Annotated in this window: 47 protein-coding genes (2 of these 47 only partly in view); 31 read left to right on the top strand and 16 right to left on the bottom strand. The window is 47.8% G+C overall.

What is annotated here, in order from left to right; genetic code table 11:
• Both ACYVGR_RS26240 and ACYVGR_RS26235 read left to right on the top strand, forming a co-directional pair.
• Nucleotides 1-415: the 3' portion of an SDR family oxidoreductase gene (locus ACYVGR_RS26240; RefSeq protein WP_460962380.1), read on the top strand. 479 nt of this gene lie to the left of the window's left edge; 415 of the gene's 894 nt are visible here — the last part of the coding sequence; the start codon falls outside the window, past its left edge; it ends in the stop codon at nucleotides 413-415.
• A 20-nt stretch (nucleotides 416-435) separates the two neighbouring features.
• Nucleotides 436-1,353: a helix-turn-helix domain-containing protein gene (locus ACYVGR_RS26235; RefSeq protein WP_460962378.1), complete on the top strand. Its 918-nt coding sequence runs from the start codon at nucleotides 436-438 to the stop codon at nucleotides 1,351-1,353.
• Between the two features lie 171 nt (nucleotides 1,354-1,524).
• Here ACYVGR_RS26235 and ACYVGR_RS26230 read toward each other — a convergent pair whose 3' ends face one another.
• The 3 genes from ACYVGR_RS26230 to ACYVGR_RS26220 all read right to left on the bottom strand — a co-directional run bounded on the left by ACYVGR_RS26230 (nucleotide 1,525) and on the right by ACYVGR_RS26220 (nucleotide 3,529).
• Complete coding sequence (locus ACYVGR_RS26230) at nucleotides 1,525-1,872, bottom strand: hypothetical protein (RefSeq protein ID WP_460962376.1); 348 nt, start codon at nucleotides 1,870-1,872, stop codon at nucleotides 1,525-1,527.
• Between the two features lie 115 nt (nucleotides 1,873-1,987).
• Nucleotides 1,988-2,770, bottom strand: a complete 783-nt coding sequence (locus ACYVGR_RS26225; RefSeq protein WP_460962440.1) for a PD-(D/E)XK nuclease-like domain-containing protein — start codon at nucleotides 2,768-2,770, stop codon at nucleotides 1,988-1,990.
• A gap of 105 nt (nucleotides 2,771-2,875) precedes the next feature.
• The gene (locus ACYVGR_RS26220) at nucleotides 2,876-3,529 is read right to left on the bottom strand and encodes a hypothetical protein (protein ID WP_460962374.1); all 654 of its coding nucleotides are present in this window, start codon (nucleotides 3,527-3,529) and stop codon (nucleotides 2,876-2,878) included.
• Between the two features lie 219 nt (nucleotides 3,530-3,748).
• Here ACYVGR_RS26220 and ACYVGR_RS26215 point away from each other — a divergent pair, with 219 nt between their 5' ends.
• The 4 genes from ACYVGR_RS26215 to galU all read left to right on the top strand — a co-directional run bounded on the left by ACYVGR_RS26215 (nucleotide 3,749) and on the right by galU (nucleotide 7,063).
• Entirely contained in the window at nucleotides 3,749-4,132 is a 384-nt protein-coding gene (locus ACYVGR_RS26215) for an XRE family transcriptional regulator (protein WP_460962372.1), read from the top strand.
• A 101-nt stretch (nucleotides 4,133-4,233) separates the two neighbouring features.
• Entirely contained in the window at nucleotides 4,234-4,719 is a 486-nt protein-coding gene (locus tag ACYVGR_RS26210) for a hypothetical protein (protein WP_460962369.1), read from the top strand.
• A gap of 395 nt (nucleotides 4,720-5,114) precedes the next feature.
• Nucleotides 5,115-6,110, top strand: a complete 996-nt coding sequence (locus ACYVGR_RS26205; RefSeq protein WP_182460734.1) for a mevalonate kinase family protein — start codon at nucleotides 5,115-5,117, stop codon at nucleotides 6,108-6,110.
• Between the two features lie 86 nt (nucleotides 6,111-6,196).
• On the top strand, nucleotides 6,197-7,063 hold the full coding sequence (gene galU, locus ACYVGR_RS26200; RefSeq protein ID WP_460962367.1) for a UTP--glucose-1-phosphate uridylyltransferase GalU: 867 nt from the start codon (nucleotides 6,197-6,199) through the stop codon (nucleotides 7,061-7,063).
• A gap of 168 nt (nucleotides 7,064-7,231) precedes the next feature.
• On the opposite strand, the gene ACYVGR_RS26195 is transcribed toward galU, so the two are convergent.
• Nucleotides 7,232-12,481, bottom strand: a complete 5,250-nt coding sequence (locus ACYVGR_RS26195; protein ID WP_460962365.1) for a hypothetical protein — start codon at nucleotides 12,479-12,481, stop codon at nucleotides 7,232-7,234.
• A gap of 242 nt (nucleotides 12,482-12,723) precedes the next feature.
• On the opposite strand from ACYVGR_RS26195, the gene ACYVGR_RS26190 reads away from it, so the two are divergent.
• Nucleotides 12,724-14,253 (top strand): sulfatase family protein, encoded by a 1,530-nt coding sequence (locus tag ACYVGR_RS26190; protein ID WP_460962363.1) that lies wholly within the window; start codon nucleotides 12,724-12,726, stop codon nucleotides 14,251-14,253.
• Between the two features lie 81 nt (nucleotides 14,254-14,334).
• On the opposite strand, the gene aspS is transcribed toward ACYVGR_RS26190, so the two are convergent.
• Nucleotides 14,335-16,104, bottom strand: coding sequence for an aspartate--tRNA ligase (gene aspS, locus ACYVGR_RS26185; protein ID WP_460962361.1), 1,770 nt, complete (start codon nucleotides 16,102-16,104; stop codon nucleotides 14,335-14,337).
• A gap of 163 nt (nucleotides 16,105-16,267) precedes the next feature.
• Nucleotides 16,268-17,737, bottom strand: a complete 1,470-nt coding sequence (locus tag ACYVGR_RS26180; RefSeq protein WP_460962359.1) for an amidohydrolase — start codon at nucleotides 17,735-17,737, stop codon at nucleotides 16,268-16,270.
• Nucleotides 17,738-17,850: 113 nt separating this feature from the next.
• Between ACYVGR_RS26180 and ACYVGR_RS26175 the strand changes: the two genes are divergently transcribed.
• Nucleotides 17,851-18,819: an HNH endonuclease gene (locus tag ACYVGR_RS26175; RefSeq protein ID WP_460962357.1), complete on the top strand. Its 969-nt coding sequence runs from the start codon at nucleotides 17,851-17,853 to the stop codon at nucleotides 18,817-18,819.
• Between the two features lie 98 nt (nucleotides 18,820-18,917).
• On the opposite strand, the gene ACYVGR_RS26170 is transcribed toward ACYVGR_RS26175, so the two are convergent.
• Nucleotides 18,918-19,097 (bottom strand): hypothetical protein, encoded by a 180-nt coding sequence (locus ACYVGR_RS26170; RefSeq protein WP_460962355.1) that lies wholly within the window; start codon nucleotides 19,095-19,097, stop codon nucleotides 18,918-18,920.
• Nucleotides 19,098-19,335: 238 nt separating this feature from the next.
• Here ACYVGR_RS26170 and ACYVGR_RS26165 point away from each other — a divergent pair, with 238 nt between their 5' ends.
• Nucleotides 19,336-19,575 (top strand): hypothetical protein, encoded by a 240-nt coding sequence (locus ACYVGR_RS26165; protein ID WP_460962353.1) that lies wholly within the window; start codon nucleotides 19,336-19,338, stop codon nucleotides 19,573-19,575.
• 182 nt (nucleotides 19,576-19,757) lie between these two features.
• On the opposite strand, the gene ACYVGR_RS26160 is transcribed toward ACYVGR_RS26165, so the two are convergent.
• Nucleotides 19,758-20,300 carry a DUF4136 domain-containing protein gene (locus ACYVGR_RS26160; RefSeq protein WP_460962351.1) on the bottom strand — a complete coding sequence of 181 codons (543 nt, stop codon included), beginning with the start codon at nucleotides 20,298-20,300 and terminating at the stop codon, nucleotides 19,758-19,760.
• Between the two features lie 320 nt (nucleotides 20,301-20,620).
• On the opposite strand from ACYVGR_RS26160, the gene tnpA reads away from it, so the two are divergent.
• Entirely contained in the window at nucleotides 20,621-21,082 is a 462-nt protein-coding gene (gene tnpA / locus ACYVGR_RS26155; RefSeq protein ID WP_460962349.1) for an IS200/IS605 family transposase, read from the top strand.
• A gap of 213 nt (nucleotides 21,083-21,295) precedes the next feature.
• Here tnpA and ACYVGR_RS26150 read toward each other — a convergent pair whose 3' ends face one another.
• From ACYVGR_RS26150 to ACYVGR_RS26135, 4 genes are all read right to left on the bottom strand, one after another.
• Nucleotides 21,296-22,396 carry a hypothetical protein gene (locus tag ACYVGR_RS26150; RefSeq protein WP_460962347.1) on the bottom strand — a complete coding sequence of 367 codons (1,101 nt, stop codon included), beginning with the start codon at nucleotides 22,394-22,396 and terminating at the stop codon, nucleotides 21,296-21,298.
• Between the two features lie 84 nt (nucleotides 22,397-22,480).
• Nucleotides 22,481-23,074, bottom strand: coding sequence for a hypothetical protein (locus ACYVGR_RS26145; protein WP_460962345.1), 594 nt, complete (start codon nucleotides 23,072-23,074; stop codon nucleotides 22,481-22,483).
• 34 nt (nucleotides 23,075-23,108) lie between these two features.
• Nucleotides 23,109-23,969: a class I SAM-dependent methyltransferase gene (locus ACYVGR_RS26140; RefSeq protein WP_460962343.1), complete on the bottom strand. Its 861-nt coding sequence runs from the start codon at nucleotides 23,967-23,969 to the stop codon at nucleotides 23,109-23,111.
• A gap of 64 nt (nucleotides 23,970-24,033) precedes the next feature.
• Nucleotides 24,034-25,791, bottom strand: a complete 1,758-nt coding sequence (locus tag ACYVGR_RS26135; RefSeq protein ID WP_460962342.1) for an FAD-binding protein — start codon at nucleotides 25,789-25,791, stop codon at nucleotides 24,034-24,036.
• Nucleotides 25,792-25,959: 168 nt separating this feature from the next.
• Here ACYVGR_RS26135 and ACYVGR_RS26130 point away from each other — a divergent pair, with 168 nt between their 5' ends.
• A complete protein-coding gene (locus ACYVGR_RS26130) occupies nucleotides 25,960-26,895 on the top strand; it encodes a polysaccharide deacetylase family protein (RefSeq protein ID WP_460962340.1) in 936 nt (311 codons plus the stop codon).
• A gap of 280 nt (nucleotides 26,896-27,175) precedes the next feature.
• Here ACYVGR_RS26130 and ACYVGR_RS26125 read toward each other — a convergent pair whose 3' ends face one another.
• The 3 genes from ACYVGR_RS26125 to ACYVGR_RS26115 all read right to left on the bottom strand — a co-directional run bounded on the left by ACYVGR_RS26125 (nucleotide 27,176) and on the right by ACYVGR_RS26115 (nucleotide 32,138).
• On the bottom strand, nucleotides 27,176-28,021 hold the full coding sequence (locus tag ACYVGR_RS26125) for a ThuA domain-containing protein (protein WP_460962338.1): 846 nt from the start codon (nucleotides 28,019-28,021) through the stop codon (nucleotides 27,176-27,178).
• Between the two features lie 116 nt (nucleotides 28,022-28,137).
• Nucleotides 28,138-29,163 (bottom strand): sugar phosphate isomerase/epimerase family protein, encoded by a 1,026-nt coding sequence (locus tag ACYVGR_RS26120; RefSeq protein WP_460962336.1) that lies wholly within the window; start codon nucleotides 29,161-29,163, stop codon nucleotides 28,138-28,140.
• Nucleotides 29,164-29,360: 197 nt separating this feature from the next.
• A complete protein-coding gene (locus ACYVGR_RS26115) occupies nucleotides 29,361-32,138 on the bottom strand; it encodes a PQQ-dependent sugar dehydrogenase (protein ID WP_460962334.1) in 2,778 nt (925 codons plus the stop codon).
• Between the two features lie 82 nt (nucleotides 32,139-32,220).
• On the opposite strand from ACYVGR_RS26115, the gene ACYVGR_RS26110 reads away from it, so the two are divergent.
• Together ACYVGR_RS26110 and ACYVGR_RS26105 are read left to right on the top strand one after the other, a co-directional pair.
• On the top strand, nucleotides 32,221-32,994 hold the full coding sequence (locus tag ACYVGR_RS26110) for an NUDIX hydrolase (RefSeq protein WP_460962332.1): 774 nt from the start codon (nucleotides 32,221-32,223) through the stop codon (nucleotides 32,992-32,994).
• A gap of 116 nt (nucleotides 32,995-33,110) precedes the next feature.
• Nucleotides 33,111-34,070 (top strand): ABC transporter substrate-binding protein, encoded by a 960-nt coding sequence (locus ACYVGR_RS26105; RefSeq protein WP_460962330.1) that lies wholly within the window; start codon nucleotides 33,111-33,113, stop codon nucleotides 34,068-34,070.
• A 207-nt stretch (nucleotides 34,071-34,277) separates the two neighbouring features.
• On the opposite strand, the gene moaA is transcribed toward ACYVGR_RS26105, so the two are convergent.
• Entirely contained in the window at nucleotides 34,278-35,270 is a 993-nt protein-coding gene (gene moaA / locus ACYVGR_RS26100; RefSeq protein ID WP_460962328.1) for a GTP 3',8-cyclase MoaA, read from the bottom strand.
• 162 nt (nucleotides 35,271-35,432) lie between these two features.
• Here moaA and ACYVGR_RS26095 point away from each other — a divergent pair, with 162 nt between their 5' ends.
• The 18 genes from ACYVGR_RS26095 to ACYVGR_RS26010 form a co-directional block, all read left to right on the top strand.
• A complete protein-coding gene (locus tag ACYVGR_RS26095; protein ID WP_460962326.1) occupies nucleotides 35,433-36,218 on the top strand; it encodes a DUF2490 domain-containing protein in 786 nt (261 codons plus the stop codon).
• 170 nt (nucleotides 36,219-36,388) lie between these two features.
• The gene (locus ACYVGR_RS26090) at nucleotides 36,389-36,928 is read left to right on the top strand and encodes a hypothetical protein (RefSeq protein WP_460962324.1); all 540 of its coding nucleotides are present in this window, start codon (nucleotides 36,389-36,391) and stop codon (nucleotides 36,926-36,928) included.
• Between the two features lie 324 nt (nucleotides 36,929-37,252).
• A complete protein-coding gene (locus ACYVGR_RS26085; protein WP_460962322.1) occupies nucleotides 37,253-38,368 on the top strand; it encodes a hypothetical protein in 1,116 nt (371 codons plus the stop codon).
• Nucleotides 38,369-38,484: 116 nt separating this feature from the next.
• Nucleotides 38,485-39,381: a hypothetical protein gene (locus ACYVGR_RS26080; RefSeq protein WP_460962438.1), complete on the top strand. Its 897-nt coding sequence runs from the start codon at nucleotides 38,485-38,487 to the stop codon at nucleotides 39,379-39,381.
• A 13-nt stretch (nucleotides 39,382-39,394) separates the two neighbouring features.
• A complete protein-coding gene (locus tag ACYVGR_RS26075; protein ID WP_460962320.1) occupies nucleotides 39,395-40,942 on the top strand; it encodes a vanadium-dependent haloperoxidase in 1,548 nt (515 codons plus the stop codon).
• An 82-nt stretch (nucleotides 40,943-41,024) separates the two neighbouring features.
• Nucleotides 41,025-41,606, top strand: a complete 582-nt coding sequence (locus ACYVGR_RS26070) for a carboxymuconolactone decarboxylase family protein (RefSeq protein ID WP_460962318.1) — start codon at nucleotides 41,025-41,027, stop codon at nucleotides 41,604-41,606.
• 133 nt (nucleotides 41,607-41,739) lie between these two features.
• Complete coding sequence (locus ACYVGR_RS26065) at nucleotides 41,740-44,532, top strand: TonB-dependent receptor (protein ID WP_460962316.1); 2,793 nt, start codon at nucleotides 41,740-41,742, stop codon at nucleotides 44,530-44,532.
• Nucleotides 44,533-44,551: 19 nt separating this feature from the next.
• Complete coding sequence (locus tag ACYVGR_RS26060; RefSeq protein ID WP_460962314.1) at nucleotides 44,552-45,787, top strand: MFS transporter; 1,236 nt, start codon at nucleotides 44,552-44,554, stop codon at nucleotides 45,785-45,787.
• 59 nt (nucleotides 45,788-45,846) lie between these two features.
• Nucleotides 45,847-46,437 carry a carboxymuconolactone decarboxylase family protein gene (locus ACYVGR_RS26055; RefSeq protein WP_460962312.1) on the top strand — a complete coding sequence of 197 codons (591 nt, stop codon included), beginning with the start codon at nucleotides 45,847-45,849 and terminating at the stop codon, nucleotides 46,435-46,437.
• A 267-nt stretch (nucleotides 46,438-46,704) separates the two neighbouring features.
• On the top strand, nucleotides 46,705-48,108 hold the full coding sequence (locus tag ACYVGR_RS26050) for a vanadium-dependent haloperoxidase (protein WP_460962310.1): 1,404 nt from the start codon (nucleotides 46,705-46,707) through the stop codon (nucleotides 48,106-48,108).
• Between the two features lie 101 nt (nucleotides 48,109-48,209).
• Nucleotides 48,210-48,788, top strand: coding sequence for a carboxymuconolactone decarboxylase family protein (locus tag ACYVGR_RS26045; protein WP_460962308.1), 579 nt, complete (start codon nucleotides 48,210-48,212; stop codon nucleotides 48,786-48,788).
• A gap of 18 nt (nucleotides 48,789-48,806) precedes the next feature.
• The gene (locus tag ACYVGR_RS26040; RefSeq protein WP_460962306.1) at nucleotides 48,807-50,036 is read left to right on the top strand and encodes a DUF3179 domain-containing (seleno)protein; all 1,230 of its coding nucleotides are present in this window, start codon (nucleotides 48,807-48,809) and stop codon (nucleotides 50,034-50,036) included.
• A 116-nt stretch (nucleotides 50,037-50,152) separates the two neighbouring features.
• Nucleotides 50,153-51,070: a hypothetical protein gene (locus ACYVGR_RS26035; RefSeq protein ID WP_460962304.1), complete on the top strand. Its 918-nt coding sequence runs from the start codon at nucleotides 50,153-50,155 to the stop codon at nucleotides 51,068-51,070.
• Between the two features lie 94 nt (nucleotides 51,071-51,164).
• Nucleotides 51,165-52,673, top strand: coding sequence for a PA-phosphatase (locus tag ACYVGR_RS26030; RefSeq protein WP_460962302.1), 1,509 nt, complete (start codon nucleotides 51,165-51,167; stop codon nucleotides 52,671-52,673).
• Between the two features lie 121 nt (nucleotides 52,674-52,794).
• On the top strand, nucleotides 52,795-53,412 hold the full coding sequence (locus ACYVGR_RS26025) for a TetR/AcrR family transcriptional regulator (RefSeq protein ID WP_460962300.1): 618 nt from the start codon (nucleotides 52,795-52,797) through the stop codon (nucleotides 53,410-53,412).
• Nucleotides 53,413-53,469: 57 nt separating this feature from the next.
• On the top strand, nucleotides 53,470-55,020 hold the full coding sequence (locus ACYVGR_RS26020; protein ID WP_460962298.1) for a DHA2 family efflux MFS transporter permease subunit: 1,551 nt from the start codon (nucleotides 53,470-53,472) through the stop codon (nucleotides 55,018-55,020).
• A 112-nt stretch (nucleotides 55,021-55,132) separates the two neighbouring features.
• On the top strand, nucleotides 55,133-57,175 hold the full coding sequence (locus tag ACYVGR_RS26015) for an alpha-1,4-glucan--maltose-1-phosphate maltosyltransferase (RefSeq protein ID WP_460962296.1): 2,043 nt from the start codon (nucleotides 55,133-55,135) through the stop codon (nucleotides 57,173-57,175).
• A 35-nt stretch (nucleotides 57,176-57,210) separates the two neighbouring features.
• On the top strand, nucleotides 57,211-57,671 hold the 5' portion of the coding sequence (locus tag ACYVGR_RS26010) for a hypothetical protein (RefSeq protein WP_460962294.1). It continues 58 nt past the right edge of the window; 461 of the gene's 519 nt are visible here — the first part of the coding sequence; it begins with the start codon at nucleotides 57,211-57,213; its stop codon lies beyond the right edge, outside the window.

Raw genomic sequence — 57,671 nt, 5'->3', positions numbered from 1 at the left:
TCATGGCGAAGGCGATGCGCATGGTTTTATCCCGATTCTTAGTAACATTGCCCGCCAAAAAGGTGTAGCTGCCTACATTGGCGAAGGGCTCAATCGTTGGAATGCGGTGCATCGTCTGGATGCTGCCCGTTTGTTTCGTCTGGCTCTGGAGCATGGCGAAGCGGGAGCCAGATACCATGCCGTTGGTGATGAGGCCATTACCTTGAAAGCAATTGCTGAAGTGATAGGGAAAAAACTAAATATCCCAGTCGTGTCCATATCGCCTGAGGAGGCACCTGCACATTTCGGCTGGTTTGCTGCCTTTGCGACTATAGATTGCCCGGCCTCTAGCCAAATCACTCAGGAGCGCTTAGACTGGCATCCTGTGGGTCCATCACTGCTCGATGATCTTGCAGGCAGTGTCTATTTTAGTTAATTGCCTTATCTTGTGATACCATGAACAGGCAGCTCACCCGCGTCAAAACCATTAGCGAGTTCCACCGTATGGCAGGTTTGCCACGGCCCGAACATCCACTCATCAGCGTTATCGATCTTGAAACGTTGAGACGCCCGCTGGCAGAAGGTTCCTTCACACGAGTATTTGATTTTTACTCGATCTCCTTGAAGAAGAACTTTCATGTAAAAATGGTGTATGGGCAACAGCCGCATGACTTTGAGGATGGCGTGTTACATTTTATGGCACCCGGTCAGGTGCTGACCGTAGAGTTTGAGAAGAATCAGACGCATAACCCTTCCGGATGGATGATTTTGTTCCATCCAGATCTGTTGTGGAATACAACACTGGCCAAAACCATCAAACAGTATGAGTATTTCGGATATGCCGTCAACGAAGCGCTGCATCTTTCGGAGAAAGAAGAGTCGATGCTGACGGGAATTGCCAACTACATGGAGCAGGAGTACCATACCACTATTGATCGGTTCAGTCAGAGCGTGATTATTGCCCAATTGGAATTGCTATTGACTTATGCTGATCGATTCTACCAACGCCAGTTTATTACCCGTAAGGTATCGAGTCATCAGATATTGACCCGTTTGGAAGAGCTGCTGAGCCAATACTTTAACAGTGGCGCTTTAGCCGAACAGGGCTTGCCAACGGTTGCCTACATTGCTGAAGAGTTGCATGTATCGCCCAATTATTTGAGTGGGCTGCTCAAATCACTGACGGGCCTAAGTACCCAGCAGCATCTGCATGATAAGCTGATCGAACTAGCCAAAGAGAAGTTATCGACTACAAACTTGTCTGTCAGTGAAATCGCTTACGAACTTGGGTTTGAGCACCTGGCGTCATTCAGTAAGCTTTTCAAAACCAAGACAAACCTGTCGCCACTGGAATTCAGACAGTCATTTAATTGACGAGGACTTTGCTACAGAAAGATAGAAATTGCTTTGCATACATGAACAAGCGGATGTCCCCTCACCCCAACCCCTCTCCCAAAACAGGAGAGGGGCTACCAAAAAAACGTAACAACTCCCCTCTCTCGTTTCGGGAGAGGGGCCGGGGGCGAGGGTAATACGAAAAATCACTCAATCAAGCCACATGACTTTGTCATAAGCCTGTTCGTAATCCATTTCTTCGAGCGGGATAAAGCCTGCGAAATGCCCGGTTTCATCCGTTTGGATGGCATTCCAGCAGCCCGATGCGTCCCGTAGTAGCAAGCGATAACCATAAAGCGGATGCAATGTGTTGCCATCCGTACGATGATCCCAGCCCGTTTGTAGCTCAATAGCAAAAGCGATCCGATCCATCACATCACTTAGCTGATCGGCTACATTGTCCACTCTATCTAATTCCTCAATCCAAAGTACTAGCCCATCAGTGCCCCAATTGAAATTGAGTTCAGACGTGGTAAGGGTGATTATAGAAGCGTTCATAACGATGTATGGTATGGGGTTTATGGTATAAGGTTTACGGTAAGCCGACGTAAGCGGTATTGTAACCAGAGCTCTGGGCCACTGTAAACCTTATACCATAAACCGTAAACGACTATTACGCACTCATACTCCAGGCAGAAGGCACAAGATCTGGTCGGGTTTGTTCCTCCTGCCACTTACGAAGCCAGAAACGGTATTTTTTACGGCCATAATCCAGAAAGCCGGGGATAGACGTAGCATCGACCGCAAAAAGCTTGTGAGGACGCTGTTTCATGATGCCAATAAATACAAACCGAAACTGGCGGGTTGTATTCCATTCGCCATTGTCGGCATGACGCAGATTGTCTACATAAAAAGCAGCCTGTCGATCGTAATCGTAGGTGTAGCACGATTCCAGAAACTGCGCCTGTGTTCGGGCCGAAGTCGTTTTTAAATCGATAATGAGCGCATTCCGACGTTTAGGGCTGGTGTAGACCAAATCTAAACGGGCTTTACAGGCAATACCCGTTGTGGGTTCGGTTGACAAAACAACACGTTCTCGTTCCGACTGACGCAGATACCGGCGACAGAAAGCATCCTGCCGAATCGTATGCATGAGTGTCTGGAGTTGTTTTGCCTGAGCAGGAGCCAGCGTATTGGCATCGATCTGGTTTGCCGAGTCGACCATATCTGGCAAAAGTTGAGATAATACTGTACCAACGGTTTCGGGCTCCAGTAAATGCTGGTGAAACGCCCGGCCAAATACTTTGGTCTTTTCGGCGATAAACCGGGTTGAAGGCGTAGACCAATAGCCCAGATGCTCTTCTTTCAGGCGCGTTAAGTCCGAGTTCGACACTCGTGGCAGTGCCCGATAAAAGTCGCCTTGTGTGAATAAAGGTTGTGATTGACCCGTTTGCATCGAAATAGGGGAGGTCTGCATAAAAAATGGATTTTAGGCACGAACACACATAGGCGTATTCACTTTCAGAATACGCCTATGCACTTAAAAACAAACTATACTGACTTAACCTGCCGATAATAACTCTGGCTCGTCGGCCAGATTAACGAAAGGGTTGTAATAGTTCATCGCCGTTTTAATGTTGGCGATATCCGTCAGCGTTTCCTGCCGGAATATTTTTACATCTTGCGCAAACTGCTTCAGTTCGGCGGTTTTCTGTGGATCGCCAATTTTGTACGAGAAGGTGGCGATGTAGTAAACACCTTTGGGCTGGACTTTCGTGTATTCTTTCTTTTCAGCAACAGCCGTGATGACCACATCGGCGAGGGTAAGGTCGTCGTAGTAAAGCGGTTCGATCAGGCGGAAAATATTATCGACCGAATAGCCATGGAAAAGCAGCGCCGACACACAGTTTTTATCATCGATAAAGAAAATTTCTGCCCAGTTTTTGGTGCCCATATTCAGAATGTTATCCGTGAAAATGCGCCAGGCAATGGGTTGAAAAGTCAGCGTACGGCCTAATTTTTCGGTACCATTGATGTTGAACACACCTTCTTTAGCGTCGAATCGATACTGGCGAGGGTGTCCTTCGAGGTATTTATAGCGTCGTACAACACTCGGATTGACCACCTCAGTCGTCAATTCGTGAATTTTTTGATCCAGTTTCGGAGCGCTATCGCTTTGAATTGTCTCGATTTGGCTTTTGTTTTGTGTGTTCATTAGTATTTGTTGTTTACTGTTCAAGCAGGGGACCCATTTTGCGGTCCCTTTTGCCTTTTTAGGCCCCCTGTTTATAGACTTAAAAATACATATTTTTGTGTAATTAACAAAGCCATTTTGGAAGATATTTCCTGAATATTTACCTGTTTTTGTGTAAAATAGCATAAGTCTTTAGTTACCATCACTCGCTGCCCTCTGTCCCGTATCCCTCCGCTCATCATGACAATTCATCTGCGTCTTCAGGAATTAATTGATTCGCTAAATATTAGCGTACTCGAATTTGCCCGACAGTTGGGCGAACATCGGGGCGAAAAAGTATACCACATTTTGCACGGTCGGCTAAAGCCACGTTACGACACCCTGGAAAAGATATTGATCGCCTTTCCGCAGGTTAATGGTGACTGGCTGCTACGGGGTGAGGGACTTATGTTTAAGACGCTTAATTCGCCTTCGGCAGCCATTACAACCGAAGAACGGCTACGGAATGTGGAGTTCCTGCTTTTTCAGCTCAATGAGCGTGTTGCCTTACTTCAGCAAACGAATGACCAGTTGCTGGAGGAGTTGAAGGGACACGGAGCGCGGGGTGCGGAGCAGGGGAATTAGCCGGATTGGGCTTCTATGCTTTCCTGGCACCGTGCACCTTGCTCCACGCAACAAAACAACCCACCGCCATTTCTGGTTATAGTAAAAAAACACTTAACGTTATGGCAACTACATCACCATTCGATCCCGATAAAATTGATCCTGAGTACTATTCAAAAGATCCGAACCAGCATGGCACGTCCGATTATGGGCATGAGTCAGAGGGAGTTGGAACAAATGTCTACAAAGACTCAACGTCGGGTATGGACATGGATAGTGATAATATGATGCTGACGCACGATAGTCGTGAGGCTAACCGTAGCGGCAGTCAGCCAATTGATGCGATTCCTGAAAGCCTGGGCGGTTTCCAGGAATGGGATGTTAATGCCGATGCGATTTCTGAAGTGCCTAAAGGGCATATGATGAGCGATGAAGCCGCGAAAAAACTGAGCGAAGTGGCCGAAAACCCTTCCGACGATGCGCTGCTACACCGGGCCGATGCCACCTACCTGGAAGAAGGCGATGACCCAAACAAAGGCTATGATCCGCATAATGTAGGATATAACGACAAAGACAAGACGAGCGTTGAAAAGAATGACCTAAATTAGGGCTTTGATAAAATAGATTCTAGATGTTTCTTTTGATCCTATTCTACTGATAATCAGAGTCGATAGAATCAAAAGAATCCATAGAATCTAAATTGGAACAGCACTAGTGTACTCAAGCAATTTAAATTCTATTGTTTTTTTTGATTCTATTACTATGTTGATAGACAGAAGCAATAGAATCTGAAGAATCTACAGAAACTAAATTGAAGCAGTACTAAGCCAGAATATAACTTCTTTGACAAAGCGATTGGGAAACCCTCGATCGCTTTTTTTATGTCCATAGAATCAATACAACCCTAGAATCTGGCCTTCCTGAACTGATGCTAAGGAAACTTTCGTAAACTTGTTGTTTAATTGTTTAGCTAAGCCAGCGGATAGTCAGTCCGCCTTTTATTTTGCTCATCGAAACCCGTGCCTATGCCCGAGCGGGGATGCTCGGCAACCCGTCTGACGGATTTTTTGGTAAGACAATTGCCATTACCGTCCGTAATTTTGGAGCGTCGGTAACGCTTTACCAATCGCCCGAACTGAACATTGAGCCTCAGTTTCAGGATACTAACGTATTCAGAAGCCTGCATCACCTGCGCGATTCTGTTAGTATGCTTGGCTATCATGGGGGTGTTCCGTTGCTGAAAGCGGCCATCAAGAAATTTGCTGAATACTGCGAAAAAGAGCAGATTCGGTTGCCTAATCAGAATTTCTCGATCCGGTACAATACGTCCATTCCCCGGCAAGTGGGCCTTTCTGGCTCAAGCGCCATTATTGTGGCTACGTTTCGGGCGCTGATGCAGTTCTATAACGTTGAAATACCGCAGCCCATACTGCCGAACCTGGTGTTGGCTACCGAAGCAGAAGAGTTAGGGATTACAGCTGGGTTGCAGGATCGGGTTATTCAGTGCTATGAGGGCTGTGTTTATATGGATTTTGACCGCAGCACTTTAGAACGGCAGGGCTATGGCCAGTACGAGCCACTTGATCCTCGATTGCTCCCGAAATTATACATTGCCTATAATACCGATCTTGGAAAACAGTCGGGACAAGTGCATAACGACGTTCGGTCTCGATGGCTCAAAGGAGATACAACGGTGATCGAAACGATGAATTCCATTGCCGATGTGGCCCGTCAGGGACGTGAAGCTCTGATGAACCAGGATACCAAAGCCTTGAACGAGCTGGTGAATCGCAACTTCGACCTGCGTTCTCAGATTTATAACATCAGCGATCGAAACCGTAAAATGATTGAAACCGCCCGAGCCTGCGGAGCGTCATCGTCGTTTACCGGGTCAGGCGGTTCCATCATCGGCCTCTACCGCGATGATGCCATGCTAAATCGTCTGTTTGTTGAACTCAAGAAAATTAATGCCCGCGTTATTAAGCCTTATGTAGTTTAAAAAGGCGAAAGAGCGAATGAGTGAATGAGCGAAAACTAGTTAGCACAATTCACTCATTCGCTCTTTCACTCATTCGCTCTTTAAAAATGATCAAGAAAGCCGTTATTCCCGCTGCCGGATTTGGAACCCGGTTTTTGCCTGCTACAAAGGCTCAACCTAAAGAAATGTTGCCCATTATTGACCGCCCGACCATTCAGTATGTGGTGCAGGAGGCCGTTGATTCGGGTATCGAAGATATCCTGATTATTACGGGTAAAGGTAAACGGGCCATTGAAGACCACTTCGACCGTAACCACGAACTCGAAACCCGACTTGAAGAAAAAGAAGATCAGCTATTGCTGGACGAGATGCGTCGACTTTCCGACATGGCTAACCTACACTACGTTCGTCAGCGCGAACTGAACGGTCTGGGCGATGCCATTCGGTATGCGAAGCACCACGTTGGTAATGAGCCTTTTGCCGTGTTGCTTGGCGATACGATCATGGACTCTGTTATTCCCGTAACCCAACAATTGATCGATACCTACGCCCAATATGGCGGTTCGGTGATTGCGGTTGAAGAGGTCCCTCACGATAAGGTAAATCGCTATGGTATTGTGGGAGGGAATTCGCTAAGCGACCGGATTCTCGAATTAACCACGCTTGTTGAGAAGCCTGCTATCGCAGACGCTCCGTCGAACCTGGCAATTGCAGGACGATACATTCTGACCCCCGAAATCTTCTCGATGCTGGAACAAACTCCGGCTGGCAAGAACAACGAAATCCAATTGACCGATGCCATGTTGTTGTTGCTGAAACGCGAAAACCTGTATGCACACCGCATCGAAGGGAAGCGCCATGACATTGGCAACAAGCTCGATTTCCTGAAAACAACCGTTGAGTTTGCGCTCAAACGCCCCGAGTTCGCCGATAAGTTTCGGGCGTTTTTGGAGGAGATTGTTCGGAAAGAATAAGCGAAAGTTCTAAACTAACGCAAGTTCGGGATTGTAAGTGGCCCGTAGGGTCTTTATAGCGTAGGGTCGATTGAAAAAGCTGTGAAGACCCTACGGGCCACTCATAATCCCGAACAAAACAGAAGAAGGCTCCATTTCTACGGAGCCTTCTTCGTTTTTGGGTATTTCTTATTGTGCCCGAACAGTTACAGACGCTTCGTCATCTTCTCCATTCGTATAACCATTACCTGGTGTGGAGTCAGAATCAGCTTCGGCAACATCGAGAATTTGTGCTTTCAATGTACCACTACCCGCCGGTTGCCATTTTAGGGATACCGTTGCTGACTGCCCAGCTGCCAGGGCGTTAATATACCGTTTGTAAGTCTGGCTATCGACTTGAATCCACCCTGCCGGACTTTGGGCGTTAAATGACCCATTAGGCAGAACAACTTGTACAATAATTGATGACGCTGATGAGCCTCCCCGGTTATTGACAGTCAGGCTTGTCGAAATAATATCGGAGGCAGCGGGTGTCAGTTTATCCACCCACATGCCTAGACTCAGATCAATTTTATTGGGATCTGTTGCAGGCTGATTGCCCAAAACAACGGGCAACAGCATCTGATTGGGATTCGCCGAAGCTACGAATGCACCGCCGTTAGGTGTGCGTAAATCAACGCTAGCCTCATCGTCCTGGCCATCGCCTGTGCCCGAACCGGGCTGACTGTCTGGATCTGGGGTACCAGAGTATGCAATTTGAGCGGACGTCGCAAAAACACCCGCTTGTGTTGGCGTGACCTGAAAGCTAACACTACTTACCCCGTTGGCTGGAATCGTTCCTAGATCGGCACTTACTACGCCATTAGCTGCACTTAGCCCTGGCGAAGAGGAATTTACAAACGCAAGACCCGCTGGAAGTAAGCTGCTAAGCTGAACACCAACGGCATCCTGTGGACCAGCATTGGCTGCACTTAATGTATAACTCACCACATCGCCTACGTTTGGTACTCGATTGCTAACGGCCATATTCAACGACACGTCAGCACTGCCGGTCCCTACCGATACACTCGCCTGACCCGACACAGCTCCTGTGCCACAGGCATTTCCTACTGACGCCAGCTGATAAATCGTATTGCTAGTTGGCGATACCGCTATAAACGCTGGATTCTGGTAGGTAGCCGTCACCGATTGCCCATTTGTCAGTGTAAACGACCAGGGAGCTGGGCCAGTGAAGGAAACGGGTAAGAGTGTTGATTGCCCAGTGGTGATAAGTGCGTTACCGGTCAAAGCTGCCGTTGTGGGTTCACCGATTTTGACTTCAACGGGGTCTGATTCGGCAGTACAAGAGCCAGTTTGAGCCACAGCGGTGTAAATGCCTGATTGAGTAGCATAGAAGGAAAAACTGGTTACACCTGCTATAGTAACTCCATTGCGTTTCCAATATACACTGTTGCCAGACGAGTTGGCATACAGTTGTATACTATTATTTGGACACAATGAATTTGTTATGGAATTGATAGACAAGACCGGTTTTGCCATTTGCCCGACAGTAACATATATCTCTTTCGATAGGCCTGTACAAGCACCATTTGTGACACGTACAGAATAAACTCCTGACTGACCGGCGTAATAATAATTGGTTGTAGTAGAGATCGCCAATACCCCATTTTTATACCATTGATACTGATATCCGCTCATATTAATGTCAGAAGCATATAAATCGATGCCATAACAGACATCTGCCGTGGACGTACTAAATTTGATTATGGGTTGGATAGTATTGCTAAAGGTAAGTGACACAGGCAGCGAGGTGGCGACACAGGATCCTCTGGTTATGCGCACTGTGTAATTCCCTGATGTTGTAGCTGTGTAATTTGAACTGGTCGCTCCTGGAATATCTACTCCATCTTTTTGCCATTGTAAACTGCCGTTGAAAATACTGGCAGACAACATACGGGTTTCACCCAGACAGGCAATGGTACTTTTAAATGAATAGGTAATACTAATTTTAAGCGGGTCTGCCGATCTAAGAACAACCATATTGCTGTTGGTTTCGCAGTTCCCTTGCTTTACGACGAAGTTGTATGAGCCAGGCTGTGTAGCAAAGAAATAATTATTGGATGTTGTTAAAGGAGCCATGGGAGAAATGGCCACTCCATTTCGGTACCACTGAACGGAATAGTTACCTGATTGAGTTGGTAAATCAGCATAAATATAACTACCATAGCCAGCACCAATGCAAATAAGTGAATCAGCCGGCGTGCTTAAATAAGCACGAGCAAAAAGTGATTGTCCGAATTGAAGGAAGCTAGACGAAGAAGTAGTAGGCGGACAACTGCCGTCCGATAGCTGAATGGCATAGCTTCCGGTTTGGGTTGCGGTATAGGTATAACTGGTTGCACCAACAATATTAACTCCATCACGCGTCCACTGATAACTGCTCGTTTCGCCAATGTAATCGCTAGCCATTTTTATCTGACTGTTGATACATTGAGGGGCCGTCGGTGAAAGTATAGAGGCAAAGATGAGAGGGAATGTATTTAAATTATAAGATTGCCCAGCGTTAACTGTACAACCAGCCTGCTTAACAATAACTGTATAATTTCCGGCTTGTGGTGCTACATATGTAGATGTTGTAGCACCACTAATGGGATTGCCGTTCAAAAGCCATTGGTAAGAATCGACGGTAGTAGCCAGTGATCCATTATAACCAAAGATATAGGAAATTAATCGGGCTGAACTTCCGGGGCAGATGTCCCCACTTGTAAAATTTCTCCCACTTTCGCTGCGTCGGTCATATATTGAAATATAACTTAAATTACCAATAGCTAAGGCACCACTCTGACTACTCTCAACATCAGGGTTAGTAGCAATAATCTTAACTCGATAATTTGTACCATAAGGCATCGCACTGTAACCGCTTGGTAAAGTAGCCGAAATAGGACTGGTAGTACCGTTGCCGATTTTTGTGGAGTTTGTGAAACTTCCATTAGCATCCGATAACCAGACTTCAAAGGTGTTGCCTGTGCCAAAGGCTGGCCCTGCCGTGCTGAACGATACCGTAAACGTGTTGCCAGCACAAAGGTTCGTGTTTGAAATGCTGGTAATTGAAACTGTAGGTAACGTGTAAGGGATAGCAAAGGCATCGGACGTAAATACACCCCGTCCGTTAGTCGCTGCCGACATACGCCCGTCCGAGGCCCGGTAGCGTAATTGATTGACTTGTAGGGTGCCTAAGCCTGTACTGGACGTTGCCCAGCCAGGGTTTGAGCCTGTAATGTCAGTCGTTGACCAAATTCCCACGTCGGTTCCTAGAAGTACTTGTTTTCGATTTTGAGGGTTGAAAAGGGCCGTTCGGACGGGTACGTCGGGTAAGCCAAAATTGGTTTGGTCTTTTCCTGTCCAGAGATCTCCTCCATCGTTTGTATACCATACCGATTGTACCCCATAATTCGAGATGGTCACCAGCAGCTCATTGTCCGTAGCGCCAACATCAATACAGGATATGGTTGTGTATTGAGGCAGAGCCCCATTGTCGATAGCTGTAACAGTGGGGGTAGCTTGGTTGAGATTCGTGATTTTGTAAAGCTTGCCTGGATAATTGCCAACGAAAAGAGCTGATCGATCTTTGCTTAATTTGAAATAGGATGGCGAGTTCGTCAAACCTGTCAGGGATAATTGCGTAGAGGTAGTTGACGAACCAATGCCGACCATTTTGCGAATGGTGTATTGGCTGGTTGAACTAGTGTAATCGGCAACATAGAGTGTATTTGATTGACTATCGTAATCGGCTGCTCCTCCACTACTATTTAAGCCGATCAGGTATTGAAGAGACGAGCCATCGTAATAATAAACACTGCCTCCGCTAGTGAGAAAAACTTGATTTGTAGGCGTATCTTCATCAATAAAACTGAGCCCCATGGGATTTGAATAAGTGTAGAAAAGGGAGCCTTCTGCTAAACCTGCTGTTGTTAACTTAAACGCACCAGCCCGGCTGGTCGTCAGCAGGTAAGGACTGCCTGCACTTGCCTTCATCGACACGGAATTAACCTCAGCTGCCCGATAACCCGCATTCCGCTCTACAAATGTTGGGACCGAGACCGTATTGTTGCCCCAGTCGGTTGACCATCGAATCCCTTTACCGTCGGCAAAGGCTACGTTGGTATTACTACCTGGCTGAAACCAGAGTCCTTGTTGATGTAGATATCTATTACTGAGTTGAGTGCTCCAGGTATTTCCACCATCTACAGAACGAAACCAGTCATAACCACCTGCATAAACCGTGTTTGCATCGGTTGGGTTGACCACAAGATTCAGTGCATAATTGCCATTACCTTCACTAAAATGATCACTGCCGCCATATTTAGGTATTGCTAGGTCTGTCCAGGTGCTGCCACCATCGGCACTTTTCTTGAACCATTTGATATCCTGATAATAATTAACGCCATTATACGCTCTCGATATGGCGTAGACTACTTGCACCGCTCCGTTTGTTGAGGGAGCTAAGGCTAATTCAGTACGTTCGCCAGTGATACCAGTAGGCGTGATTTCGGTCCAGGTAGTACCGCTGGAATTGGTTGATTTGAAGACTCGACTAGGATTGAATGCCGCGTATAAAATGCCATCCGTCGCTAGTTCCAGGTCTGTAACAAGGTCGTTGTAATAGTTGTTGGTGTTGCTGCCTGCACCAATACCCTGATTGGGTGCTAAAGCATACGTCCAGCTAGTACCGCCATCCACCGAACGTACAATTCCCAATCGCGTGGCGGCAAACACTTGCCCACTACTGTTGACAACAATACGCTGTATATAGCCCAAACTGTAATTAATTGTCGGCGCATTTCCACCTGGAATCGTGCTTGTTAATCGGCTCCAGGTAGTGCCTCCATTCGTTGTTTTCCAGATACCACCACCTGTTACATAGTTATAGACATCGCCTGTGCCTGCATACATTATCTGTGGATTCGAAGGGTCGGCGGCAAGGGCCGTGACGATGGTATTTTCCCAGTTATCACTAATGGGCGTCCAGCCTGTGTTCGCGTCGGTAATGTCGTTAGTGTACCACAATCCCCCTACCGGGCTACCCGCCCATACTTTCTTATGAGCCGGATCATTGGGGTCAAACAGAAGGGCACGAGTGCGACCTCCGGCATTGCTGGGGCCTCGTTCCTGCCAGGTTATGCCAGGAATACCACTCTGAGCCGATGGCCCCCCATTGGCCGTTGACGATTGGTTGTTTAGTTGCCGACGAGCTTGGTCAAGTCGTTCATAAGGTACTGTGCCAGTTGCAGGGTCAATCAATCGTCTTTGTTCTTCCTCGGCAATTCGACGAAGGGTATCTCGTTCTGAAGGAGTTGGTTGATTTTGAGCGAAAACGAATGCAGATTGGAAAATAAATAATAGGCCAACGAGTAGCCGACAGCAAGTAGAAATGGGCATAGAAAAATAGCTTGCGGATAATTTAGTATATAAAAACACCTATTAAGTAAGCAATATTTATGCCTTTCTTTATTGTTTTATTTCCTTATTTTAATGCCTTTGTCTCTATATTACTTTTTGCCCTTGCGTAATTAGTAAGAAGTTTTTTCCGAAATGAAGAGGTACATGGGAAATCTCCCGAATTAAAAAGAAGTTTGTCTTGAGCAGAGGGCGCTTTAGAAAGACATTAATTGGCTATTGTTATGAAATATAGGTTTAGCAGTGTTGTGATTGGCTTACTGACTGGAGTTTACACGTTCATGCCAACAGAATTTGTGGATCAAGTGACAGATAATCCGCATCAGCCTGCTAAAATAGTGTACCAATTAGAAGACAAACGCCCAAATATTGTCCTGATTGTTGCCGATGATCACGGTCGTGAAGCTCTTGGTTGTTACGGCGAAAAAAACGGGCCGAAACCAACCATTCGGACACCCCACATTGACCAATTGGCTGCCGACGGGACCCAGTTTACGAATGCGTTCTGCACGACGGCTAGTTGCAGCCCCAGTCGCTCGGTGTTGCTGACGGGAGTACATAACCATGCGAATGGTATGTATGGACTGGAGCATCAGGTACACCATTTCAGTTCGTTCGATACGGTACGATCATTACCCGTTTTGCTAGAGCAGGCTGGGTATCGAACGGCCCGTATCGGAAAACTGCATGTGGCCCCTGAGAAAGTCTATCATTTTCAGCAGGTTCTTGGGGCTGGTGGCGTTAATGACCCGGCTTCGATAGGAAGGAGTCCGGTAGAGATGGCTCGGAAATGCTATCCGCTTTTTGAAGAAAAATCAGACAAGCCGTTCTTCCTGTATTTCGCTACAGATGATCCGCACCGTAGCAATACAGTAGCACCTGATGGAAAACCTATTTTTGATGGCTCAAAACCGAATCTGTTTGGTAATAAACCCGGCGGCTATCCACAGGTAGGCGATCATTTCTATCAACCACGCGATGTTCTTGTGCCGCCGTATATGCCGGATACCAGAGCCAGCCGGGCTGAGCTGGCACAGTATTACGAAGCTATCAGCCGGCTGGATCAGGGTGTCGGTCGATTGATTGAGTACCTGAAAGACACGGGCCAGTATGACAATACGCTGATTATCTACCTGTCCGATAATGGTGCTCCGTTCCCCGGTTCGAAAACGAATTTGTATGAACCGGGTATGCGGTTGCCTTTGCTAGTGAAGCTACCCAAACCACAAAAACCTGGTTTTGTCCAGGATGCCATGATTTCATGGGTCGATATAACGCCTACACTCCTGGATTTTGCCGGCATTGAAACTGGTAAAATAGCTAAACAGGGTCGTTCGTTCAAGGATATTATTGAGCAGGAGCGGGTGGCTGGTTGGGACGAGGTCTACGCATCGCATTCGCTGCACGAAATTACGATGTATTATCCCATGCGCGTAGTTCGCGAACGACGGTATAAGCTGATTTTCAACATTGCCCACGAGCTAACCTACCCAATGGCGCTCGATTTATATCAGTCCTATACATGGCAGGACATTCTTCGGACGAAGCAGAAAGTCTACGGGAAACGAACGGTAGAAGCCTATTTACACCGACCACGCTTTGAGTTATACGACCTGCAAACCGACCCCGAAGAGGTGCATAATCTGGCCAGTAATCCAAAATACCAAGAGGTACTGAGCCGAATGCAAGCTAAGTTGAAGCGATTTCAAAAAGAAACGCGCGACCCTTGGGTGAGTAAGTGGGAGTTTGAGTAAAAAGTAGGGCGGACATCTTGTCCGCATAGCCAAATTTAGTTCATTTAGCTATGCGGACAAGATGTCCGCCCTACAAATAATTTACTTCGCTACGGTGGCGATTTTCAACTCCTCCAACTGTTTGTCAGAGATGACAGATGGCGAGTCGATCATGACATCGCGACCCGAATTGTTTTTCGGGAAGGCAATGAAATCACGTATCGAATCGGCACCACCGAAGAGCGAACACAACCGGTCGAAACCGAACGCAATACCGCCGTGTGGGGGGGCACCGTATTCGAAGGCATCCATCAGGAAGCCGAACTGCGCTTTTGCTTCTTCGTCGGAGAAGCCCAGAATGCTGAACATCCGAGCCTGTAAATCGCGGTTGAAAATCCGAATAGAACCACCGCCAACTTCAGTGCCGTTGATAACCAGGTCATATGCATTGGCACGTACTGAACCTAAGTCAGTGTCTAGTAGTGGAATATCTTCGGGCTTGGGTGATGTGAATGGGTGGTGCATCGCAAACCAACGCTGTTCTTCTTCGCCGTATTCGAGCAATGGGAAGTCGAGTACCCATAAGGTGCTAAACACGTTTGGATCACGTAGACCCAGACGAGTACCCATTTCCAGACGCAATTCATTCAGTTGTTTTCTGGCTTTTGCGGCATCGCCTGAAATGATCAGCATCAAATCGCCGGGCTTGGCGCCAAAATGGACTGCCCATGCCTGCAAATCTGCTTCCGAATAAAACTTATCAACCGACGATTTCAGCGTTCCATCTTCGTTATAGCGAACATAGATCAGCCCTTTTGCACCAACCTGTGGCCGTTTGATCCAATCGGTTAGTTCATCCAGTTGCTTACGGGTGTAGTGTGCGCAACCAGGTGCGTTGATACCCACAACCAACTCGGCCGAATCGAACACGCCAAAGCCTTTGCCCGAGGTCATATCGACGGTGTCGAAGGTGCCTTTAAGCTCAACAAACTTCATGTCGAAGCGCGTGTCGGGTTTGTCGGAACCGTAGAACTTCATGGCGTCGGCATAGGTCATGCGGGGCACGGTGTCCAGGTCGATTCCTTTTACGGCTTTAAACAAATGCCGTACCAGCCCCTCGAACATGTTCAGAATATCTTCCTGCTCCACAAACGACATCTCGCAGTCGATCTGCGTGAATTCTGGCTGACGGTCGGCACGAAGGTCTTCATCCCGGAAACACTTCACAATCTGATAGTACCGGTCAAAACCTGATACCATCAGTAACTGCTTGAATGTCTGGGGAGATTGGGGTAACGCATAGAATTCGCCCGGATTCATGCGGCTTGGCACCACAAAATCACGTGCGCCTTCGGGCGTCGATTTGATCAGAACCGGCGTTTCGACTTCAATAAAATTCTGGCCGTCCATGTACAACCGCGTTTGCTGGGCCATGCGGTGGCGAAGTTCCAGACTCTTCCGAACCGGATTCCGGCGAAGGTCGAGGTAGCGGTATTTCATGCGGAGATCGTCGCCCCCGTCGGTCGCATCTTCGATCAGGAACGGTGGCAACTTGGCCGGATTTAACACCTCCAGTGAGGTTACTTTCAATTCAACGTCGCCCGTTGGAATGTTCGGATTTTTGGACTTCCGTTCAATCACTGTCCCGGTCGCTTTCAGGACAAATTCGCGGCCCAGCGAGCGGGCAATGGTGAACAGTTCGGGCGCTGTCTGACCATCTTCGAGCAGAAGCTGCGTAATACCATAGCGGTCACGGAGGTCAATCCACAACACGCCACCTTTATCGCGAATGGTCTGAACCCAGCCAGACAGTGTAGCTGTTTGATTATTGTTAGAAAGGCGGAGTTCCCCGCAAGTGTGCGTTCGGAGCATGTTTAATGAGTGAATTAGCGAATGAGTGAATGAGTGAATGAGTAACCGGATGGTATTCACTCATTCACTCATTCGCTCATTCGCTCATTGAAATTCTGCCACAAAGGTAGGCACTTTATGGGAACTGGACATTCACTCTTTCACTCAATCGCTCTTTCACTCATTACTTTCTATAGTCCAACGCGGGTTTCCGGTCGCCAAGTAACGCTTCGTATTTAAAGTCGGGGCCGAGTTTCTGTTTCCACTCCGCCGTTGCTTTTTCGATGAGGGCTGGTGTTTTGTACAGATCCAGGGCCGTCAGGGCAAGTGTCTTGGCGGCTACAATCATGCCTTTCTGCCCGATGCTCATGCCACTGGCGGCTGTCGACTGCCAGCTATGCGCCGATGAACCCGGTACCCAGGTAGCGGTTGAGAGACCCACGGTAGGTACGGCCCAGCTTACATCACCCACGTCGGTAGACCCACCGCTGGTTGCGCTTTCGGATGCATCGCGGAAATCTTTCACTTTGGCAGCATTCTCGATGGGCACTTTCTGATCGCCAAACGACTCGCTGATTTTTTTCGCGAACTCCGTTTCTTCAGGCGTATAGTTTACACCGCCAACCGTTTGCAGATTCTGGTGCATCACTTCGGCCAGCGTTACGTTAGGCAGCAAATCATACACTCCGCCCAAAACTTCCCACGTAACCTGAGTGCCTGTTCCTTTAGCTGCACCTTCGGCTGCATTTTCAATCCGTTTCCAAACGCTCTGCACCACGGCCCGGTCTTTGTTCCGAACGTAATAATAGACCTCGGCATAGGCTGGAACAACGTTCGGTGCTTCGCCACCGCGTGTAATGACATAGTGAATACGGGTATCGGATGGAATGTGCTCCCGCATCATGTTGACCATATAGTCCATTGCTTCAACCCCATCCAGCGCCGACCGACCCCGTTCGGGCGAGGCTGCTGCGTGAGCGGCAATCCCTTTAAAGCGGAACTTCGCATTTTTATTGGCCAGCGATGTGCCCGCATCGGCCGCATTCTGAGCGCCGGGGTGCCAATGCAACACCACATCGACATCCTTGAACAACCCTTCGCGAACCATATATACCTTGGCCGAACCGCCTTCTTCGGCGGGGCAACCATAAATTTTGATCGTTCCAGCGTGGCCTGATTTTTTTAGCCAATCTTTCACCTGTACCGCAGCCGCCATCGACGCTGTGCCGAAGAGGTTGTGTCCGCAACCATGCCCGCCTTTCTGACCCGCAATAGGCGTAAATTCGGGTTTCGCTTCGGTCGCTAAGCCGGGCAGCGCATCGTACTCACCCAAAATGCCGATAACCGGTTTGCCCGACCCGTAGGTGGCCACAAAAGCCGTTGGAATGCCTGCCACACCCGTTTGCACATCGAAGCCTTCTTTTTTGAGTTGTTCTTCTAGCAGGGCCGAGCTTTTCTCTTCCTGATAGCCCAGTTCGGCGAAATTCCAGATTTGCTTCGAAATACCGGCGTATTCCTGAAACCGACTATCTAGGTTGGTAATGATGGTTTTCTTATCAGGATCAACGGCGGTCGCTACGGCTTTCTTTGCTTTTGGTTGGGCAACCGCGAGCATCGGGGTAAGTAAGATAATTGCGAGGAATTGTTTTTTCATGGTATTGTATTCGGACAATTGGGTAGTAAGCCGATAAAAATAAGGCAAAAAGAGGAGTCGAGCAATCCTGCCGCAGCAATGTTATATTTACTCAATTAATAGTACTCTAAACCATGATGCTCTTGTTTGACCAAGCTCTGTTAACAACATATACTCGAAAATTTACCAAACTAAAGCAAGGTGGTACAAGGTATGGGAAAGCGCCCCATAAACCTGTTTTTCTCATTACCCTTCTCGAATTGTTTGATAAACAGGTAATCACCAATAATCAGGTAACGATCACTCCTGAGTTAGTGGCTACGTTTAAGGAAAACTTTTCATTATTGGTAAAGACAGCGCATAAAGACGACTTTACTCAACCATTTTTTTTCCTTCAAAGTGATGGCTTCTGGTTTGTAAAAACCCAACAGGGAACATTGCTGGATACCTATATTCGTAGTGTTCAGACGCTTAGCGACCGAATCGAATACGGATATTTTGCTGTCGATTTGTTTAATCTACTGGCTAATGATGCTGCCCGGTTACAGCTTACTAATGCGGTACTTAGCCACTACTTTCCTGACGGTAAAACTGCTTTTCTACGTGTAAAGCGTGTAGGACGAAGTTATCTGAACGACTTGGAAGCGTATTTGCTGAATGAGAAAGCAGTAGCGTATGAACCTATGCTGCCGCAGTCTGCTGACGATGAAGAAACACGTTTTGTTCGGGGTGGCTTGTTTAAGAAACTGGTACCGAAGGTTTACGATTTCAGGTGTGCTATTTCGGGTATGAAAGTTATTGCGGTTGATGGCTCCACGTTAGTAGAAGCCTGCCATATTGTACCGATCAGCATTGCTGGCGATGACAAAGTCACAAATGGGATTGCTCTTTGCCCAAATCTGCATACTGCTTTTGACCGAGGGATGATTGGCGTTGATGAACAGTTACGCGTAGTTGTATCCCCCTCATTGGCTGACAATGTAGCCAGTCCGTATAATCTCAAACAGTTTCATGGGAAATCGTTACTGCTGCCATTTGGGGAAACGCATTATCCGAAAATGGAGAATTTTCGATGGCATATGGAAATGAGATTCAAAAGATGAGTCTTACCAATGTAAGCCAAGATTGGTTAGTTTGATGCTATTGATTTGGGTTTAGCAGGTATGATTGTTGACGAGCTTTCTGTAGGCCTATGTGGTTATCAGGCAGGATGTTTTTGCCGGAGGTTGCGCCCTTTTTTAATTCTATGCTGAGTGCTTTGTAAAGCTCTTTCAGCCTTGTCAGCTTTAATAAACTCACTGATGTCCTGTTTTTGTTGGTCAGTCAAAGGTTCACCGTTAATTAAGAAATCAACTCCTTCTGGTTCTTTAATATAGCCCATAATTATATATGGCTCAATTCGGGTTTCAAGTTGGTGCCAAGAAACTATGCTGATAGTCAGTAAGTTGCAAACAATCATCAAATTGCGTTAAGTATCTAATAATCAGCAAGATATGGGTTTTTGGTCAAAATATCAACTTGAAATCCGAATTGAGCCTTTGCCGAAACAGGCTGAATGTCGATTCGCACAAAGCAAGTTGAAATTTCGTTATCTTGCCGACAGTCAATCACATACGATTATGGAAGCGACGTTTGTATTAGATGCACAAGAAGACCGGATGCAGTTTGCTGAACGGCTGACCCGTTTTTTTGCTGGAAAAACTATTCGGGTTCGTGTAGAAGAGGTTGCTAATGAGGTAGTTGAGCAACAATCTCTGGTAAAGCGTATGGAAGAACTCCGGTTGCTGACAGAACAGGTCCCGGTTACATTACAACCCGGCATAGACATAAATAATCTTATTGACGAAGTGAATGAATGATCTATTTTGACACGGATGTTCCCGTTCATTATTTTGTTGCCTACGCACCTGTTCGACATCATCAAATCGTTGACCACCTTGAAGGTGACCATTCTGAAAGTTGATGAAGTGGCTTTGTAGGACATAACAAAAAAACGCGTCATTCTCTCGAACGACGCGCTGTTACATGTACTAAAAGCACACTAAAACTTATCGGCCCGATAAGGGTATTTGTTAAAGATCAGGTTAACGGCTTCCCGAATTTTGCCTTCCTGATGATCTCTGTTGTTTGCTGTTATTAAACCCGAAGCGATTCCCTGCCAGATAGCCTCATCGGTTTTGGCGTCAACGAGGTTTACCAGAATCGTGCCTGCCTGCACAACAATATCCTTTTCTTTGCCAAGGCTTTGTACATCATTTGTGTTGAAGTAAGAGCTACCCTCGGTATAACCTTTGATTGTTGTAGGTTGGTCGAGCACCCGGAAATTAACAATCAAGTCGGGCGATTGCCGGTTGAATGTATAACCACGACCATCCATGGCATTGGCCACGGCATCCCGCATCTGAGCTTTCAAGGCCAAAGTGTTTCCTGCATCTTGTTTGCTGGTTGGCTGCACAGCCCATGCATAGCTTTTGAAGTGACTGAAGTCAATATTTGGCCGAAGTTCGCTATCTACTGTAACATTTTGTGCCTGGGTTAGGCTGGCCGCCAGCGCGAACGCAGCGACGAAAAATAACCGTTTCATATGCATTGAATTAATTTGATTCAGGTTTTATTCCTGTTTTGGATTAATAACTACCGCATATTGAGTAGGTTAATTAAAAGGTAGTTAAACCTGTAAAAGGTGAATATGTACCTCTGATATTACTGTGAAATCGGGAAATAGAAATAGCGGCTGTATTGTCCCGTAGGGATATAACAGCGAAGCGTCGGTAGCAAATAAGTCTTCAGAATTGTCCTGCGTGCCGTCAGGCACGCAACTTTGCTCAATTTAGATGTAACAAGTATGAAGTGAGGCCGTCAAATGGGCTAAAGTTTACTGACTTGTAATATAACCCACCGGTCATGCCTAATACATACACTCAGATCCATCTTCATTTGGTTTTTGCCGTAAAACATAGAACTGCCATCATTGCACCCAGATGGAAATACGATTTATATAGCTATATGACAGGCATTATCCACAACCATAATCATAGATTGCTGGCAATCAATGGGATGCCTGACCATGTACATATTCTGATCGGTATGCGTCCCAATCAATCGCTTTCTGACTTGATGCAACAACTAAAGCAGGGTTCATCTCAGTGGATTAACGACCAACGACTTACAGGAAGTCGGTTTGCTTGGCAAGAAGGGTATGGTGCGTTTTCATATGGTAGGAGTCAATTACCTGCCGTAATCAATTACATTGCAAACCAGGAGGAGCACCATCGAACACGCACATTTTTAGAAGAATATCGACGATTTCTGGATGCATTCGAAGTTGAATACGATGAACAATATTTGTTTAAATCGCTCGAATGAAATTTTTGGGCATCATAATGCCTGTCAAGAGTATATGGCAGTGGCTAAATGACCGTCAAGTACAGACTAATTGCGTACCTGACGGCACGCGGAATATTCTGAAGACTCATTTAGCTACCGACGCTTCGCTGTTAGGCCCCTAATGGGGCAAAAAAAGCTCTCACCCTAATATTGGTTTTCAATGTGGGATGAGAGCTGATTAAGAGCATCGTCTCAATAATCATAAACATGCTCGATCTTCACGTCCTGCTCGTTCACGTATCGGATGGTTTTATCCAGCGAGCCTACCGTTGTTACCAGGGCTACTCGCTTTAGATCAGGTTTGGTGACAATGGGTTGTGTGAAAACTACCCGAAAGTCCGCCGAGTTGGGGTGCCAGGTTTCGGGTGATAGAATGGTAAGGAGTAAGGCAGAATTGTTTCCTGCTATTTCCCGGAACGTCACGCCTTGTTGTACCAGCGCCGAAACCGCTGGATTAAATGCTTCATAGCGAGGCAGAATCAATAAGGCTGAACCATCGGGATAGGTTTTCAAAAGCTGAGCCTTAGAAGCCACAGGAATCGTTTCGGGCGCTTTGTCGACGATAACAGCGGTTGTCAGAAGGGCTTCATCGTAAGAGGCTTTGGTGCCGAGTTTGATGAGGTAGCCATAACCGGATTTTACCAGTAATTCGGTTAACAGCATGTATTTGCGTTCGCATTTGCGAAGGAAATGTGGTCCCCAAAACGAAGTGCCGCTGAATAATGTAGGAATTCGGGATTTGAAATCGAATTCGTACCAGGGCAATTCACGGATGAAGTCGACGTAATCCTGAGAGAACTGGGCGTTAAATTTATCTTCATCGGTCACGACAGCTCCATTTGCCGGATTGGTGAGTCGACCGATAACTGTTTCGTAAAGGGCTTTCAGCGCATACTCGACCGTTGTACTAACGCCAATGACCCAGATCATAATGTGGTAGCCGGTATTGAAGGCGAAGCTCCCCTTAATCTGATCGTACACAACGCCATAACTTTGCCAGAGCTGCCAGACATGACTGATGTATGGGAAGGTTGTGGTTGTATGGTTATGGGCATAATCGGCTATTTCAGCGGGACTGTGTACCAGAAACCACTCAGGATACGTCAGAAAGGTCTGATCGGCGGGTCGAATGTGTTCGGTAGGCGTGACCGGATGTGGATTGTTGACCAGCCACTCTTTGGGTACTACACAACCTTTTCCCGCTGGAATTGTCAGCGATTGACGTCCTTTTCGAAAAAAGAGAACGATGGCCAACACGACCATGATAACGGTTAAAATGGGTAGTCTAAGCATAACGAAGACTTGTATCCTGGACAGCCACGTCCGGGCGTATCGATATTTATTTTATACCCGGACGTGGCCGTCCAGGATACCGATTTAATGATTCCAAACCAGACCGGCGGTTATAAACTCAATTTGTCGCTGCCCCTGTCCTGCAAAAGCCACGTCGACGGTCATTTTTTTTGTGGTTTTCAACTTATCGATCAGGGCTTTTTCGGAGTCAAAAAAGATAATGTTGGCACTGCCGTTTTCGGCGGCTGAAAAGGCATATGGAACAACAGGATTCCCATCGAACCGAACGTCAGCTTTTCCGCCCTGAAAACTTCGGTTAAACTGCCCTTTCGATACCTGAATATACACATGGGTGCCACTTTCCCGCTTCCGAATGGTCAGCGTCGCGATGGAGCCGCCAGCGTATGGGAAGCTAAATTCGAGTAGGCGAGGAGAGGTAATCGACGCTTTATAAACGGGATTTCCTACTCTATCAGTTGTTCTCTCGTATCGCCATGTGCCAGCGCCTTCGGGGGCTTCTTGTTGCCCTGTCGATTGTTCAGAGATAGCTACCGGGGGCTGAAGCGTATCAGTCGTCGTAGCTTTGCCCGAAGTGGAGTTGGTTGCCTGATTTGCTTTTTCCTTGCCAGAGCAACTAAGAAGAGTTAGCAGGACGAGGGTGTAAAGTGGAATTTTCATGTGAGGATGCATGTAGCGCGGGTGGAAACCCGCGCTACATTTTTGTGAACAATACCATTGTATTATCGGAAGGGTCGTTGGCCTGGAGCAGTCGCTTTCCGCTATCCGTAAAGCCAATTTTACTCACAATCTTACTCCATTCGTCAATGGGTTTGAAATCCTTGTAATCCTGCTTGTCGACTTCCCAGGTTATGTTCAAGCCTAAGTTAAAGACGGTGTGTACCAGCGATACGAATGTGGCCATGTCGGGGGCGTTTACGTCGTGATCGCGCAGAATAAACCAGCCTCCCGGACGCAGGATTCGCCGAATGGAGTCAATAAAACCCGTTAGTTTTTCGGGCCGTGTGTGGTGCAGGCCAATCAGGCAGGTTACCAGATCAACGCTCGCGTCGGGGATGTCGTTAGGGCTGATCGGATCGAAATCGTGCGATTCGATGAAGGTACCGAGCTTAGTCAATTGGCCCCGTTCCATAATGTCGGCGGGGCTGAATGTTGGCGCTACATCATTAATCAGGTAGATAGGACCGCTGATCGGGAGGTGTTTTCGCAAATCGCTGATGTATCGACCGGGTGAGCCAATTTCAGCATAGCCGTTCACCTTTGCCCCTTTGGGCAATAACTCCAGCATCTGCCGGGTCATTTCCTTTTTCTGGACGTTGAGTGCGGGTAACGCATAGGTCAGCTCCGACAGAAACGGCTTGATGCTGGGAAGCCGACTCTGAATAGTTTTATAAATGGTTTCGTCTGACGTTTGGGTTTTCGTCACTTCCCCAATCAGGTGATGAAACTTGTCTTCGGGATAGAGGTGAAAAACAACTTGCAGAAAGCGATAAAACGCATCGCGCGGTTTCGTCTGATCGAATACAGCGTGAAATTCAGAGATTTGCGTTGCCATAAGTTTATTGATTTTTCGTTCGACAGGATGAACAGGATTTATTGATAAGTATTGAGAATCCTGTTCATCCTGTCAATCCTGTCGAACGAAACGGTTGATAATACGTATCCCAGAACACATTGTGAAACCGGAAATTCGGGTCCAGGTTTTTCTTGAGTGCAAATAGCTTCTCTGCATTCGGGTATGCTTTGTGAAATTGCTCATGTGTGGCATGCGCCTGATAAGGCAGGTAATAGGCCCCATCGACAGATAAGACAGCGTCGACCAGTTCACGCGTCCAGACAGCTACCGCATTTTTGGCGGCTTCCGTTGTTCGCTGTTTATAATAGACCACAAACGCAAAGACTTCTTCGCGCGCCCAGGCCAGATACGAACCCGAATCCGGGAGGGCGTGCCGGACCGAAACGTTGATGACATTGACTTGATACCGATTAAAAATCTCGCTCATTTTTTCGGCAAAGTCCTCGAAATAGCGAACGGGGACGAAATACTCCTGCAACACATACGTACGCTTTGTGCGGGAGCGCGGCTCCAGTTCGGCCACGTCATAACCTGCTTCGTAATTGCGCCAATGAATGGGATTGGTGAGGTAGAGCAGCGGGTCGACAATGTGCTCCCGACGCCATTTCCCCAAGGCGGTTTCGGTAAATGCCCACATAAAATACCGCTCCAGCGGATACGACTCCCGGAGCGGCATCAGGCGGGTTTTAACGGTTGGCTGTTCGGTTGTTTTGACCCAGGTAACGGCCCGCATGTTTGTATAGGCGGGCGGATACATGTCGCCATTATGGAAAACCGCTTCAGGATTGTCGCGGATGGATTCGGTGAAATAAGGCTGATAAGCAGATCGAGAAAGCTTTTGGTGTTGTCGTCGAACGGCCAGATTTTCGTCGAGATCCAATTCTGCCGAAACGATAATTCCCAGGCCATTATAACCACCGATAGCCCCGAAAAAGATTTCTGAGTTTTCGGTACGGCTAGCCTGCACCAGCGATCCATCGGCCAATATCAATTCAATAGCACGAACCGATAGAATTAACGGCCCATGCCCCATGTAGCGACCGTGACAGTTTACACTTAGCGCACCCCCAACCGTGAAGTTGGCGTAGGTCTGCATGATCTTGATGCTTAGGTCGTGCGTATCGATGAACCGTTGAATATCGCACCACCGAATCCCGGCCTGAACGGTAATTCGTCGGTCTTCTTTCGAGAATTGGATAACCTGATTTAAGTCCCGCATGTCAATGTGCAGACTTTGGGCACTGGCGGTTTGCCCGCCCATACTAAACCGACCACCGCCTACCGAAATCGGGCCTATTGTTTGTCGAAGCCACTCTTGTAAATCCGTTACCGATTTTGGACGAAATACATCGGCAACCACTACTGGATTCAACTGGGTTACGTCGTTGATAATCCGTTCGGGAGCGCTATGTGGAACGGGTTGTCCGTTGTCATTTTTGAAGTAATCAGCGGCTTCGTTAGGAACAGTGCCGAAGATATTGGGGTGTCTGTCTCCTCGTTTAAAACCTAATAGATAAATCAGCCAGATTGGCCCTAGCACTGGAATCAGAACCGCCAATAACCAATAGCCCGAATGGTTGGTATCGTGCAAGCGTTTGGCCGCTGTAGACAGTAACGATCCGAGCAGGAGTGGATAAAGAATGAAGGTTGCCCCTTCGCTAACAAAGTCGTGCAAGACGGTGTGAAGTACATAAAACGTACTCCAGATAAATGCCGAGACTAGCCAGTACGTTGAACGATGGATACGGCCCCGGATTGAAAACAGAAGGTAGCTAAGAGGGAGTTTATCTTTCAGACGCATAGGTCGGGTAAAGATAGCGGTGGAATGAGTATTGGGCTGATTAACAAGGTAACCTCTTATTTTAAGGTACAAAATTTGTAGAGATCGGATTAAAGTTTGTGCCTGTTTGCTAACTTTTATTCTATAGGCCAGATTCTTTTTCCTATGTTTGGGTCATATTCATTTTATATGTTCACTCGTCAAGTTTTATCGTTTTCAGCAGCCCTTGGTCTGTCTGTTTTACTCTCCAATGGCCTAACGGGCTGCCAGTCGAAAAGCGCTTCTACCAGCGAAGCCACCACGACAACTGATTCAACAACGAAGGCTACGACCGAAAAGCCAGTTTCAAGCGAAGAAACGGCCAAAGCTGCTCCTGACCCCAGCTCGATTCCGGCCGATAAAATCGCCGATGCCGCTACCATTCTGGCTCGTCCGCAGGTACCGGTATTATGTTATCATCAGATTCGCGATTGGCGGGGGAGTGATTCCAAAAGTGCAAAAGATTACATTATTCCCGTTCAGGCATTCAAGGATCAGATGCAGATTCTGGCCGACAGCGGTTACCACACTATTCTGCCTGATCAACTGTACGCATACCTGACCACTGGCGCTCCTTTACCGTCGAAGCCAGTTATGCTTACGTTCGATGATGGGGATCTGGACCAATACGAAACGGCTGTTCCGATTCTGGACAAACACGGGTTCAAAGGGGCATTTTTTATTATGACCGTCGCTATTGGTCGTAGAGGAAAACAGCCGTATATGGACAAGGCGCAGATTAAAGATTTGTCAGATAAAGGGCATACGATTGGTGCCCATACCTGGGATCACCATAACGTGAAAAAATACCAGGGCGACGACTGGAAAATCCAGATTGAAGAGCCTAAAGCGAAGCTGGAAACGATCATCGGCAAACCCGTAAAATACTTCGCTTATCCGTTCGGTTTATGGAATCATCAGGCGTTACCCGAAATCCAGAAGCGAGGTTACGCAGCCGCCTTTACGCTGGCCGACAAACGCGATGAGCAAATGCCACTCTACACCATCCGACGCATTATTGCAGGTGGTCAGTGGAGCACGAAAACGTTTTATCGGAATATGATTCAGAGTTTTGATGGTAGATAATGTGAATAATGGATGGAATCTGAAATTGTTGATTGATTATCAGTTATTTATAATATTGTTTTTGTCATCCCGACGCCAGGAGGGATCTTCGGCAATTGGTTATTTACCGAAGATCCCTCCTGGCGTCGGGATGACAAAAAACTAGTATAATTCTATTCGTAAATCTTCCGTTATTCACATTAAATAGTTTTGGCGATTTTCTCTACAAAAAAAGCGACGCAAGTCGCTTTTTTTGTAGCTGCTGATGGCGCGAACGTCTTCGTTCGCGCCATCCTAATTCTTAATCCTCAAACCGCCCCGCCCACTCAATACCTTCCACAATGTGAGGCATGGCATATTTATCGGTAAAGGTTTCATTTGTGTGTCCCATGCCGGTATAGAATATACGTCCTTTGCCTACTTTATTGGTCCACGAAATTGGGTGATCGCCACCCATTGCTTTGGGCCAGGTTGCCTTGTACGTTGCTTCGTTCAGCGTCAATAGCACCTGAATACTGTCTTTGCCGCGTACACTTTGCTTGAAATTATACCACTCATCGGCCCGGCGGAATTTGGCGGGCAAATGTTTGGTGCTTGGGTGATCCCGAACGTCGGTAATAACTTCAGCTTCAGGAGTGTGCTCCGGATAAAGAGGATGGTCGCGGAAGTGGGTGCCGAGCATATGATCGTACCAATCCCAACCGTATTCCGTATCGGAAGCCGCATGGATACCCACGTAACCGCCCCCGTTTTCAATGAATTTCTCAAAGGATTTTTCCTGCTCCGGCGTCAGAATATCGCCCGTGGTCGATAAGAAAACAACGACTTTGAATTTGCTTAAATAGTCGTCGTTAAAGAACGCTCCGTTTTCTGTTGTGCGAACATCCCAGCCTTTGGCTTTTCCCTCTTTTTTGAGTGCTTCAATTCCGGGTTCGATGGATTCGTGACGGAATCCATTGGTTTTTGAAAAGATTAAAACCCCTTTAGGACCAACAGTACCAGGACCGGCTGGTCGTTCGGTATCAAAAACAGGCTTTTGCCAGGGAAGTTGCCGGGTAACATACATACCAAAGACAACGAATCCGCCTGCCAATAAGACGAGTACCAGAACGAGGCCCAGCAGAATTTTAAGGAATTTACGGAACATGACTTTAGGATTGTTTTAGGATAAGGTTTTCGACAGGATTAACAGGATTTTAGACCAGCAAATAATCCTGAAAATCCGAACGTCGGCCCGGCTGTAATCCTGTCGAAACAGAACAATTACGCCAACTCCGTCCGGACGCGTTCGAGCAGGGTTTTGGTGGCACGAATACCGTCGTTGGTAGAGAGATACCCGCCGGTTGGGTTATACATAGCCATGATACCGCCTTCATATTCAACGCCTACGTAGCCTTTGAATCCAGCGTCTTTAATGATCTTGAACATTTTCACGAAATCGGTTTCGGTCTCGTTTCCTTTTGCATCGAACTTGTGCGTTTTGGCACTGATCCCTTTGGCGTAGGGCATCATTTTCTTTACTCCCTCATATCGGTCGTATTCTTTGATGCATTTGGTGGCCATAATCCCCTTGATATCGTTGGTTTCGGGCTTGCTGCGTTGCCGGCAGAAGTTACCGAAATCAGGTAGCAAGCCCGCGTTAGGCATATTCACTTGTTTCATGACTCCAACCAGCCAATCGATGTCGGTCGAGTTGCCGAAGTGGTTTTCGACAATAACATCCATTTTTGACTTGGCTGCATACTCCAACAACTTATGATAGCCATCGGCAGCCGTTTTAGCGGCTTCGTCGGCAGGATCATCTTCTACACCCGTCAGCGCTTTGGAGGTATCGCCCAGATTAACCCGGATGGAACTACAACCGAGGTACTTGGCTGCGTCGACCCAGGCATGGTGATCTTCTACTGCTTTCTGACGTTTCGTTGCATCAAGGTCTGCAATGTTGGCTCCATCGACCATGATGAGGTTATTCTTCATGCCGAGATCATCGCACCGCTGCTTGAGTTCTTTCAGGTATGCCTGATCGGTGTGTTTGTTGTTGAAAAAACCAGATACATATTCCAGCACATTAATGCCAAACTCTTTTTTGGTACGAGAAGGAAAATCCATATTCGTCATTTTACCCGAATAGAGTTCGCCCGCAAAAGAGAACTCGGCCAGCGAGATGTCGAATGTGAATTTTTTGGCAGTCATATCGGCAAATGATGATGTTGGTAGAACTGAGGCTAGGCTTACTCCAGCGGCTGTCAGGCCCAGTTGGCTCAGGAAATCGCGACGTGATTGGATCATGATTGATAAGGGGTTAACCTCACCCCAGGCCCCTCTTCTCCTTTTGAGGAGAGGGGAGAAATGGGAGTTATAAACGTGGACTTGATTTTAATTTAACCCTTCCACAACATGAGTGGATTGGGAAAGATAAGTCGGACGTTAAAACCTCCCCTCTCCTGAAAACCAGGAGAGGGGTCGGGGGTGAGGTGAAATTGAGATTAGTTAGAAAGTTGAACGGTAGCCGGAACAAACAGCGCAGATTTGCCCGCTTTTTCGTTCTTAAAGACAAAATATAAATCGTGCTGACCCGTAACGGGTGTAATGGAAACCTTACTCAGGCTGGGTTTCATCATATCGGCGGGATCTTTGCTTTCGCTGGGTAGAAGCTCAGGGGTTTGCCCCAATAACTGCCCGGTTGGCGAATCAATATGGACTTCGATGCGTCCGCCAACCGCATTGAGCTGGGCTTTGGGAATCGCTACGGCAAAGTCCATTGTGCGTACGCCCGTCAGATCGAACTGGTCGAATTTGACGTAGGTATCGGTCGCCATTACAATCACGAACGGATACGGCTGTGTGCCCATTTTGAAGAGCGTAATGCCCTTCGACTGGCTGTTGCTTGAGCCAATAGCTATTAGTGGATTACGCAAAACCAGAGCTTGCTCGGCAGTTTGCGCAGGCAGACCGTTTGCGCCTTTATCCTTATAGGAAGCCTGCAACACCAGTGTACCCTTCTCATTTTTATCGGGTGTATAAGTGCCCTGCGTGGGTAGCGATGGAGTGGCTACCTTCTTATCCGACAGTGTAAGAATGTATTTCACAATCTCGCTGGCATCTGACTGACCCAATTGCGGGTGGGCCGTCATAATGGCATCGCCCCAAACGCCACCTCCACCTTTGATAATCTTGTTCGACAGGCTAGCTACGGCGTTCGCATCACCTTTATAGCGTTTAGCTACCTCAGCAAAGGCTGGCCCAACCGATTTTTTATCCATGAAATGGCAGGCTTTGCAATCGCTTTTTTCCATCAACACCTGACCCGTTCCTAAATAAGTCGCTTCGGAAAATTTATGACCGGCTTCACTGCTATTCTGGGCATTGGCTTCATCCTGGTAGTTGGCTTTCACCATGACCTGTTTCGCCTGAATTTTCCCGTTGGCGAGGCTACCGTCTTCTTTGTCATTGACCAGAACCTTGTACGCAATTGGTTCTCCTGGAAAGTAAAAACTTTTGTTTCCTTTCGTAACTTCCAGTGCTACCGTTGGTGGCTGGTTACCCGCCATAAGGTCGACCTCGCGGGAATCTTTAAGGCCATGTGCATCGGTTACGGTCAGAATCGCTTTGTATTGGCCTGGCTTCTGGATCGTATACGTTGGATTGGCGTCGTTCAGGACTGTTGGCTGACCACCTGCCTTGTTGTAGATTTTCCATTGATAGGTCATCGCATCGCCGTCGAAATCCTTGGTGCCTTCCGATGATAGTTTCACGGCCATTGGCACCGCTCCAGCTTTCTGACTGGCAGAAGCGATCACATTGGGTTTACGGTTCCCTGCGTTGAATTCAATTTTTACCAGCCGGGAATCGTCGTTTTGGAGGAACCAGCCTGTACCATATTCAAGCACATACAAGTCGCCGTTTGGACCGAAAGCCATGTCGATTGGGTGGCTGAAGGCCATATTAGGCAGAAAACGCTCAGTCTTGGTCATGTTGCCCTGTGCATCGTAGCTAACTGCCAGAATCATATCGCGCATCCATTCAAACAAGAAGGTCTTGCCATTATAATACTCTGGGAAAGAGCGTTTGGCTCCCTTAAAGTCGTCTTTATAATAGGTCGGGCCCGCCATCGCGCTACGGCCACCCGTACCCATAAACGGAAAGGTTTTGCTTTCGGCGGCCGGATACCAGATCATGGCGGGCTGAGCAGGAGGGAGGTCGTTTAAGCCCGTATTGTTGGGCGAATTATTGACCGGATGAGCCGGATCGAATTTAGCGCCACCTTTGCCCGTCGTAAAATCCTTCGCGTAATAAGCTTTGTTGTTGCCAACAAAATAAGGCCAGCCAAAATTGCCTGCTTTTTTAGCCTGATTGTATTCGTCTTCGGCAGTAGGGCCAACGCCCACCGAATCCTCACCCGCATCAGGGCCTACATCACCCCAATACAGGTAACCCGTGTGCTTATCGACCGAAATTCGGTATGGATTCCGGTGCCCCATTGTATAAATCTCCGGCCGGGTTTTCGGCGTTCCTTTTGGAAAAAGATTGCCTTCGGGAATGGTATAGGTACCATCGGCTTCGGGATGGATACGTAGGATTTTACCCCGTAAATCGTTGGTGTTGCCCGACGATTTCTGAGCATCCCAAGGCGCGCGACCTGGTCGTTCGTCAATAGGTGCGTAGAGCGTGGCGCGTGGGCTGGTGTTATCGCCGGTTGAGAGGTAGAGGTTGCCGTCGCGGTCCCAGTCAATCGAACCGCCCGTATGGCAGCACTGCTCCCGTTGGGTAGCTACTTCCAGTAAGACTTTTTTAGAGGAAAGAACCAGTTCATCACCACGCAATTCGTAGCGGGTTAGGATGTTTTTGGATTCGTTGCCAGCGGGGGAGTAGTAGAGGTAGACCCAATGATTTTTCTCGAAATTAGGATCGAGGTTTACACCCAATAACCCATCTTCGGCCTCGGTTTCGTGTCCTTCTTTATCCTTATATTTCGTGCTGACCGGAATTGTCGCAATGGTTTTAACCTGTTTCGTTGTGGGCGAATACAGTTGAACCTGCCCATGCCGTTCAATAAAAAGAACACGTTCGTCGGGCAAAATGGCCATTTCGAGTGGTTCATTGAGCTTTTCGGCCAGTACTACCTTTGTAAATCGATTCTCGTCGGGCTTGTCGCCGGGGTCAGTCAGCGGCCTTGCGGAGTAGGCGAGGAGGCCAATCGCACCAACGCAAAGCGGAATAACTGCTTTGTACGATTGCCTTGAGAAAAAATGCCGTTTTATCATGGATGTGTAATTTTAACACAATGATAGTATTTTATTTTATTGTGTTGAAATTACACACTATGTTTATTCTTAAATTTTCAATATGGAATACAAAAAAGCATTGCAAAAGTTAGTTGAAGACTTTAAGACTAATTTTCTGTCCTCTGTATCGCTGGATCTGGCCATATTCGGATTTCACGATGGGCAGCTAAAAGTGCTACTGCTGCGCTGGAAAGGTACAGATGAGTGGTGTTTGCCAGGAGGGAGAATACGTCATGAAGAAAATCTGGAAGCTGCCGCCTATCGAACCCTGCGGGAGCGAACAGGCTTGCATGAAATTTTCCTGCAACAGTTTCACACCTTCGGCGATGTCATGCGTTATACCAATTTCAGCAAGCAGGAAACGATGGCGAAGCTGGGTCTGCCCGACGATGTCACACACGAGATTGTTAGTCGGGATATATCGGTAGGATATTATGCGCTGGTTGAATTTGCCAATGCTGTACCTACGCCCGATTTCTTCACTGAGGAGTGTCGCTGGTGGGACATCGACCAGATTCCCGCTTTGCTTTTTGATCATAATGAGATGATTAAACTGGCGTTGAAGACACTCCGTCGACAGCTTAGTTATCAGCCAATTGGCTATAATTTATTGCCCGATCGGTTCACTATGCCCGATTTGCAGCAACTCTACGAAACCATTCTGGGACAGAGCCTCGACCGTCGAAATTTTCAGAAACGGATGCTGGGCTACAATATTCTGGAGCGACTGGAGGAACGTAAAACCGGTGGTGCCCACAAAGCCCCTTACTTGTATCGTTTCGACAAAGAAAAATATGAAAAGGCGCTGGCCGATGAAATTCTGTTTGTTGGATAAGTACAGGTTGCCCCGATTCTTTTTACATTAGTCTTTGCAATCAGCCAGCTCGATTCGATTGCCAGAAACCTTATACCACCGTAATTGTTAAATTAGCCGTACCAGTACTGTACCCCATGAATACAACCATTCGATTAGCACTCGACCGGACTCCTAATACCAACCACACGGGTTTTTATGTGGCTTTTGCAAAAGGAGCTTATCAACGGGCTGGCCTTGATGTCGAATTCATCTCACCTGATCAGGAGAACTATCAAACGGCTCCTGCCCGTCGTGTGGCCCAGAGCGATGCGCATTTGGCTATTACGCCCTCCGAGAGTGTGATCAGCTACCAGACCAATGGCATACCCTTGATAGCGATTGCCACGTTGCTGGCTCGCGATGTAAGTGCGATTATGACGCTGAAAGAGAGTGGAATCAGCCGCCCGAAGGAGTTAGATGGAAAAGTTTATGCTTCGTATGGAGCCCGATACGAAGAGGATATTATTCGACAACTGATTCAGAATGACGATGGGCGGGGACAGTTTGTGGCCCATAAATCACCCTGGGCAAATATCTGGCGGGCGTTGGTAACGCGCGAGGTGGATGCGGCCTGGTGCTGGCTTACCTGGGAGGGCGTTAAGGCTGATATTGATGGTATTGATCTGAATCAGTTTTTGTTTGATGAGTACGAAATTCCCTATGGCTATAACCCTGTCCTGACTGCACACCGTGACTGGGCTGAGGAAAACGCTGATGCCCTACGGGCCTTTCTGGACGCAACGGCCGCTGGTTTTCGGTTTGCCATGAAAAACCCCGACGAAGCGGCCCGTATTCTCATGAAAACAGCTAATCACCCTACCTTAACCAATCGAAATTTTGTGGAACAGAGTCAGCAGATGGTTTCTGGTTATTACTTTGATGGTGAAGGTAATTGGGGTTTCATGCACCGAACGATCTGGGTTTCGTTTGTAAACTGGATGATCCGCAACCGAATGCTAACCGATGCTTCGGGCGACATTATTCAGCGTATGGATGTGGATGCACTCTTCACAAATAAATATTTTGAAGGCGTTCCGGTAGTGGTACGTCTTTGATTATCAGTGTAATATTAAAAAGGTTCGACCCCTTCAGGGTCGTATGTTTATAGATGGCCAATTATACTATAGACATACGACCCTGAAGGGGTCGAACCTTTTTGATGGGAAATGTCTGATTTCTAATGAAATAGCGCACGCTTTAGCTTCTGCCAACGGGACATTTTAATAATACAAATTCCCCCACCTGTGATGACTTGCTATTAATCACCCCCCAATTGTAGACATTGACTCGCTGACCGAGCCACCGGCTTGCATGCTGTGTCGTTCGGCTTCGAATCCATTGAGTGGACGATGGGCGAAAGCTTGTAGAAAAGCAGCGGTCAGCTCTTCATCTGATGCACCACGGCGGAGTAATGCCCTCACATCCAGTACACCATTATCGTACAGACAGGTTTTGAGCGTGCCTTGGGCAGTTAGACGAATACGATTGCAGGTGCCGCAAAAGGTCCGGCTAAAAGCGGCAATGATACCAATCGTGCCCTGATGACCCGGAATTTGATATGTAGCCGAGGTCGAAAACGGGGGATCGGGTAACTTTTGTAAATCTGGAAAGTGCGCCCGAATTTCGTCAGCAATCCGCTTGTGTGTCCAGTGAAGTACGGGATAATGGCTCCCCTCGCCGTTGAAAGGCATTTCTTCAATAAATCGGACATCAACGGGTAAGGTACGCGTTAGGTCCGAAAGCGGAATGATGTCCTGGATATTCTGACCGTCCATGACAACCGCATTAATTTTGGTCTGAATTCCTGCTGACAAGAGTTTATCGAGGGTTTTCATCACGGCAGGCAGCTCATCGCGCCGGGTAATTTTATGAAAACGCTCTCGGTCGAGTGTGTCCAGACTCAAATTCACAGATTTAACGCCGAGTGAAGCCAGGTCGGCAATATGTGGAGCAGTTAATACGCCATTGGTGGTTAGGGAGATGTCGTTTAATCCATCAATCGCTGCCAATTGATGCAGGAAATTCATCAGGCCCGCCCGAACAAACGGCTCTCCACCCGTGATCCGTACTTTCTGGACTCCCAATCGGGCCAATACACGCACGGTTCGCTCCATTTCCTCATAACTCAGGACCTGGTGTTTAGGCAGATACTTGATTCCCTCTTCGGGCATACAGTAAAAACACCGCAGGTTGCAGCGGTCAGTTACGGCCAACCGAAGGTAGGTGATGGGGCGATTGTGATTATCGTAGATCATGCAATGTTAAGCTAACACAAAATTATGGGTTTTGATTGCATCCGAACCTGTTTTCTAATAGCCTGTTAAGTAACCTTTATTTTGAAAATAAATAGATGGATTATGTAGGCTTGGCATACAATTTGGTAAGGAGCATTATTGAAGTTTGAGCCTCCTGTACAAATGCGGATCGTTTTCCTACTGTGTTTCTTTTTAAGTAGTTATCCTTGTATCGCGCAGGATTGGACGTTCTTCGGGTTTTTTCCGGCTATATCGCAGTCTGGAAATATTGGTAAAAGGCTCCAGTACAATCTGTATCTATCGACTACCATTGACGCGTTTCATCAGACTATAGCGGAAAAGGAATACCCGGCAACAGCTCTTCAGTATTATATACAGCCCAGTTTGAGCTATAAATTCACACCTACTATTCAGGCCGGACTAGGCTATGCCTACGTGAAACACAATCTATTTGGTCTTCATGTCAACGAAAATCGAGTTTGGGCGCAAGTTGTTGGTACACATGATATTTCGGCATTAGGACGCCTGAAATTGTCGCATCGGTTGCGGTATGAAGAACGCTATCCGTTGAATATGAAAACGAACCAGTGGTCGTATGCTACGTTAGTTCGCTATCAGTTGGGGGTTACTTTACCGCTATATGATACCAAGCTGCAAACGGAAGGTTTTTACGCATCGGCCTCCAATGAGTTTTTTCTATGCCTGACAGGGGCACGTAACAGTCCAATCAGTTCCAAGAACAGCTTTTATGGTGAAAACTGGCTTTATGGCGGAATTGGGTACAATACGGGTAAGCTTGGGAAGGTTGAGGTAGGGTACATGTATCAGAATCTGATTCGAAATCCGCAACAAGACCATCGCTATTTACATTTAGTACAGGCCACATGGGCCTTTAATTTCGACCTGTCGGCAATAGGTACTTGGCTATATACACCCATAAATCCCTAGAAAACAGTAGTTTAATGAAAGAAAGCGTTACTTTTCTATTGAATTGTATAATTTAAAGAACCGTGGCATAACTTTTGTAAAATTTTAGTAAGAAATACTTTAAGCGGCCTTTTATGGGTTTTGTTTGAAATATTAGTATTATTTTTGTAGAAAGTTTGCCGATCACAATTTTGAAAAAAGCAGTTTCCATAGGCCTCTTCGCGCTACTCGTGTACCACACACTAGCCTACGTGCTCGTGTTTGTGGGTTCATGGTGGCAGGAAGAACACGACCTGTCGGAGCGGCTTTCTGTTTATCGATCGGTCGATAGCATCGTTGAATTTGAGATTCCCCTCAAAGACAAACTCGATGAAACTACTATTGCCCGCACAACGTCGGATGGCTTTAGCTACAACGGCCATTATTACTCGGTAGTAAGCGTGGAGGTTCGGGACAATATGCTGCATATTGCCGGCCTTGAATCGCAAAGTCGTACGTTCTGGCAGAGCGATTTACTTTCGTTTCTAAATGAGCATGTATCGGGGGCTACTGATTCACATAAGAAGAATAACCAGTTTCTGAAGTTCCTGTTAAAAGAGTATTCGGCAAATCCACGAGCCGTTTTTTGTTTTCTCTCTCCTAGCTGGCGCGAAGCTATTCGTATTCCCGAACAACTGTTCGTGGTGGCTGCCCGCGCCCTACCTGTTCATTCGCCCCCTCCCGAAGCCTGAGGTGAATTTCTTATCGCGTTTTAAGACCTATTTTCAGTAGTTCTGCTGGCTGTTTTTCTGTGCCATTTCGTATCCGCGACGTATTCGTATGTCCAGTCGTTAACGAATTGGGATTGAATGAATAAGCATAGCTCCGTCTACTGCAACTCGTGTCTTCATCTGGACTTCCTTGTTCCAACGCGCGATTGTGCGACTATTAATTAGGCTTATTAGCTACGTAAAGGTTTCTGTTTGTAAACACACAAGCAGGGCATTTGCATAGGCTTCTGGCTACAGGTCGTGCACCAACCAGATTTTCATTTTCACCTCAGACATTCTTCCAGTATGAAATCAATTTCTACTATCGTTTTGGCGGTAGCATGTGTTCTTATTGCGAATACCCAACTTTCAGCACAAGGCTGCGTGGCCGTTCGGCATATGAGCTGCGCTGCCCCGGCAGGATCTGCCGATTATTTTAAACAACGTAACGGCCATTGGCAGGTATCGGCTGGTTATCGATTCTTTCGCTCCTACAAGCATTTTGTTGGCGATGTTGAACAAACACAACGTGTTGATCAGGGCACCAATGTGATTAACGTATCGCATGCGCTTGATCTGGGTATCACGTATATGGTGAATCAACGGCTGTCTTTCTCGGTCAATCTGCCTGTTCAATACTACGATCGCTCATCGCTCTACGAACATTATGGCAATGCTGTTGCGCAGAACCCGCAGCAAAAGCGGTTTGATACGCACTCAGAAGGCATCGGCGACCTGCGTATTTCGGGAAGCTACTGGCTGGTCAATCCGGCTAAACTACCTAAAGCCAATCTGGCGGTTGGGCTTGGCATAAAACTACCCACGGGCAACTATGGCGCAACTGATAATTTTCACCGTCTGACCAAAGAAGGTACAGATTATACGGTGACACTACCTGTCGATCAGTCGATTCAATTGGGTGACGGTGGTGTAGGGGCAAGTATTGAGCTTCAGGGATATGCCTCGATTACGAAAACACTGACGGCTTATGCGAATGGTTTTTATCTGTTCAACCCGCGCGAGACCAATGGCGTAGTTCGTAACCCTACGGCAACCACAATCGATTTGGTAACGGGTTCATTCTCGGTTGCTGATCAGTTTGCCGCTCGTATTGGCCTAAGCCAGTCGATAAAAGCAATTCCAGGACTAGCTGTTATGCTGGGCGGTCGTGTGGAAGGTGTTCCAGCCATCGATGCTTTTGGCGGGAGCTCAGGTTTCCGTCGGCCAGGGTACATTGTTTCGGTTGAGCCAGGTTTGTCGTACATGCGTCATAAAACCTCGCTTGCCGTTACGGTACCGGTTGCTGTTTATCGCAATCGAATCAAAAGCTACGCCGATCGGCTTGATCCACTGGGCGTGAAACAAGGCGACGCTGCTTTTGCCGATTATCTGATATCAGCCAGTGTGTCTCGTTGGTTCTAATTTAATTACAGTGTGGAGATAGCATCTCCACACCGTTAAAACTCCTACAAGTAAAGTGCTATCCTGCTCATCGATCTTACCAGTTAAAACCATCGTATCAATTTAACCAACCAATGATGAAAACAAGTTTAAAATGTCTGACCATCGCTTCGATGCTGATGCCCTTTGCAGCTCAGGCACAGATGCCGAACGATGCAATCTACATGGGTAAAAACCAGTTGTGTGTGGCCGGAATGTACAGTCATACTTCCTGGAATCAATACTGGGAGAATACGCTTAAACGCGAGAATTTTAATATCGGTACCCAAACAACCCAGAGCGTCATGCTCATGCCAGCCTTTGGTATCAGCAAGCGGGTAAACGTTATTATGAGCCTGCCGTATATCTGGACGAACAATAGCGCGGGTAACCTCATGGGCCAACATGGCATTCAGGATTTATCGGCCTGGTTGAAAGTGAAAGCTGTCCAGACTGGCGGTTTTTCGCTCAATGCTATTGTTGGTGGGTCAATTCCCATAGGAAACTACGTTGCTAGTTTTATGCCGATGTCGATCGGTATGCAATGCCGCACGTTTACTGGTCGATTACTGGCTAACTATAAAGAGAAAAGAACAGGTTTATATATAACTGCTTACGGTAGCTATGGCTGGAGAAGCAATACCAAAATAGATCAGGACGCCTATCAGGCCGATAATCAGGTGTACAATACCAATCAGGTAAAAATACCAAATACATATGATGCCGCCGTTCGCTTAGGCGTTTTGCGCAAAGGTTGGCAAACCGAAGTGTGGGCTGAGCATGTGTCTTGCCTTTCGGGAGATAATATTCGCCGGAATGATATGCCTTTCCTGACAAATAATGCAAAAGCTACATCGGTGGGCTGGTATGGCAAAGTGCAGCCCAGGAACATTGGGGTAAATGCACGGATCGGTTATGTTGTCGATGGTCAGAATGTAGGTCAGAGCACCAGCTACACGGTAGGTCTGTTATATCAAATTAACTTCAAGAAATAAGCGCCCATACATCATGAAAAAATATAATCGAATTCTGGTCATTGGCAGTCTTGTAGCCAGCTTGTCAATTGCTTTTGTTTCGTGTGATAAAAGTATTTCGGAACCCCAGCGTGTAGGATATGTACCTGCCAGCATCGATGAAAAAGCAGGTAGCTGGAAAACCTATGTCCTGACCGCACCTACCGATGTTACGGTAGCAACCCCAGTTAGTACATCCTCGTCAACGTATCAGGCTGAATTAACCGATCTCAAATCGAAATCCGCGACCTTAAGCCAGGAGCAACAGGAAGCGGTTGTGTATTGGGGAACAGGCGCTGTTTACCGTTGGAACGAGATTGCCCGCGAATTGTGCGCCCGGTACAACATACCCCCAGCGTCGACACCAGATGGAAAATACCCCGTGCCGGATGCGGCTAACCCACTGGCTGACCCTAAGTTCCCGTTTGCCAATCCACCTTATGCGTCTCGTGCGCTGGCTTACCTGAGCGTTGCTCAATACGATGCACTGGTAGCCGCCTGGAGTTATAAATACAAGTTTAATCGGGTTGCCCCCTCGAAAGTCGATGCTACGGTTCGGGTTGCTTTACCTGTTTCTGCGTTGCCAACGTATCCATCGGAAGACGCCGTTGTAGCGGCAGCTTCGGCGGTTGTTCTAAAAGCGATGTTTCCGGGTGAAGTGCCCTTTATCGATGCTAAACTAGCTGAGCACCAGAATAGTCGGCTGTGGGCAGGTATGAACGTAGCCAGTGATCTGGCGGCTGGTGTTGATCTGGGTAATCAGGCTGCTGCCAAAGTTATGGCGCGGGCTAAAACCGATGGTATGAGTGCCGCTAACAATCAGGCGGTAACAGCCGGTATGATTCAGGCCGCTAAAGAGCGTGGTCTTACCGAAGTATGGGTAAGTCAGGAAACGCCTGCTCGCCCACCTATGTTGCCAAACTTCGGCACAGTAGCGACCTGGAATTTCGATAAAACGACCCTGCTTCAGATCCGCCCACCAGCACCTCCTGCTCTCAATGATGCTAATTATCAGAAGGATATGAGCGAGCTGCAAGGGATTAACAAAAGCCAAACGCGCGAGCAGGCTCGGATTGCAAACTACTGGGCCGATGGTGCTGGTAGCTATACACCACCTGGTCACTGGCACCGTACCGCAGCGAATGCGGCTAACGAAGCCAAATATAGTGAAGTGCGTATGGCCCGGACGCTGGCTCTGGTTGGTACGGCGCTGGAAGATGCTGCGGTTGGTTGCTGGGAAGCCAAATATTACTATTACTACCCGCGTCCACAACAATTTGGTATGAAAACGTCGGTTGGGTTGCCCAATTTCCCATCCTATCCATCGGGACACTCTACGTTTTCGGCTGCTGCGGCTACGGTGCTAACTTATATTTTTCCCGACAAAGCCGCCGATTTTGAAGCGGAGGCCGCCGAAGCATCTACATCGCGGGTGTTTGGTCTGATTCACTACCGGTTTGATTCGAATGGTGGTCTGGACCATGGAAAGAAGATTGGATCGTACGCGATAACACGGGGTAAAGCCGACGGATCGGGACTGTAAAACAATGATGAATTATGAATGATGAATTCTTACGTCGATTCATCACTCATAATTTATCATTCATAATTCATCATTCAAAACTATGCCACATATACCACTACCGGAGCAGTTGCCAGGTATTACAGGCTTGCTCGAATATCGTTTAGACACCGCTGCGCCTATTCGCGAACTCACGCAGATTTTGCTGCGGGGCGAATCGACCTTGTCGCAAGGGGAGCGCGAGTTGATTGCCGCACTGACATCGTCGCGCAACTGTACCAACTTCTGCGAAGCAGCACATACGAAGGCAGCTGACTTGTTGTTGGGCGAGGATGAAACGGCACGTGCCGTGAAACACGACATTGAGACAGCACCTGTGAGTGAGAAAATGAAGGCCTTACTTCAGATTTCGGCCCTTACCCAGCAAAACGGGAGAGACGTAACGCCCGAAGCGGTAGCTCGTGCCCGCGAAGCAGGTGCTACCGATCGTGAAATTCACGATACGGTTCTGATTTCGGCCTTGTTCTGTTTATACAATAAGTATGTTGACGGCCTTGCTACCGTGGCTCCCACCGATCCCGCATTTTACCAGATGCTAGGCGAGCGGATTACGGGTCGTGGCTATGTCCGGCCACCGGGCGGGTACCCAGTTCCAACTTCTAACGCTGTGACTATGACACGTTAAGCCGATTTGTTGACGGCCCGATTGCCTGAATTCTTTCGGTAGTTAGCCCTTTTTTATTGACATTTTTCTATCCTAAAAATCACTGTTTTTGGGTGTTCAACCCCCCTTTTACCTTCCTCTTTTTTTTAGATATATGAGATATACACAACTACTTATTGTTTTGGCAATTCAGATGCTCGTCTCGTGGTCGGCCTTGGCGCAATCTCGTCGGGCGACTGGTACGGTACGAGATGTAGAAAGTGGACAGCCGCTGGTAGGTGCTAGTGTGCTTGTAAAAGGCCAGTTGACTGGCACCGTTACGGATTCTAACGGGCAGTTTACACTAAACACAAACCAGCGTGGCACAACGACTTTATTGATTTCGATGGTAGGGCATGAGGCTCAAACGGTTGTCATTACCGACGGAAGTCCGCCGGTTGACATTAAGCTTCGGGTGGCCACCAATTCTCTACAGGATGTAGTCGTAGCTGCCTCTCGGGTAGAGGAAAGTATCTTACGGGCTCCGGTCACCGTTGAGAAAATGGACTCGCGCGCCATTCGGGAAACACCTTCGGCTACCTTTTATGAGGGGTTGAACAACCTCAAAGGAGTTGATATGGTGACGAGTGGACTGACCTATCGCCAAATCAATACGCGGGGTTTTGCGAGCACAGGCAACAGCCGGTTTTTGCAATTGATTGATGGAATCGATAACCAACCTGCCGGTTTCGGTTTCTCGATGGGTAACCTATTTGGTCTGAGTGATTTAGATGCCGAAAGTGCTGAATTGGTGCCTGGGGCTGCTTCGGCTTTATACGGACCGGCAGCGTTTAACGGCGCGTTGTTAATGACCAGCAAAGATCCATTCCGGTACCAGGGATTAAGTGCGCAGGTCAAACTGGGTGTGAATCACCTGGGCGATTCGAATACAGGGGCTGCTTTGTATCAGGATTATGGATTTCGGTATGCCAAAGCGTTCAATAATAAGCTGGCATTCAAATTGGTAGCCTCCTACATGAAAGGACTTGACTGGTTTGCTACTGACTATACAGATGTTGATGCTACTACATCGCCCGATAAACGGGGACCAAATAATCCGGCCTATAATGGGTTGAATATCTACGGCGATGAGATCAACCGGACCATTACAGACATTGGCAAAGTGTCGCGCACGGGTTATCAGGAAAAAGACCTGACCGATTACAATGTGTATAGCCTTAAGCTGAATGGAGCACTCCACTATCGGATCACGCCAAATCTGGAAGCGATCTATTCCTATAATTTTGCCAAAGGAACAACGAACTACACCGGTAGTAACCGATTCTCTGTCAATGGCTTTTCGCTTTTACAGCACCGAATCGAACTGCGTGGGGCTAACTTCTTCGTACGAGGCTACACTAACCAGGAAGATTCGCACGACTCGTATAATACACGGTCACTGGGACAACAAATTGACCGAACCTGGGTACGCGATCTGAATGGTAATGTTGTAGCGCCAAATCTGGCCGACCAAACCTGGTTCGATCGTTATACGGCGGCCTATCAGGGAAAAATTCAGGGCGTAACGGCTAGCGATCAGTCGTCTGCCCGCGCATTTGCCGATCAGGGTCGTTTGCTTCCGGGCTCTGCTGAATATGAACAACAAAAAGCACGCTTGATCGGTATTCAGGGATTGGCTGGCGCCGGTATTCTGAGTCAGACGAACATGTACCACGCCGATGCACAATACAACTTCACATCGGCTTTGGCTTCGGCTGGACTAACTGGAACTGAACTACTGGTTGGCGGTAACTTCCGGGAGTATAGCCTGTTTACCAACGGAACCCTGTTCGATGATAAAGGCGGTCGGATTAAGTACAATGAGTTTGGTACGTTTGCCCAATTGAGCAAATCACTACTTGAAAATAAACTGAAGTTGACCGTATCGGGTCGGTACGACAAGAACCAGAATTTTGCAGGTTACTTTACACCCCGTGCCTCAGCGGTATTTTCGCCCAACGATCGGCACCATTTCCGGGCGTCATTTCAGTCGGGTTTCCGGAACCCAACCCCCAGCGACCAGTTTATTAAACTCAACGTTGGGCCAATCACGATTTTGGGTGGCGCGCCAAGCAATAGCGCAGGCATGAATGTCTACGAAAATTCGTTCAACTCAACCAGCATTGGCGGTTTCGTAAATGGCTTTCTTGGTGATGTAGGTAAGGTTGGTCCGCAACAGGCTGTTCTGAATAACAAAGACAAACTGGTCAAATCGAATGTACCGTACATCGCTCCCGAACGCGTACAGAGTTTCGAAGTAGGTTATCGTACACTACTAACGAGCCGGTTATCGCTCGATGCCAATTACTACTATGGAGCGTATCGTAATTTTATTCTGAATACGGTAGTTATTCGCCCCAATAGTCCTGCTTTGGCATCCGATGGGAGCATCAACCCCGCAGCGGCACAGGATATCCTGAACTCAAACTATCAGGCATTTCAGCTTTACACCAACGCGCCCGACCGTGTTACGGCGCAGGGCGCCACGCTCGGTTTGACGTATGCTACCGCTGGCGGCTATACCCTAACGGGTAACGGAACCTGGTCGGCCTTCAACCTGCAAAACGCTGATCCAAACAATATTCCGGCGTTCAATACGCCCCGTTTCAAAACGAACGTGACGCTTGGTCATCGGAATATTGCCCCAAACCTTGGCTTCAATATCGCCTGGCATTGGCAGGAAGCGTTCGATTGGGTAGGCTCGTTTAACGACCTGCGTCCGGGCCGAATTCAGGCGTATAATCTCCTCGATGCCCAGGTAACGCTCAAGCTGCCAACGTATAAAACCTTACTAAAAATTGGCGCATCGAACCTGACGAATCAATACATTGTACAGGCATATGGTTCACCAGCCGTGGGGGGTCTATATTATGTGTCACTCACGTTCGATCAGGGATTACGACGATAAATTATCAACCTAAATCGCTATGGAAACAGCCCAGATTTCTGTTAATCAAGAGCAACATACCAGGTTGCCTTGGGAAGCTTTTAGTCTCTGTATGGTGGCTTATCTGTTCGGCGGAACGGCCAGCACACTTATGGCAACGTATTTGCCCGTGGCTATTCCCCAACTGCTTGGTGGCCACGCTTCGCCAGATGAGTTGGGCGAAATTGGGGCATGGGTGAGCGCGGCCTTTCTCTATGGCTGGATGATTGGCGGGTTTTTGTTTGGTCCATTAGCGGATACGGTCGGACGTGTGCGGGCGCTGGTTTTGGCAACTGCCTTATGTGGCGGGGCTATGCTCGCCACAACTGTAGTGCCAAACGAGTATGTTTTACTACTTCTGCGAGCACTGACAGGCGCTGGAGTCGGCGGTATTTTATTAATATCAACCGTTTATCTATCTGAAGTCTGGCCAGCACAGTCAAGACCTGTTGCGCTAGGTGTATTAGCCACGGCCTTTCCGGTTGGTATTGTTGCCACAGGTGGACTGGCAAGTAATTTCAGTGACTGGCGGGTGGCCTTTAGTATCGGTGTGTTGCCAGTAGCGATCTCTATACTAATTGCACTCTTTCTTCCCGAGTCGGCGAGCTGGCAGCAAGGACGTAATCAAACGAAAACGCATACCGACAAACTATTCAATTCGGAGAATAAAGTCAATGTTATCAGCGGAGCCATCATTTTCGGATCGGTGCTGATTGGCCTGTGGGGTATTTTTTCGTGGATACCAACCTGGGTACAATCGTTATTACCTGCTGGTCAGACGGGACAGACCGAGCGGGGTATCACCATGATGCTCCTGGGTATGGGTGGTATTCTGGGCGGGGTTGCAGCCGGGTTTCTAGTCGCTCGTCTTGGCCCTCGACAAACCTTATTATTTACGTTTGGCGGGTGTATACTAGCCTGTGGTTTACTTTTTTTGACTAATAGTACATTTTCTCCGGTCGTTTATGGCGAATTGGCATTGCTTTCGCTATTCTTTGGTATTAGTCAGGGATCATTGTCAAGTTATGTGCCAACCTTATTTCCGGCAACAATTCGAGGAACGGCTACTGGATTCTGCTTTAACGTCGGGCGGTTGTTTACGGCTACAGCTGTGCTGTTCATTGGCGCATTAACAGCCGGACTAGGTGGAATTGGTAATGCATTAGTTGTTTTTTCAGCCGCTTTCCTGATTGCCTTCGGTGCGATTTATTTAAAAGGCGAAAAATTGAAAGAGTGAAAGAGTGTTTCGCTCAATCACTCATTCGCTCATTCATCCATTTTTTACTCTTTATTTTTATGCCCCATATCCCGCTTCCAGATGGTGTTCCAGGTATTCGGAGTTTAGTGATGTATCGGCCCGATACGGGTCAGCATCTCTACGATCTGGCACAGGCTTTACTACGATCTGGCTCTCCTGATAGCACGTTATCGGATGCCGAACGAGAACTGATTGCCGCATTCGTGTCAAAACAGAATCAGACAGCATTCTGTATGAATAGTCATGCCGCTGCGTCTCGCTACCTCTACGCCGATCAACGCGATCTGGTTGATCTGACTCTGGACGATCCAGCAGCAGCTCCTATTTCGGCAAAGTTGAAGGCATTGTTGTCGATTGCCGGTCATGTGCAGACAGATGCTCGTACCGTTTCTAATGATCTGGTAGCTGCAGCTCGCGCTGAGGGCGCTACGGATGGCGATATTCATGATACCGTACTAATTGCCGCGTCGTTCTGCATGTATAATCGCTACGTAGACGGTCTGGCAACGCTGACCCCCACCGATCCAGCGGCTTACGAGGCTATGGGCGAGCGGATGGGCACCCTTGGCTATCAATTACCAAACGCAAAGGCTAGCGATGTGGCTAGCCCTGTTACGCATTTATCATAGGTTGGTTATAGTCCCCGGCTGCTTTGCGGCTGGGGTACTATTGTGCTCTGCAAATCAGATGCCATATCTGAAGGTAAAACAAGAAAATAATAACGGGAGGATCTGAAAAGATGCTCTCTGAACAATATATATCATAGGTGACTTGTATTCCCCACCTGTTTTGCGGGTGGGGACATATTCTTCATCGACCTTACTTAGCCCATAGTGTATTAGCCATGAATACCCATAAGTACTCACTAGTCTTTACACTAAACATTAAGTACAACCATGAATCTTCCTACACATTTAAAAACATGCCAAATCAACTTTACTAATGTAAAAAAAATCAGTCAATACGGATTAATTGTCGCTTTTCTATGGATCGTTGCTGCCTGTAAATCGCCTACGGAGGATGTGGCCCCAGTGCAAACCGCAGGTACAACCGATGCCTCTGTGTCGAATCAATGGACAACTTTATTTCTGACTGTGGAGCGGTATGCTCCTGGATACAGACCACCGGTTGCTGCTCGGGCGTTAGCGTATATTGGGCTGGCAGCGTATGAAACGGTTGTGCCAGGTTCGGCGAATTACCGATCGGTAGCCCCTGCTTTTTCAGGCCTTGTTATTCCTAAGCCAGAATCGGGTAAAGTATATCGTTGGGATGTTGCTGTAAACGAAGCCTATTACCTGATGATGAAAGGCTTTTTTCCGCACGTAGTGGATGCCGACAAAGCCCGAATCGATAGTTTACATACAAAACTGGCCGCAGCCGTTGGGGCCGCCGATGAGCTGGATCGCTCGAAAAAGTTTGGGCAGGATGTAGCCTCGGCCGTGCTGGCGTATTCAAAAACAGATGCTGCTGGGGATGCCGCTTACCTGCGTAACCAACCTACCGATTATGTACCACCAACGGGCGTTGGTAAATGGCAACCGACAGCCCCCGATTTTGGCCGGGCATTGTTGCCATACTGGGGTAAAGTCAGAACCTTCGTAGCCAATGAAGCCGACAAACTGGCAAAAGCTCCGCTGGACTATAGCACGAATGTGAAGTCGACCCTATTTGCGCAAGGGCTGGAAATTTATTCAAACACAACTCCGCTTTCCAAAGAGCAGCAATGGATTGGGGAGTTCTGGAGTGATGATATTTACAAACTGACATTCGAGCCTGCCGGGCGTTGGATCGCTATTGCTCAGCAAGTGGTTGTGAAAGAAAAAGTGCCTTTGGACAAAGCCGTTTATACGTATGCAAAAGTGGGAATGGGGTTGAGCGATATCGGTGTTGCCTGCTGGAATTCAAAGTACATCTATAACATCGAGCGACCCATTACGTACATCCGCAAGACGGTTGACCCAACCTGGGTTACCCGGTTGAATAACCCAATCAGTATTCTAGTCGGTATTACGCCCCCATTTCCGTCTTATCCATCAGGTCATTCCAGTTTTGGGGGCGCGGCAGCAGAAGTTCTAACGAGTATTTATGGACCCAATTACGCCATGACCGATCGTTGCCATGAAGGACGTACCGAGTTCAACGGAGCACCTCGGAGCTTCAATAATTTTTATGAGATGGCGCAGGAGAATGCATACTCCCGAGTGGTACTAGGTGTTCATTACCGCATGGACTGCGAAGAGGGGTTGCGCATGGGTTATGCCATCGGTCGCAAAGTGAACCAGCTAGCCTGGGAGAAGTAGTTTAATGAATGAAGTTGAAATAATATGTTGATTATGAGTAGATTGGAATTGTGATTTTTTGTTTTCATTCATCTGTTTGCATAACCTAACCAATTTATACAATGCCACATATCAAATTACCCGCCGGACTACCCGGCATTCGTGGGCCAATGGCGTTTAGTCCTGAAACTGCCCGTCCGCTTAATGATCTGGTCAATGTGCTGTTGCGGACCAATGCAAACCGACCTGAATCGGGCCTGACAGAAGGGGAGCGTGAACTGATTGCCACCTACGTGTCTTCATTAAATGATTGCTTTTTTTGCCAGACCATTCACGGAGCTGTGGCTAGTCATCATCTGGGTGATGAAGACTGGAGCCTTGTTCAATCTGTAAAATGTGATCCCGCATCGGCAGCAATCTCGCCTAAGCTTAAGGCACTACTGACGATAGCCGGGAGTGTTCAGCAAGGGGGAAAGTCGGTGACACCAGAACAAGTTGAAGTGGCTCGTGTTGAAGGCGCTACCGATCACGATATTCACGATACGGTGCTGATAGCGGCAGCGTTTTGTATGTTCAATCGGTATGTCGATGGTTTGGCGACCTGGGCTCCAGAAGATGCATCCTTGTATCGGTATCGTGCTCAAAAAGTAGCCGAGTACGGGTATACCCACGAAGATCACTACATGCCCCCAGCTCATTAACCACCTGACTCTTTTTCGATGAAGCGTTCATTTTTGTTCTTTCTGATTCCCATTCTTCTGCTAATTATCCTTGAGGTAATGAGCGTTTATTTCATCATGCCCTTTCCGGGCAGTCAGCTTGGCCTTACAGACGCTGAATCGGGACCTGCCTCACTCGGGCGTGTCGAGCTGGCGTACTGGCTGCACAAGAATATCGGCTGGTTACGAATCGTTGGGTTGCTGCTATTGGCCTATCCTGCCTTTTCGATCATTATAAAGCCACGTCGGGCATGGCATCGCTATCTGGCGGGTGGCCTTGTGTTGTTGTATGGAGCCGTGCTCTATCAGGTCAATATGGAAATGATGGCCGACCATATGTTTTTGCAACCTATTCACAAACGAGTAGTGCCAATGAGCGAGAATAAAATCCCGCTTAACAAACTTGTTGTGGGGTATCAGTCAATGGGGCAGGCAACGGCTTACCCAATACAATTGATTGGCTATCATCACCAGGTCCGGGATACGGTAGGTGGCGAACCTGTCATGATTACCTATTGCACCGTTTGCCGAACAGGCCGTGTATTTAGCCCAGTAGTACGTGGACAAGCCGACGAGTTTCGATTAGTAGGCATGGATCATTTCAATGCCATGTTCGAAGACAAACGAACGGGTAGTTGGTGGCGGCAAGCGACTGGTGAAGCTATTGTAGGGCCGCTAAAAGGAAAGAGCTTAACCGAGCTGACAGGTCGTCAGATGACACTAGGAGAATGGGCTGCCGAACATCCCAACACACGTGTGTTGCAGGCCGACCCTGCCTTTACCGAGAAATTTGACGGCATGAAAAACTACGAACGAGGTCTCTCGAAGGGAAAGCTTACCCGGCGCGATTCGGCATCGTGGCAACCTAAATCGTGGGTCATTGGTGTGGAGCGGTCAGGTGCTAGCAAAGCGTATGACTGGAATACACTGGAGACGAAACGAATTGTAAACGACGTACTAGGAAATGAACCGCTATTGTTAACGATGGCTCCCGACAGTGTATCTTTTGGGGCCTGGAGCCGACGCGTAGGTGTAAAAACGCTTGACTTCCAGTACGCCAACAAAAAACTCACGGATAAAGAAACGGGATCTGTCTGGACATGGCGTGGACATTGTATTGCAGGCCCATTGGCGGGTCAGCGCTTGGTACCCATACCCAAGGCACATCAGGAATTCTGGCATTCATGGCGCAGTTTCCACCCTGCTACAGAGCGAGATAGTACTCAGTAAGAATAGAAAGCCAGGCCGATTGTCTGGCTTTTTTAGTGTCCACTTACGAGGAAAACGTCAATCGATGCCAGATGCTACGGCTGAACGGCTACTTTTGTATAACCTACCCTAGATTTATGCGATTTGTAGCTTATATAACTAGCCTTGGTCTTTTGTTGAGCATTACCCAGCAAACCTACGCTCAGGGATCAATTGATGGCTTTATGCGGGGACAACGAAAGGCCAGTCTGGCCATCTTTGGCTCGCAGGAAACCTACGATACCTACTATATCAATACCACGGAAACAAAAAATCCTAACCTTGGGACTGTTACTACCCAGGCTGTGACAGTAGTGGGTACTTATGGCTTGGGTTACGATCTTGATTTGATTGTATCGGCCCCTTATGTCCGCACGCAGGCCAGCGCCGGCTATTTTCCGAAACAGGAAGGCTTTCAGGATGTGACTGGCACACTTCGGTGGGAGGCCTATGACTATAAATTTGGAAAGACGAAACTCTCCTGGGAGTTTGCAGTAGGTTATTCCATGCCTATGCAGCATTATGTGAACGACGCGATGGTAGCCATTGGTCGTGGATCGCAGAATCTGGATGGTCGAACGCTATTGCATTTTAAAGCCCCCAACTTTTTCATCACGGGTCAATATGGCTACATCCGGCGTGGACAGGTCAAACTCGACCACATCGTGAATACATACGACCCAAGTCAGATAAATCCGAATAGTGGTACAAAAGTCAATGTGCCCGATGTCACGGAACTGATTGTCAGGGCGGGCTTTGTATCGAAAGTAGTTAACATAGATGTTTGGGGACAACGCCAAACACCGCATAGCGACGGGACCAATATTGGCCCCGGTATTCCATTCCCAACCAATGCTGTCGGCTTTACACGGGTAGGGGCAACGGCCTATCTGCGACTGGCAAAGCAATTTGGACTGACAGCTGGCTATAATACGACACTTGATGGCCGGAATATCGGCAAAAGCACACAACTCAATGCGGGCTTAGTTATTGGACACTGGACCGCAAATAATTAGTCGTTCGCTACAAGATTCATGCTTTTTAAACACTCCGGGGCATGAAAAAGCCCCTCTCCTGTTTTAGAAGAGGGGTTGGGGTGAGGTCATTCAAATGAAAACGCGTAGCCTTTTAGTTATTTTAAGTACGTTTCTGCTGTGGATGATAAGCTGTAAAGAGCCGATTATCGACGAGGGAGTACTACCGTTTATCGTTCCTACATCTGTCGATGCTGATGGAGGGACGTGGCGAACCATCATCCTGAAATCAGCGGCAGATATAACGGTTCCGCAACCTGTGGCGATTACGTCGGATGTCTATAAAAAGGAATTTTCGGATGTAAAAAATGGCGTATTAGCCGCCACACCTGAACAGAACACAGCCGTTAACTACTGGGCTGCCGGAGGGACTATCCGTTGGAATCAGATTGCCCGGCAGCTGGTCGCAAAATACAATCTGGCACCCGGCTATGATTATGCTACTGGCCAGACAACTTCGGCCGATGCTGGAAATCCCTATGCGGGTCCACCATTCGCGGCTCGGGTATATGCCTTGTTGAGCGTCGCTCAGTACGATGCATTGGTCGTTGCGTGGCGAGCCAAGTACCAGTACAATCGCCCATCGTTAGAGCAGCAGGGCGTTGTGGCACGAGTGCCCATCCTCAATGTACCGTCTTATCCGTCGGAGGATGCGGCTATTGCCGAAGCATCCTGTCAACTATTGGCATATCTGTTTCCTAATGAACTAAACTGGCTTAAGGCAAAAGCCACCGAGCATAAGCAAAGCCGGTTATGGGCGGGAGGTAATGTGCCTAGCGACATCAAAGCAGGTGAAGATCTGGGCGCAGCGCTAGTCGCCAAAGTCATTGATCGTGCCAAAAGTGACCGTTTTAGTGCCGCTCTTGATCAAACGAACAGCTGGCAGACCATGCTTGCTAAAGCACCCTACGACCAGAAATGGAAAAGTATCGAGCTACCTGAACGCGGACCTATTTTGCCATTGGCCGGTAAAGTAAAAACCTGGTACGATTCAACGGCCATTGTTCGGGCAGCGCCTGCTGTTCCACCGGCCACCACATCGACAACGTTCCAGAAGGCGCTGAGTGAAGTTCGTGATATAGCCAACTCGCGTACCCGAGACCAGTGGAGTATTGCCAGTTATTGGGATAATGGTCCCGGTACGTATTCGCTGTCGGGACTTTGGAATTTTCTGGTTGAAGATTTAAGTCGGCAGGAAGGGCAGAACGAGTTACGAACGGCTCGAACCTACGCTCTGCTGAATCGAGCGATGCAGGATGCAACAACCGCGAGTTGGCAAACGATGTACACGTATTTTGTTCCGCGCCCTTCGCAAATTGACCCGACGATTAAAACGTCTACGGCCATTCCCAATACGCCCGGATACGTAGCCGACCGGGCTGCCGTTTCGACCGCAGCCGCTACCGTACTGGCTTATTTGTTTCCAGACGAAGCCACTCGCCTGAATGCACAAGCTACCGAAGCATCAATATCGGGCTTGTACAGTGGCACCCAGTTTCGATTTGATACAGAAGAAGGAGCAAAGTTGGGAAGTACCATTGGGCAATTGGCCGTTACTGGCGCAAAGGCTGACGGGGCCAAGTAGCGTTATCCGCGTTTTTCGGGTTTAGAAAAAATACCCGCCTTTCTTATGGAGAAATAATTCTCTGATGAACGATTCATGAATTGTGCCTGTTGGTATTAATACCAATTGGTATATTTGTGTCATGAAGAACGAATTGTCGAAGGCAGAACGGACTCGTCAGTTTATTATCGAAAAGACGGCTCCCGTTTTCAATACGAAAGGATATGCGGGTACATCGCTGGCCGATCTGACGGAGGTGACTGGCTTAACGAAAGGCAGTATCTACGGTAATTTCGAAAATAAAGAAGAGGTGGCCCTGGCTTGTTTTGATTACAATCTTAGTCGGATCAATCAGGCAGTGGTAGCACAGATTGCCGAAGCAACGTCCTATTATCAGAAGCTACTGGTCTATACTCGATTTTATCATAGCTTCACGCGTTCCTCTTTTCTGGATGGGGGCTGCCCCATTTTGAACACCGCAACAGAGGCCGACGATACCAATAACTTACTAAAAGACAAAGCGGCTAAAGCCATTCTGGGTTGGCGAAAACGCCTGACCGATCTTATCAAAGGAGGTATAGAGGCAGGCGAATTCAGGCAAGATGTGATAGTCGACCAAATGGCTCTGTCCATTATTGCGCTCATTGAAGGCGGCATTATGATTGCCAAAGTGACCAACACTCCCAGCAGTCTCGATAAAGTTCTACAAACGGTAGAGATGCTCATCACACACATGAAAGTCAGTCTGGAGTCGAACTAGCCGTTCGATGCCGGGCTGACTTTCTTTTTTGTTAATTAATATACCGATCGGTATTTTATGAAATCTTCCCGTTTAATTTTACTAACTACAACCGTCATTGCTGCGGCTGTAATGGAGTTAATCGATACATCTATTGTTAACGTCGCTTTATCACACATGAGTGGTAATCTGGGCTCTACGCTGGAAGACACCGCCTGGGTAATCACCTCCTATGCTATTGCCAACGTCATTGTGATTCCGCTGACTGGTTTTCTGGCTGCGCTGTTAGGTCGACGAAGGTATTTTATTGGTTCAGTAGCCCTTTTTACGCTGGCCTCGCTAGCCTGTGGTTTATCGACTAACATTTGGGAACTGGTCGCTTTTCGATTCATTCAGGGAATTGGCGGGGGCGCGCTCTTATCCACCTCGCAGGTAATTGTGTTCGAAGCCTTTCCCGTCAATAAGCGTTCGGTAGCTAGTGCCATATTTGGTATTGGTGTCTTTACTGGGCCAACCATCGGCCCAACACTGGGCGGGTATATTCTGGACATAACGACTTGGAACTGGATTTTTCTGGTCAATATTCCTATCGGTCTGGCCGTTTTGATTGGCTCTATTTTTCTGGTAGAAGATCCGAAACAATCGCAGAGCGTCACCCATATCGACTATCTGGGTCTGCTTTTGTTAATCATTGGCGTGGGGTCATTGCAAATTTTACTGGAGCGGGGTGATCAGGAAGATTGGTTCGAAACAGTTTACATCCGCTATCTGGCCTTAACGGCTGGTTTAGGCATTCTAGGGTTTATCTGGTGGGAGCTGCGGGTTGATAAACCGATTGTTAACCTTCGGGTATTGCGTAGCCCCACATTGGCCGTAGCCTCATTGCTTACCTTCGTGACGGGCGTAGGGTTGTTTTCCAGCGTCTTTCTGACGCCCGTTTTTGCCCAGCGTTTATTAGGTTTTCCTGCTCTGGATACTGGTCTTTTATTATTGCCGGGAGCGTTGATTGCTATTCTGGCCTTGATCATGACCGCCCGACTGCTACAGGCTGGTGTACCTACGCAAGTGATTATTATGGCGGGTTTTGCCCTTTTTATAACGTTTAGCTGGAAAATGGGCCATTTAGGGCCAGATGCAGGCAAAAGTGATTTCTATGTTCCGTTAATTTTTCGCGGAGTCGGGTTGGCGTTGTTGACGGTGCCGTTAACCGCACTGGCTGTGTCGGGGCTTCGACCCGATGAAATTCCGCAGGGAGCGGCTTTTAACAATATGATGCGACAGCTTGGGGGCTCATTCGGTATTTCGGGCGTAAATACGTTTTTAGCCAATCGAATGGCTGAACATAGAACAGACTTAGTAACCAATTTAACGCTCAATGATTTGGAGACCGTACAATGGGTAGGAGCTGTGAGTCGTCGGTTTGTGGCACAGGGATCTACTGAATTAAATGGACTCCAGCAGAGCTACCAGTTACTGGATCAATCGGTTAACCGTCAGGCCGCTGTGTTGAGCTATTTGGATGCCTATATGGCCGTGGGCTTGTTGTTCGTGGCGGCTATGCCCCTGATTTTACTGGTTTTTCGGGCGGGTGCCAAATCGAATGCTCCCGTCGTTTTATCCGACCATTAATCCTGATTTAACTAGACTGACATTGATTTAGCACAATTAGCCGGGCTTATGAACCCGGCTTTTTTGTAACATTGCCCCGTCATTCACGATTTATCAATCAAACCTTGATTGCATGAGCGTTCCTACAACTATTTCCGGCAAATCTACATTGAGCCAATCCACGCAGAGTCAATCGCGCGTTGTGATCGAGCGTGTAACTCCTGAGCTTGATGGTGGCAAATTTCCTATAAAAGCCTTACCCGGCGACGTCGTAGCTGTTGAAGCCGACATTTTTGCCGATGGACACGATTACCTGGCCGTCGTTCTCTTGTATAAACATGCCAGCGACGCAACCTGGACCGAAAGCGGTATGGCTTTGCTCGGTAACGATCGTTGGGGCGCATCCTTTATCGCCGAAAAACAAGGTCGATATACCTATACATTTGAAGCCTGGATCGATCATCTGGCTTCGTGGCAGCACGAAGTGCATCTGAAAGTAGCCGATGGCCAGCGCATTACCAGCGAATTGCTGGCGGGTGCTACGCATGTCGATGGTATGCTGGTACGGGCAGGAGGGAAGCTGGACGGCGCCAAAGCAAAGGGTAAAAAGAAGGCCGAGCCGGTTGAGGAATCGGGAGATGTAAAGGTACTTCGGGAAATGGCCGCACTATTTCGTGACGAAAGTCGGTACGACGAAGCCGTGTCCGTTGCAGAAAGCGATCAGTTTACCTTTTACGCTGCTCGCTACCCCGAACGGCAACACGTAACCCGCTACCAACATGAGTTGGGCGTAGAAGTAGACCGTGCGCGTGCCGGATTTAGCACCTGGTATTGTTTGTTCCCTCGTTCAGCCGCCCGCGAAGAGGGCAAACATGGGACATTTAAGGATGTTGAGGCCTTATTGCCACGAATTTCGAATATGGGCTTTGATGTGCTGTATCTGCCTCCTATTCACCCGATTGGCACCGCACACCGAAAGGGAAAAAATAATTCCGTCATTTGTCAACCTGGTGAACCCGGTGTACCCTATGGAATTGGCTCGGCAGAAGGCGGACACGATGCCATTCATCCGGAACTAGGCACTGTCGACGACTTTAAGCACCTGATTGCCATTGCAGCCAACTACGATATGGAGGTGGCTATGGATCTGGCTATTCAGTGTTCTCCCGATCATCCCTGGGCTAAAGATCATCCGGAGTGGTTCAAGAAACGACCTGATGGTACGATTCAATACGCCGAAAATCCACCCAAGAAATACCAGGATATTTATCCGGTTTACTTCGAAACGGACGATTGGCAGAATCTTTGGGAAGAGCTGAAGCGAGTTTTACTCGTATGGGCATCCTGGGGAGTTCGCATTGTACGAGTCGATAATCCGCATACCAAACCATTTGCGTTCTGGGAGTGGGTTATTGCCGAAGTCAAGAAAGAATTTCCGGATATGCTGTTCCTGGCCGAAGCCTTTACCAAGCCCAAAGTAATGCAGGAATTGGCAAAAGGTGGGTTTGCTCACTCGTACACGTATTACACCTGGCGGAATACAAAGTATGAGCTGGAAGAGTACATGAATGAGCTAACGAAAGGCGAAATGCGCTACTATTTCCGCCCGAACTTCTGGCCAACCACGCACGATATTAATCCCTACAGTTTGCAGGGTGGTCACGAACCGCAGTTTTTGATTCGCTATTTTCTGGCGGCTACGCTGTCGAGTAACTACGGTATTTACGGTCCGTCGTTTGAGCTGATGGAGCATATTCCGTTCCCGAATAAAGAAGAGTACCTGAATTCGGAGAAGTACGAAATCCGGTATTGGGACTGGGAAAAAACCAATAAACTAACCTACCTGATTACGCTCGTCAACCGGATTCGTCGCGAAAATGCGGCCTTACAAACGACCAACAACCTGACGTTCTGTACTGTCAACGACGACGCGATTATGGCTTATCTGAAAATTTCAGCTAACAACCGACTGCTGATAATTGTCAATACCGATGCTTACAGTCGCCGGGCGGGTGTTGTACAGGTGCCCATCTGGCAACTGGGTATCGGGCATGATCAAGCTTACACCGTTCATGACCTGCTGACGGGGGCTTACTATACCTGGACAGGGGAGCAGAATTACGTTGAGCTTGATCCTTATGTATTGCCCATGCACCTATTCAGAATTGAGGTGTAGAGGAGTTAAGCATCAATGAACGTGAGCAGACTCTTATGCCTCTTAATTTCATTAGCAAACTATTCGTACTTTTTACACTCATTGGCTTAGTAAGCTGTGAGCCAGACGAGAAGCTCACGGGTGTAGCAGCGGGGGCCTCGGGTCTGTATGTCGTTACATCATATATCGTGTCTGGCGATACACTATTCTCTCTGATACCCGGCTCTTCAGGATATCTACCCGGAATCAATAAGCTTGGCGTCTCTAATTTTACGATAGAGATCAATGCAACTGACTCCGACCGATCAATGCTGAAAACTTCGTATCGGCAAAATGGCTCGCAATCTACAGTAAGCAAAGAGGTACTTGTGAGGTTAACGAACTATGACTACCAATTTGACCTGGTAAAAACGAATACTACGTCTGCCTACGAAGGAAGTGTCGGAAGGTTCACGAAGTTCTTCTATGAGCGAACAGTGGGAGGGGGGTTAGTAATCCCTCTTCTTGATCCTGCAAC

Source organism: Spirosoma litoris (genome assembly GCF_054776755.1).
This window is presented reverse-complemented; position numbering and strand designations above follow the sequence as displayed.

What these genes read in the sequence shown, in the direction of transcription:
- tnpA (WP_460962349.1), top strand. Translation starts at nt 20,621, where the DNA reads ATGCCTAATACATACACTCAGATCCATCTTCATTTGGTTTTTGCCGTA.
- ACYVGR_RS26215 (WP_460962372.1), top strand. Translation starts at nt 3,749, where the DNA reads ATGACAATTCATCTGCGTCTTCAGGAATTAATTGATTCGCTAAATATT.
- ACYVGR_RS26125 (WP_460962338.1), bottom strand. Translation starts at nt 28,021, where the DNA reads ATGTTCCGTAAATTCCTTAAAATTCTGCTGGGCCTCGTTCTGGTACTC.
- ACYVGR_RS26085 (WP_460962322.1), top strand. Translation starts at nt 37,253, where the DNA reads ATGAAATCAATTTCTACTATCGTTTTGGCGGTAGCATGTGTTCTTATT.
- ACYVGR_RS26015 (WP_460962296.1), top strand. Translation starts at nt 55,133, where the DNA reads ATGAGCGTTCCTACAACTATTTCCGGCAAATCTACATTGAGCCAATCC.
- ACYVGR_RS26030 (WP_460962302.1), top strand. Translation starts at nt 51,165, where the DNA reads ATGAAAACGCGTAGCCTTTTAGTTATTTTAAGTACGTTTCTGCTGTGG.
- ACYVGR_RS26045 (WP_460962308.1), top strand. Translation starts at nt 48,210, where the DNA reads ATGCCACATATCAAATTACCCGCCGGACTACCCGGCATTCGTGGGCCA.
- ACYVGR_RS26070 (WP_460962318.1), top strand. Translation starts at nt 41,025, where the DNA reads ATGCCACATATACCACTACCGGAGCAGTTGCCAGGTATTACAGGCTTG.
- ACYVGR_RS26180 (WP_460962359.1), bottom strand. Translation starts at nt 17,737, where the DNA reads ATGAAAAAACAATTCCTCGCAATTATCTTACTTACCCCGATGCTCGCG.
- ACYVGR_RS26230 (WP_460962376.1), bottom strand. Translation starts at nt 1,872, where the DNA reads ATGAACGCTTCTATAATCACCCTTACCACGTCTGAACTCAATTTCAAT.
- ACYVGR_RS26195 (WP_460962365.1), bottom strand. Translation starts at nt 12,481, where the DNA reads ATGCCCATTTCTACTTGCTGTCGGCTACTCGTTGGCCTATTATTTATT.
- ACYVGR_RS26135 (WP_460962342.1), bottom strand. Translation starts at nt 25,791, where the DNA reads ATGCGTCTGAAAGATAAACTCCCTCTTAGCTACCTTCTGTTTTCAATC.
- ACYVGR_RS26060 (WP_460962314.1), top strand. Translation starts at nt 44,552, where the DNA reads ATGGAAACAGCCCAGATTTCTGTTAATCAAGAGCAACATACCAGGTTG.
- aspS (WP_460962361.1), bottom strand. Translation starts at nt 16,104, where the DNA reads ATGCTCCGAACGCACACTTGCGGGGAACTCCGCCTTTCTAACAATAAT.
- ACYVGR_RS26150 (WP_460962347.1), bottom strand. Translation starts at nt 22,396, where the DNA reads ATGCTTAGACTACCCATTTTAACCGTTATCATGGTCGTGTTGGCCATC.
- galU (WP_460962367.1), top strand. Translation starts at nt 6,197, where the DNA reads ATGATCAAGAAAGCCGTTATTCCCGCTGCCGGATTTGGAACCCGGTTT.
- ACYVGR_RS26165 (WP_460962353.1), top strand. Translation starts at nt 19,336, where the DNA reads ATGGAAGCGACGTTTGTATTAGATGCACAAGAAGACCGGATGCAGTTT.
- ACYVGR_RS26145 (WP_460962345.1), bottom strand. Translation starts at nt 23,074, where the DNA reads ATGAAAATTCCACTTTACACCCTCGTCCTGCTAACTCTTCTTAGTTGC.
- ACYVGR_RS26130 (WP_460962340.1), top strand. Translation starts at nt 25,960, where the DNA reads ATGTTCACTCGTCAAGTTTTATCGTTTTCAGCAGCCCTTGGTCTGTCT.
- ACYVGR_RS26050 (WP_460962310.1), top strand. Translation starts at nt 46,705, where the DNA reads ATGAATCTTCCTACACATTTAAAAACATGCCAAATCAACTTTACTAAT.
- ACYVGR_RS26140 (WP_460962343.1), bottom strand. Translation starts at nt 23,969, where the DNA reads ATGGCAACGCAAATCTCTGAATTTCACGCTGTATTCGATCAGACGAAA.
- ACYVGR_RS26115 (WP_460962334.1), bottom strand. Translation starts at nt 32,138, where the DNA reads ATGATAAAACGGCATTTTTTCTCAAGGCAATCGTACAAAGCAGTTATT.
- ACYVGR_RS26220 (WP_460962374.1), bottom strand. Translation starts at nt 3,529, where the DNA reads ATGAACACACAAAACAAAAGCCAAATCGAGACAATTCAAAGCGATAGC.
- ACYVGR_RS26075 (WP_460962320.1), top strand. Translation starts at nt 39,395, where the DNA reads ATGAAAAAATATAATCGAATTCTGGTCATTGGCAGTCTTGTAGCCAGC.
- ACYVGR_RS26175 (WP_460962357.1), top strand. Translation starts at nt 17,851, where the DNA reads ATGATGCTCTTGTTTGACCAAGCTCTGTTAACAACATATACTCGAAAA.
- ACYVGR_RS26025 (WP_460962300.1), top strand. Translation starts at nt 52,795, where the DNA reads ATGAAGAACGAATTGTCGAAGGCAGAACGGACTCGTCAGTTTATTATC.
- ACYVGR_RS26095 (WP_460962326.1), top strand. Translation starts at nt 35,433, where the DNA reads ATGCGGATCGTTTTCCTACTGTGTTTCTTTTTAAGTAGTTATCCTTGT.
- ACYVGR_RS26055 (WP_460962312.1), top strand. Translation starts at nt 45,847, where the DNA reads ATGCCCCATATCCCGCTTCCAGATGGTGTTCCAGGTATTCGGAGTTTA.
- ACYVGR_RS26235 (WP_460962378.1), top strand. Translation starts at nt 436, where the DNA reads ATGAACAGGCAGCTCACCCGCGTCAAAACCATTAGCGAGTTCCACCGT.
- ACYVGR_RS26035 (WP_460962304.1), top strand. Translation starts at nt 50,153, where the DNA reads ATGCGATTTGTAGCTTATATAACTAGCCTTGGTCTTTTGTTGAGCATT.
- ACYVGR_RS26110 (WP_460962332.1), top strand. Translation starts at nt 32,221, where the DNA reads ATGGAATACAAAAAAGCATTGCAAAAGTTAGTTGAAGACTTTAAGACT.
- ACYVGR_RS26080 (WP_460962438.1), top strand. Translation starts at nt 38,485, where the DNA reads ATGAAAACAAGTTTAAAATGTCTGACCATCGCTTCGATGCTGATGCCC.
- ACYVGR_RS26160 (WP_460962351.1), bottom strand. Translation starts at nt 20,300, where the DNA reads ATGAAACGGTTATTTTTCGTCGCTGCGTTCGCGCTGGCGGCCAGCCTA.
- ACYVGR_RS26210 (WP_460962369.1), top strand. Translation starts at nt 4,234, where the DNA reads ATGGCAACTACATCACCATTCGATCCCGATAAAATTGATCCTGAGTAC.
- ACYVGR_RS26065 (WP_460962316.1), top strand. Translation starts at nt 41,740, where the DNA reads ATGAGATATACACAACTACTTATTGTTTTGGCAATTCAGATGCTCGTC.
- ACYVGR_RS26170 (WP_460962355.1), bottom strand. Translation starts at nt 19,097, where the DNA reads ATGGGCTATATTAAAGAACCAGAAGGAGTTGATTTCTTAATTAACGGT.
- ACYVGR_RS26105 (WP_460962330.1), top strand. Translation starts at nt 33,111, where the DNA reads ATGAATACAACCATTCGATTAGCACTCGACCGGACTCCTAATACCAAC.
- ACYVGR_RS26020 (WP_460962298.1), top strand. Translation starts at nt 53,470, where the DNA reads ATGAAATCTTCCCGTTTAATTTTACTAACTACAACCGTCATTGCTGCG.
- moaA (WP_460962328.1), bottom strand. Translation starts at nt 35,270, where the DNA reads ATGATCTACGATAATCACAATCGCCCCATCACCTACCTTCGGTTGGCC.
- ACYVGR_RS26225 (WP_460962440.1), bottom strand. Translation starts at nt 2,770, where the DNA reads ATGCAAACGGGTCAATCACAACCTTTATTCACACAAGGCGACTTTTAT.
- ACYVGR_RS26120 (WP_460962336.1), bottom strand. Translation starts at nt 29,163, where the DNA reads ATGATCCAATCACGTCGCGATTTCCTGAGCCAACTGGGCCTGACAGCC.
- ACYVGR_RS26190 (WP_460962363.1), top strand. Translation starts at nt 12,724, where the DNA reads ATGAAATATAGGTTTAGCAGTGTTGTGATTGGCTTACTGACTGGAGTT.
- ACYVGR_RS26040 (WP_460962306.1), top strand. Translation starts at nt 48,807, where the DNA reads ATGAAGCGTTCATTTTTGTTCTTTCTGATTCCCATTCTTCTGCTAATT.